This window comes from Neokomagataea thailandica NBRC 106555, from assembly GCF_001598495.1.
GTDB classification, from domain to species: Bacteria; Pseudomonadota; Alphaproteobacteria; order Acetobacterales; family Acetobacteraceae; genus Gluconobacter; species Gluconobacter thailandicus_A.
In genome coordinates, this window is sequence record NZ_BCZB01000023.1 from 1 (window position 1) to 44,816 (window position 44,816).

A 44,816-nucleotide genomic window follows, 5' to 3' on the forward strand; every position below is an offset into this window, starting at 1 on the left:
CGTATGTCTGCAGGGGGCAGGGTCTGTTGAGTTGCCGTCAACGAATACGCTGGGTGGCACGATTCAGGTGACATCGAGTGACCCGAGTGATCGGCGCGGTGGAAAGATTAGCCAGTCTTTCGGGAGCTATGATTCGTATCGCACCTATGTCCGGTTGGATGCGGGTAAGCTGAACTCGAGCGGCACTAAGTTCTTCACGTCCTATGCGCGTACGGATGAAGGTATGTGGATGGGCGGTGGTAAAGACCAGTTTATGCAGCAGGTTGATGCTAAGCTGGTGCAGCCGATCGGTACGCAAAGCCGTATGTCTGCGTTTTTTAACTGGTCGGGTCTGACGCAGTGGAATTACCCGGACACATCGGTTGGTATTTTGCAGCAAGATGGCTGGCGGACGCCCAACCTGTATCCGAATTATGCTCTGGCTTATAATATCGCGAATGGTGGTGCCGTTCCGGCGGGCTATGCTGGTGTGCCGGGTATACCGGGATCACAGATTGCGCGTTATGATGGTGGGCAAGCTGAGACCAACTATATGGGCGGCTTGCATTTTGACTTGGCCTTGTCTGATGCACTGACGTGGAACACGACGGTCTACGGCCATAGCCAGACAGGTTATTATAGCTACACGGATAATACGACGCCTTCTCCGGGAACAGGCGCGCCGCTCTCTGAAATTGTATGGCAGAACCGTCAAGAGCGTTATGGGGTGGATACATCCCTGCGTTACCGGATTGGTCGCCATACGTTGGAAGGTGGCGTTTGGTATGAGAATAATAACCAAGCTGCGGGGCTGTTCAGTTATAATGAACCTGCTTTAGGGCAGGGGGCGCCATTGCAGGCTGTTGGCCCGTATGATGTTTATGGCCCGGCTTTTCAGCAAGGTTATGGTTTCCAGTGGAACACCAATGTCGTGCAAACCCATTTGCAGGATAGTATTCGCCTAGCACAGGGGCTTGTTCTGCATGCAGGTTTTAAGTCCATGGTGGCGACGACATCTGGTGGGGCTAATTATAATAATCAGAGCTATACGGATGCTACAGCATTGCCCAATGGGTCATTGACGGCTTCTGATGCGTTCTTACCGCATGTGAACTTGGATTGGCATGTGAATCGTCATCATGAGTTTTATGTCGATGTGGCAGAGAATATGCGGGCGTATGAGGTGTCCGCATATGGTGTGGCGAATTCGGTGTACTCGGTACAAGATCAAGATACGTTTTTGGCGCAACGCAAAGAGCTGAAGCCTTCTAAGGCTTGGGTTTATTTGGGGGGGTATCGTTACACGTCTTCATTCCTACAGGCGAATGCGACGGTGTATCATGCGAAGTTGCTGCATCCGGTTTTGGCTGCGGCTGTGGGGTCTTTAACGAACCCTATTTCGCAAGTGATTGACTTTGGGAAGGTATCTATGACCGGTGCAACCGGTGATGTTGCGTTAACGCCACTTCCGGGACTGACGATTGATAATAATGTTTCCTACAATAAAGGAACTTATGATCGGGATGTTCAGACTACGGGTGGCTATTACGCGCTAGCCGGTAAGAAGATCGTTAATTACCCGGCATGGATGTATAAGGCTTCGGTCTCTTATGCTTGGCACGGAGCAATGGCGCATTTTGATGCCAACTATCTGAGCCGACGCTATTATAGCTTTATGAATGATACATCCATTGGGGGGTATTGGCTGGCGAATACGGGCTTGGATTATCGCTTTGGCAATGTGAGTGTCCTGCGTGATGTAACAGCGAGCTTTAACGTTTATAACCTGTTTAACACTAAATACATCGCAACGATGGGTGAGAATGATAACCCTGCAACAGGTGATTATCAGTCGATGGAACGTGGTGCTGTACGTCAGTTTTACGGTACGATTAGCGCTGGTTTTTAAGTCCAGCATAAAACTGTACGGGTAACGAAGGGCACAGCTTGGCTGTGCCCTTTTTATTTTTATATTGTAAAAAGACCAAAATGTGACATATTTGAAACGAAATGGGGCTTTCGTTGCAAAGTTTGTGTAAAGAGTGCTTGTATAACGCTTATTTTAATGTAATTTAAAATTAATCGTATCGATATAGGTGAATTTTTTTTCACCGAAAATAATTAGTTAAATTAAGCGGATGTGATTATGAGACTGCGCCTTCTTCTTTCAACTGTGGCGGCTGGAGCTGTTTTGACGAGCTTCTCGTATGCGGAAGCTGCGCGGCATACGGATGGGAAAACCAAATCGACGCAGACCGTTGGTGTGAAGAAAATCAGCGCTCCTGCTGTGCATGTGCGGAAATCCGCGCCTCATGTTTCTTCCGGAAATGAAACGTTGACTGTGAGCGTGCGGCGTACGGCATCGCATAATGCGGTGGAAGTGGTTTCTCGCTAGACAATGGATCATTTCGTTGCGGGCACGAGCCCCGTGGCGATTTTGGCGCAAACGACACCGGGGGCATTGTTTACATCGGACGATGCCTTTGGCCTCGATACCGTGGCGAATACATTGTACGTCCGTGGTTTTAATCAGACTCAACTTGGCGCGACGTTGGATGGTATTCCAATGGGTGGACAAGGCTTCCATAACTGGAATGGTCTTGGCGTTGATCAGGCTGAAATTCAGGAGAATATCTCCAGCTTAACCCTTTCTCAGGGGGCTGGTGCATTGGACACGCCATCGGCTCAGACATTGGGCGGTGCCATGACGTTTGCGAGCAGTGATCCGACCGACCATGCAGGTGGGCGTTTGAGCCAACTCTTCGGGAGTAATCATGGTTTCCGTACGTTTGCGCGTGTGGATAGTGGGATTCTGAACCCGACGGGTACGAAGTTTTATGCTTCTTTTGCGCGGACGGCTCAGGATTTATGGAAGGGTTATGGTGACCAATCTGAACTGCAAGCCAATGCAAAAATTGTTCAGCCTGTTGGTGAGCACGGTAAAATTACGGCTCTTTTTGATTATTCAAATTTTTCCCAGTACAATTACCTCTCGGTCACCAAAAATATGTGGCAGCGCTTAGGGCAGGACAGCATTTATCTGAAGCCAAATTACGCATTGGCGAAGCAATATGCGTATTATGCGCAAAATGGCGGTGTTCCTGCGAATTATGCTGGTATTCTATCCAATGATGAAATCAGTGATTTTGCTTATGACGGCACCCAGATTCAACGGAATTATCTCTCCGCATTGACCGGTGATTTTGAACTAGCTCCTGGGATTACGTCGAAAACTATTGCGTATGCACATATTTCTAATGGTGATTATGCGGGGACAAATCCGTCTTTGATATCGCCTGATTCTCAGGTGCCTATGGTACTTGAGGTTGGGCACCCTGATACCCGTCGTCTTGGTGTGGTGCAGAGTTTTGATATTCAGGCGGGCAGCCGTAATGATATTAAAACGGGTGTTTGGTACGAGAATAATCGTTTCCAATACCCCATGATGATGTATCAAGATGGCGTTAACTATCCACATGCATCGTTGTCAGATTTCACGAATGGGACAACGTGGTGGCGTGACGCTTTTAACACCAATACGTTCCAGTTTTACCTGCAAGATACATACAAGGTCTTGAAAAATCTGACGGTTACGGCTGGGTTCCGTTCTTTGGTGCAAAGCACGCATGGGGGCACTAAAGAAGATAATTCGAGCTCATTGTCGGATTGGGGGGTCTATTATAGCCATCCTGTTAATGGTGCTTTGACTGCGGCAAATGCCTTTTTGCCACATGTGAATGTAGATTATCGTTTCCTTGAGCATCATGAGATTTATGTGGATGTTGCTGAGAACATGCGCGCTTATGATTATGGCGCTCAGTCTTCGAGTGGGAGCGCGTGGTCTCATATTGGTACAAGTAAAGTCAGCGCACAAAGTGTGTTTGATGCGAGCAAGTCTGTTTTGCGCCCTGAGCGGACGTGGAATTATGTGATTGGTTATCGTTTTAACAGCCAGTATTTTTCAGGCAGTGTTGATTATTATCATACGGATTATTTCAATCGTTTAGCGGCGATTTCTAGTGGTCCGGTGAATAATACGTATAATGCTTATCTGAATGTTGGGCGTGAAACTGTGAATGGTGCGGATGTTCTGGGCACTATTCGTCCGATCACGGGCTTGGCGATTACGAATAGTTTTAGCTGGAATGACGCGCGTTATCAGCAAGATAGCTTGCCTTATGCCGGGAGCACGATCAGCATTAAGGGTAAGCAGCAGGTTTATTATCCGAAGTATATGTATAAGGCCGATGTGACTTATACGTGGAAAAAAGCGACTGTGAACTTCAATACGAATTATGTGGGGTCACGTTATATGACCTATACAAATGATGAGAAGATTCCGGCGTATTGGTCTTCAACGCTGACGGCGAGTTACGATTTTGGTCGTATCGGTTTTGCTGAAAATATGAAGGCGACTTTTGGTGTAACGAATTTGTTCAACCAGAATTATATTGGTGGCGTCTATGGGGCTGCATCTGTTTCTGGTGATGATAATGCTAATCTGTTCGTGGCTGCACCACGTCAGTATTTTGGCAGTGTTGCTGCTCAGTTCTAAGGTTTGTAGTTGATGATATCTTTCCGGCCCATTGTGAGGGCCGGAAAGTGTAAGGTTATATGCGGCCAGCCTCGTTTCTTTGGGTTGAGGCCGTGCGTCCGTTAAGTGGATAATTCTGCCGAGAGATTATCAATAAATTGAGCAGCGACGCGTCCTGAGCGGCTGCCACGTGCCATTGCCCATTGAAGTGCTCGGCGGCGTAGTTCTTCAGTGTCGATGGGGAGGTTTCGGTCTGTAGCATAGGCGTTTACGATGGCGAGGTAGTCGTCTTGTGTGGCGCCATAGAGACCAATCCATAATCCAAAGCGGTCAGAAAGGGAGACTTTTTCTTCGATGGCTTCTGAGGGGTTAATGGCGCTGCCTGTTTCATTTTCAATCATGTCGCGTGGCATGAGATGTCGACGGTTTGAGGTCGCATACAGCAAGACGTTGTCAGGGCGACCGGCGACGCCACCGTCTAGGACGGATTTGAGCGATTTATAGTCGGCGTCTTGGCTTTCAAAAGAAAGATCATCGCAGAATAAAATACACCGTCGGGACGTTTGGCGAAGGAGTGCGAGGAGGCGCGGGAGTGATGCGAGAGCATCACGTGGGATCTCGATGAGTGCGAGTGGCGCTTCGCCGCGTTCACGTTGTTCAGTATTAATGGCCGTTAGGGCGGCTTTTACAAGGGATGATTTCCCCATGCCGCGCGCGCCCCAGAGCATGACGTTATTGGCAGGAAAACCGCGCGCAAAATGACGTGTATTGGCCAGAACGGGAGCAATCTGTCGGTCAAGGCCGCGCAGTAGCCGCAGGGGAACGCCAGAAGGGTTTGTAATAGGGTGAAGGCTTTCGGTTGCTCCGTCCCAATAATGTACATCGGCTTTGTCCAAAGCATCAGCACGAGCGGGCTTTGGGGCCATGCGCTCAAGGCTATCGGCAATACGGGTTAGGGCAGTGAGGAGGGCGGGGTCGGTCATGGTAAAGCTTTATTCAATAGAGTGCGGCGCTTGACGCGCGGTCCGGGAACGATATGGTCCCTTCACGCTTCACTCAAGATGGAACTTTGATCATGCAAAATGTGTTTGCTAACCCACAATTTATTCAATTCGCCCCGATGGTTCTGATTTTCGTGGTGATGTATTTTCTGCTGATCCGTCCGCAGCAAGCGCGTCAGCGCAAGTTGAAAGAAGAGCAAAATAGCTTGCGCCGTGGTGACCGTATTGTGACGGCAGGTGGTGTGATCGGTGTTGTTCAGGCGACGCGTGAAGGCAGCGATGAAGTTGATGTAGAGATCGCTCAAGGTGTGCGGGTTAAGATTGTACGCAGCACCATCACGACGGTTCTGTCACGCGAACAAAAGGCTTGATGTCTGGCGTTATGTCAGCAGAAGATTAGGTACAAAAAAGCTCCGCAGAATAGTCTGCGGAGCTTTTTTATGTGTGTAGCCCGTGATTAAGCGGATTTCAGCACAGTCTCTGCGAATTCGTAATTCGCCAGCTTGTCGAGGTAGTTCGATACGTAATCTGGGCGACGGTTACGGAAGTCGAGGTAATAAGCGTGCTCCCAAACATCGAGACCCAGAAGGGTCTTGCCTTGGCCTTCAGCCAGTGGGTTGCTGCCATTTGGGGTCTTGGTGACGACGAGTTTGCCTTCACCATTCAGAACCAGCCATGCCCAGCCTGAGCCGAATTGTGTGGTGGCAGCTTGCTTGAAGGCTGCTTTGAAGGCATCAACTGAACCGAAATCTTCGTTCAGCTTGCTTTCCAGCGCTGTTGGGATCTTGCCGCCAGCAGGTGACAGATTCTGCCAGAACAGAATGTGGTTCCAATGTTGGCCCGCATTGTTGAAGATCGGCGCCATGTCAGCAGAATCGTGCGAGAGAACAATGATTTCCTCGAGCGATTTGCCTGTGAGTTCTTCATTCTTTTCAACGAAGCCATTCAGGGCTGTGACATAAGCCTGATGATGCTTGCCGTGGTGCAGTTCCAGAGTTTCCTGGCACATGCCAGCGTCAGCAAGTGCGTTGGCGGCGTAAGGTAGGGAAGGAAGTTCGAAAGCCATGATATGTGCTCCTTGAGGAAAAGGAAGGGGTATTAAAAAGCGTGTCGGCCCGCATGCTACAATGCGTCTAGCGAACCGTCATGCTCACCGATGTCACTTATGCGCGATGTTTGCAACGCTGCGTTCCATCGCACCGATCAGTGCAGCGTAATCTTCATTTGAGTGGTTATTGTTGCTGAGGGCAAGAGCTTGGTCAGCAACAGCCATAGCCGGCATGAACGCACCAGCTTTTCGGCCAGCCTCTATGAGGAGGCCCATGTCTTTGGACATGAGGCGTGTGGGAAATTGGGATGGGAAAATTTTATTCTCTGCCATGGTCAGCTTGCGTTTGTGGTGCGGGCTAATAACGGCGAGGTTTTGGAGTGTTTCGAATAGGACATGCCGCTCAATTCCTGCGGAAAGGCCATAGCTGACCCCTTCAGAAATGACGTTGAGCGTCGCGCCCATAATTCCATTTACGACGAGTTTAAGGCGTGCGGCGCTACCAGAAGGACCAGCGTGAATGGTGATTTTGCCGATGACATCCAAAACGGGACGTGCGCGCTCAACGGTTTCGGTTGTGCCGCCGACCAGCATAATGAGCTCGCCTTTTTCAGCTTCTGGTGTGCTGCCGGACATGGGGGCGTCAAGCAGAGCGAAGCCGTGGTTGTGTGCGAGCTTGGCGAGTGCATCTGCTTGATCTGGGGAGACAGTTGAGGTGTCGAGTACAAGTTTGTCTGGGTTCAGCCCTGCGAGAAGCCCGTTTTCGCCATGCAGGGAGGCTTGTTCTGCCGCATCGTTCGGTACGCAGAGGATAATAATATCGGCGTGTTCAGCGATAGCGCGTGGAGATGGGAGGGACTTTGCTCCGGTGATCCGTCCTGATGGAGTATAAGCAAAGACGGAATAGCCCGCTTCTTGAAGGTTTTTGCCCATAGGCTGTGCCATGGCGCCGTAGCCAATGAAACCAATTATTGGATTGGGCATGTCACAACCTCATATCATGCCGTGAAGAGTATCAGCCCATGCTGTGCGAAGGGCAGACTGTATATTTGTATTCATATGTTTAATGTGAATGGGAGGAGAGATATTTTTTGTTGAGGGTATCGTGGCGTGAGCTCAAGCATGGGGTGTCAGAGCGTTTTCTATATCCGGCAAGAGCTCGTCGAGCGCTGTGATCATGCGGGTGAAGGAGCTGCTCTTCATGGTCGTGCCAGGCGAAGGTAGGTGAGCGACGAGCAAACCATCTGGTAGGCGTGTGATGGTGTTTGGATAAAAAATCTGCCGGCTCAGGGTGACCCCGCAGGCTTCCATGAGGGTAATATGCGTGCTGAGGCCAATGGCAATGACAAGTTGCAATCCGGGTAATGTGTTGAGTTCATGCTGAAGGGTATGTTTGGCATTTTTTAAGTGGTTTGGCTGGGCGATAGGGGATGTGACGGTCACATTAGCCTGAGAAAAGCAGGCGTATGGATGAAGGCTGCTGCTGGGGGAGAAGCCTATGCCGCGTGCTTCCAGAATATCTTTCAGGTGGGCCTGTGACAGAGTTTGGCCAATAGCGACAATGAGTATTGAGGGGGAAGAGAGAAGGGGAGTGCTCCCTTCCGAAGGAGCCAAAAGAGTGGGGGGAAGAGCTTCGGAAGGGAGCGTGTAGGTCATGTTGGAAGAGTTTCGTCACTGTTAATGTCGGCAGGATGGCGGATTGGTGCCTGACGGGGGCGCGGTTCTGCGCTGCGTCGTGTAAATTCTGGAGCAATTTCAGCCAATTCGATGAAGCGATCGGCCTGACGGCGCAGGTCATCACTGATCATCGGGGGGGTGGACCGTGTGGAAGAAATCACGGAAACGCGGACGCCACGGGATTGTACGGCTTCAACCGCACGGCGTAGGTCAGCGTCCCCACTGATAATGACAGCGTGGTCTAGGTTAGGTGCTTGCTCCAGAAGGTCTACAGCCAATTCGACATCCATATTGCCTTTAATACGGCGTCTTCCTGAATGATCCGTAAACTCCCGGGCGGTTTTTAGAATTAAATGAAAACCGTTATAGGCGAGCCAGTCGGTTAATGGGCGCAGTGGGGAGTATTCGTCTGTGTCTGGGATGGCGGCGTAATAGTAGGCGCGGCGGAAAAGGCTACGTTTTTCGAAAAGGTCGCGCAGGCTACGGAAGTCTACGTCAAAGCCGAGGTTTTTTGCTGCGTGGTAGAGGCTAGCGCCGTCAATGAAGAGGGCTGTGCGTTCTGCTGGTTTTAAAAACATGATTTCAGACAATCCATTTTATCTTGAGAATTGGGCTCATATTCGCCGCTTGCGGCAGAATCGTGACAATGCGGTTAAAATAAGTGTCCGATTTTCGAACGTTACGTGTGTGAGGAAAGTTGCAAGGTGAGTGTGTAAAGTGATGTTTCATTCGTTGGGATGTGGGGCATCTCACCGTGGATTGCAACTGTGTAGGCATTATGCTATACCCCGAATCTTCCAAAGTTGCATATTATTTATTTCGACCCGAAGGGGACAGCCTCATGGCGCGCGTAACCGTAGAAGACTGCATCGAGAAGGTGCCTAACCGATTCGATTTGGTTTTGTTGGCCGCACAACGTGCGCGTGGTTTGTCACGCGGCGAAGAAATGCATGTTGATCGTGACAACGATAAGAATCCAGTTGTAGCACTGCGTGAAATTGCGGAAGACAAGGTCGAATTGTCTACTCTGCAAGAGCGTATTGTGCGTTCACTAGCACGTGCTCCTGATCCAGAGCCTGTTGATGAAGAAGTGATGGACATCATCCCTACGGATCAAAATATTTTTGGCCTGCAGGATGTTTCTTCAGAAGAAGAGCAAGCGCACATGTCGTCTGACAGTGCAGCCGTTGAGGCAGAACTTGGTGGTCGCGGGCGCTTCTAAGCTCTTGCTCTGTCATGTTTGTGGGTGAGAGGGGGTGAGACGTTAATGGCTGACACTCCTTCCCCAGTAGAAGAAAAAAAAGCAGGTCGTCCACCGCGTGAAGCCAAAACCCCGGGTGGGGCCTGCGGTGATTTTAAGCCACCAATTGACGGTGTTATTCGTCGTATTTTGGCGTATGACGAAGTGGCCGACATACAGCGCGTTCAGGCTGCTTATGATGTGGCGGCTGATGCGCATGATGGGCAACGCCGTGATAATGGCGATGCATATATCACTCACCCCATTGCTGTTGCGAACATTCTGGCTGGCTTTCGGATGGATATTACGTCCATTATGGTCGGCCTGCTGCACGATACGGTAGAAGATACCGGTGTATCGTGCCGTTTCTTGCAGGAGCAGTTTGGGGAAGATTTGGCCTCTCTTGTTGATGGGGTCACGAAGCTTACACGCCTAGAATTACAGTCGGATCGTACGAAACAAGCGGAAAACTTTCGTAAGCTTGTGTTGGCGATGTCACGTGATATTCGCGTGTTGATTGTGAAATTGGCGGATCGTCTGCATAATATGCGGACGCTGCATTATGTGCAGAGGTTGGACCGCCGTCAGCGTATTTCACGCGAAACGATGGATATTTATGCGCCACTCGCTGAGCGCATTGGTATGGATCGTGTTAAAACGGAGCTACAAAATCTCGCCTTTGCTCAGCTCGAGCCAGAAGCTGATGCGACAATCCGTGCACGCTTAAACTTTTTGCGTGGTCAAGGGGCCGATGTTGTCGAGCATGTGCGCCGTGAACTTATCGCGTTGTGCCGTGAATCGGGTATTGAGCAGGTTGAGGTCTCGGGGCGAGAAAAGTCACCGCATTCGATCTGGGCTAAGATGCAGCGCCGTAATGTGGCGTTTGAACAGCTCTCTGACATTATGGCGTTCCGTATTGTCGTGCCAACGCGCGATGCGTGTTACATGGCATTAGGCGCGATACACGGTGCTTTTCCGGTGATTGCGGGGCGTTTTAAGGATTATATTTCCACGCCAAAAGCAAACGGGTATCAGAGTTTGCATACTGGCGTGACGCTGCGGCACCCGCGTAATCAAAAAATTGAAGTACAAATTCGTACGCCACAAATGCATGATTTGGCGGAAAATGGCGTTGCCTCTCACTGGGCCTATAAAGAAGATGCGACCCCGAGTGAGCGCGAGGCTGCAGCGCTGTCCTCTGCTTTTGGGGCGCATACGCGTAAGCTGCGCTGGGTTCAGGATCTTTTGGAGATTTTGGAGGACAGCCAAGCGCCAGACGAGTTCCTCGAAAATACCAAGCTGGAACTGTATCAGGATCAGGTTTTTTGCTTCACCCCTAAGGGGCAACTGATTTCACTTCCAAGCGGCGCGACGCCGATTGACTTTGCTTATGCCGTGCATAGTCAAGTGGGGGATCGGTGCGTTGGGGCGAAGGTGAATGGGCGTTTGATGCCCTTGCGCCATGAGCTGCAAAACGGGGATCAGGTTGAGATCATGACGGCGCGTGGTGGTACACCATCACCGTCATGGGAACGTTTTGTCGTTACGGGCAAGGCGCGTGCGCGTATTCGGCGCTTTATTGCAGCACAGCAACGCCAGATTAATCTTGATAATGGTCGTGCCAGCATTGCTAAGGCCTTCCGTCAGGAAGGGGTGGATGGTTCAGAAAAGGTTCTAGAGAGCCTGTTAAAGGACCTCCGTTACGCTTCGGTCGAAGATTTGAGTGTTGCTGTTGGGCAGGGCCAAATTGGGCCGAAAGATGTTGTGAACGCGGCTTATCCAGAGTTGCGTCAGACGGCGCGTGCGCCGCGTATGGTGCCGGGCCTCTCGCCACGTTTTGGGCAGACACTGACGTCGCCTCAAAGTGGTGCGCGTAGCTCTCAGGTGTCATCGGGTAATATCGTGACCGGGGTTGGGCGCGGTATTGCGGTTAGCTTTGCTGGGTGCTGTCGTCCGCTTCCGGGTGATCAGATTGTTGGGATCATCGCGCAAAGTAAGGGTATTTCGATACATCGTAAGAGCTGTCGAAATTTGTCGAGCTATGTGGACACGCCTGAGCGTTTCCTAGATGTTGACTGGGATTATGATGCGCTTGGTAGCCGTAAGGACGCAGCACCACACACGGCACGTTTGTCTGTTGTAGCGACCAATGAGCCGACTATTCTTGCGACTTTGACGAATGTGGCTGCCAAGCATGCGGGTAGCGTGGTGAATTTGCGTATTGTGAATCGTCAGCTCGATTTCATGGAAGTCTTGGTTGATTTGGAAGTGCGCGATTTGAGGCACTTATCGTCTTTGATTGCAGCATTCCGCACGGCTGTGGGTGTTATGCAAGTTGAGCGGGCGAAAGCGTAAGGCATTACAACGTGATTGTGGGTATTGGCACAGATCTGTGCATGATTGAGCGGATCGAAACCGCGATTACGCGTTTTGGTGATCGTTTTGTCGACCGTGTTTTTACCGAAGCTGAGCGCAAACATGCTGACCGCCTGTCTGGCGCGGCCCGTATGGGAAGTTACGCAAAGCGTTGGGCAGCGAAAGAGGCTTGTGTGAAGGCGCTTGGTACAGGTTTTGCTCAAGGTGTAAGTTTTCAAGATATTGGTGTGGTGAATAGCGCTGCGGGCGCGCCGGAATTGGTGCTGTCAGGTGGGGCTGAGCGCGCGTTACAGCGTTTAGTGCCGCAGGGAAAACAGGCGCAACTCTTCGTGAGTTTGAGCGATGATGCGCCGTTTGCTTTGGCTCAGGTTCTGATTCAAGCTGTGCCATATTGATGCCCTTATAGGAGAGCATTGGCCTAAAGTGCCAAGCTGGGCTATGAGCAAGACATGAGACAGAAGGAAGTGCCGGTGTTAGGTATGCAGCAAACATCTGAACAAGCTGGCAATGTGCCGAGCAAGCCGCAAGAGCAAGAGAGCTGGGTGGATACCCTGCGCTGGTTTGCGGGGATGTTGCTGATCATGCTGCTTGTGCGTACGTTTTTGGTGGCGCCTTATAAAGTACCGTCTGGCTCTATGATTCCCACCTTGCAGGTTGGGGATTTTGTTCTGGCGACGAAGTTTAATTACGGTTATTCACGCTTTTCACTGCCTTTTGGTCCGAACCTCTTCAATGGTCGGATTTTTGGTGCGGAACCACATCGCGGCGATATCGCGGTGTTTCGTTATACGCATGATACGTCCATTGATTATGTAAAGCGGATTGTTGGTTTGCCGGGTGATCATATTCAGATGATTGACGGTAAGCTGTATCTCAATGGTCTTGAAGTGCCACGTAAGGACCTGGGGCATTATGAAGTCGTCGATGAGAATGGTCGTTTGCTGAGTGGTGAACGTTATCGGGAAGAGCTGCCGGGGAGTGGTGGGCGTCCGCCTGTATCGCATGATATTCTCAAGCTGGTGGATGACGGCTTCGCGAATAATACGTCGGAATATGTTGTTCCTGCAGGGACGTTCTTTGCGATGGGGGATGATCGGGACGATAGTGCCGATAGCCGCTTCCAAGGTGATGGTCCGGATGATTTGGGTTTTGTCCCAATGCAAAATCTTGTGGGTCGTACGCCTATTGTTGCGTTCTCGATTGATCTGCGCCATCCGTGGTGGGAAATCTGGTATTGGCCGGTGGAAATCCGCTGGGGCCGTATTTTGCATTTGTTGCACTAATGACATTATCTCTTGAACAAGCCCTTGAGGCTATGGAACGGGCTCTTGGGCATAGTTTTCAAGAGCAGGGGTTTTTGGTCGAGGCTCTGACGCATCGCTCGGCTGTGAGTGGGCGTGAGGCAAAGCGAGGTCGCCGTTCTGGGCGCAGTAAGGGTGCAGGATCGAATGAGCGTTTAGAGTTCATTGGTGATCGTGTATTGGGCTTGCTGATGGCGGAATGGCTGTTTGAGCGTTATCCGGATGAGCAAGAGGGGGCTTTGGGGCCGCGTCATGCGCATTTGGTGTCGCGTCCGGTTTTGGCTGAGATTGCAGATCAGGTTGGTCTTTCGGCTGCTTTGCGTATTTCGCCGCATGAGGAAGAGGCTGGGATTCGCCGTTTATCAAGTATTCGTGCCGATGCGATGGAAGCGTTGTTGGGTGCGTTGTACTTAGATGCCGGGTTGGATCCGGCGCGGCGTGTGGTGCGTGAGCGTTGGGCGGGGCGGATTGATAGTGACGCGCGCCCGCATAAGGAGCCAAAGACGCGTTTGCAGGAGTATTTGCTTGCACGTGCGCAGCCTTTGCCAGTGTATGATATTTTGGCTGCTGAAGGCCCCTCTCATGCGCCTGTGTTCCGCGTGGCGGTGACAGCGTGCGGGCAGACGGGTATGGGGCAAGCTGGTTCAAAGCGCCAAGCGGAAAGCATGGCTGCGAGTGATTTATTGGCCCGTTTAGGGCAAAACAAAGCATCCTGAGGGTGAAGGAAAAGAGTATGACGACGCGCTGCGGTTTTGTGGCACTTGTTGGGGCGCCGAATGCGGGGAAATCAACCCTGTTGAACCGCATTGCTGGTGCAAAACTGTCCATTGTAAGCCCGAAAGCACAGACGACGCGCTTTCGGACGTTGGGCATTGTAATGCATGAAGAAGCTCAGGTGATCTTGGTGGATCTACCGGGGATCTTTAAGCCGCGCCGTCGTCTGGACCGGGCGATGGTGAATGCCGCGTGGTCTGGCTCACAAGATGCGGATATGACGTTGCTCTTGGTGGACGCCAAGAGTGGTCTGCGTGACGATGTGCGCGAGATTATTGGTAAGCTGGCTGAAGCAAAAAGCAAAGTTTGGCTGGTTCTGAATAAAATTGATCTGCTGTCCCCGGACGCATTATTGCCGCTGACGAAAGAGATCAGCGAGCTCATTACCGTAGAGCATGTTTTCATGCTGAGTGCGCGTAAGGGCAATGGTGTGGATGATTTGATGGGGCGTTTGTCGCAAGCGCTGCCGGAAGGCCCGTATTTGTACCCGGAAGATGACCTAACGGATTTGCCGGATCGTTTGTTGGCGGCGGAACTGGTGCGTGAGCAGATCTTTATGCAGACGCATGAAGAAATTCCGTATCAAGCAACGGTTGAAACAGAAAGCTTTAAGGATCGCCCGGATGGGTCGGTTCGGATTGAAGTCACGATTTATGTGTCTCGCCCCGGACATAAGGCGATTCTCATCGGGGAAGGTGGGAATAAAATTAAGTCCATCGGTGCGCGTGCGCGTGTTGAGTTGCAGGATCTTCTGGAGCGGCAGTGTCATTTGTTCCTGAACGTCAAAGAGCGTGCTGGTTGGGATGAGGAAAAAGCGCGTTTGCGTGCCATTGGCCTTGAAGATTAAAGGGTGAAGGCGCGGAAAGTGTGGGACTTTGCTTGTTCCGCACGCTTTGCGTCTGTATGAGAAGCAAAAACACGATATCCGCCTGTGAGGAGCCCCGCCATGAGCGATGAGACAGAGAAAACCCCCGCCTATAAGCGTGTGCTTCTAAAAGTATCCGGTGAAGCATTAATGGGGGATGGTCCCTCAGGTGTTGATCCCGATATGGTGGACATGGTTGCCGCGGATATTGCTGATGTGGCGGCGTCTGGTGTGCAGGTGTCTCTCGTCGTTGGTGGTGGTAATATCTTCCGCGGCTTGGCTGCTGCTGCGAAGGGTATGGACCGTGCGCAGGGTGACTATGCTGGGATGCTGGCAACGGTCATTAACGCATTGATGCTACAAAATGCGTTGGAACGTCGTGGTGTTGAAACCCGTGTTATGACGGCTATCCAAATGGCCTCTATCGCTGAACCTTACATTCGCCGTCGTGCTGTTCGTCATATGGAGAAGGGCCGCGTTGTCATTTTCGCGGCGGGTACGGGTAACCCGTTCTTCACAACGGATACGGCTGCGGCTTTGCGCGCGAATGAGATGGAGTGTGATGCTCTGTTGAAGGGGACGCAGGTTGATGGTGTGTATTCGGCTGATCCGCGTCGTAATCCGGATGCTGAACGCTACACGCAGTTGACGTATATGGATGTCTTGTCGCGTGATCTGAACGTGATGGATGCGGCGGCGATTAGTTTGGCACGTGAAAACCGTTTGCCGATTATCGTGTTCAATATGCATGCGCCGGGTGCGTTCGGTGCTGTGATGCGGGGTGAAGGTCGCTTTACCCGTATTATTGAAGCGAGCTAATCTGGATTTATTACATTCTTTAGACTGTTAGTTTTACATTTCGTCCGTACGAAATGCGTTACATTGAAAGGAACCGCTCATGTCTGCTGATCTTAAGGATCTTCTGGATGATCTGACCCGCCGCATGGACGGTGCTATGGATAGCTTCCGCCGTGACCTATCCGGTCTGCGTTCAGGCCGTGCAAGCCCGAACCTTCTGGAGCCTGTCCGTGTTGAGGCTTATGGCTCGGAAGTTCCACTGTCTCAGGTGGGTTCGATTGCTGTGCCAGAAGCGCGTATGCTGACGGTATCAGTGTGGGATCGTACGGTTGTTGGCGCTGTTGAGCGCGCCATTCGTGATGCCGGTCTGGGCTTGAACCCTGCGGCTGATGGTCAAACCATTCGCGTGCCCATTCCGATGCTGACGGAAGAGCGCCGTAACGAGCTGGCACGTGCGGCTGGTCGTTACGCTGAAAACGGCAAAATTGCTATTCGTAACGTGCGCCGTGACGGTATGGAACAGGCTAAGGCGCTCGAGAAGAAGAGCGAAATCAGCCAAGATGATCAAAAGACGTGGACGGATGCCATCCAGAAGCTGACGGATCAGTATGTGAAGAAGGCTGATGAGATGCTTGCGGACAAAGAACGCGAGATCAAGCAGGTCTGATTTCAAACTTGTCTTCTGGTTCATCCCCGTTTTCTCAGGATTGTTACACCGCGCTTGACGAGGGTGGTGTAACGGTGCCGCCGCAGCATATGGCCATCATCATGGATGGTAATGGGCGGTGGGCGCAGGCGCGTGGGCTGCCTGTGGTAGCTGGGCATCGTAAAGGTGCTGAGGCTGTGCAGCGTAGTGTGAAACTCGCGATCCGAGAGGGGGTGCGCTATCTAACCCTTTATGCGTTTTCGTCTGAAAATTGGCGGCGTCCTGCGGCTGAGATTGGTGATCTAACTTCGCTGTTGCGGTTTTATTTGCGCCATAAATTGGATGAGTTGGACGCGCAGGGTGTACGTTTGCGGGTCATTGGAGAGCCGGAGCGGTTTGAAGGGGCGTTGTATGATGAGTTGTTGCGTGCAGAAAAGCGTACACTCAACAATGATCGCCTGACGCTCACATTGGCGCTCTCATATGGCGGCCGTGCGGATATTGTGCGCACGGCACAACGTTTAGCACGATCGGTTGCGCAGGGAGAAATGGCACCTGAGGCAATTGATGAGGCGTGTTTTGAGCGTAGCCTCCAGACCGGGGATATGCCTCCGCCGGATATGCTGATCCGGACGAGTGGTGAGCGGCGTCTTTCCAATTTCTTGTTGTGGGAAAGTGCGTATGCGGAGCTGGTTTTTCTGGATGTGCTATGGCCTGACTTCGGGGAAGATGACTTTCTTGAGGCCTTAAACATTTATGCAGGCCGCCAGAGGCGGTTTGGTGGGCGGTCAGCATGAGCAGTGGAACGCGTTGGGCAGATTTACGTCTGCGTTTGATCTCTGCTGTGGTGATGGTCACGATTGGGGCGACGTGCCTTGTCGCGGGTGGGGTGAGTTACGCGCTCCTTATTCTGCTGACGATGTTCGGTCTGGTGTGGGAAGGGGAAGCGCTCCTCGGTCATTCACGGCGGAGTTGGCGCGGTATTTTGCTCTTGTTATGGCCTGTTGCTGTAGGGATCGCCGCTCTTAAGGGGGCTTGGCATGAGGCGGTGGCGCTCTCTTTGGGGAGTATGATGTTTGGGCTGCCGACCTGTGTTCCTGTGCTGGTTGCTGTTGTTGGTGGGCTTTCTTTGTTATGGCTGAGGGAGCTGCCTTACGGCGTACAGAGTGTTCTGTTTGTTTTAGCTGTTGTTGTTGCTAGCGATAGTTTTGCGTATTTAACGGGCCGTATTTTGGGTGGGCCGAAGTTGGCCCCGAGTATTTCTCCGGGGAAAACCCGTTCTGGTGCAGTGGGTGGCCTTGTTGGGGCTGCGTTGATTGGTAGCCTTGTGGCAAAGTATGTGGGCGTAGGGCCTGTTTATGGTGGCCTGCTATGGGGCGCATTGCTCGGATTTTGTGCGCAGAGCGGTGATTTGCTCGAAAGTGCAGCAAAGCGCCGTTTGGGCGTGAAAGATTCTGGTCAGTTAATTCCGGGGCATGGCGGCTTATTGGATCGTTTTGATGGTCTTTTAGCGGCAGCACCAGTGGCAGCATGTGCGTCTTTGGTGGCACCCGGGCAAGTTTTTTGGTCCTTGGCATTTACGCATGGGTCGTCTGTCGGCTTGGGTGCTGGGGCTTCTGTAGTGGGGCTCCGATGACTGTTTCACAAAGGAGCGTTTTTTCATGACGAACAGCCCAGCAAGTGCTGCTCCACGCCGCATTAGTGTGCTTGGGAGTACGGGGAGCATCGGTACATCCACGGTGGATTTGCTGAAGCGTATGCCGGAATCAATTACGGTGCGCGCGCTGGTCGGTGGGCGTAATGCTGCGTTGCTGGCGGAGCAAGCGATTGCCCTGCGGGCCGAAGTGGCTGTGATTCATGATGAACGCCATTATGACACGTTAAAGAGCCTTCTCGCAGGGACGGGTATTCAAGCTGCGAGTGGCCGCCAAGCCGTGATTGATGCTGGTGCGCTTGAGGCGGATTGGACGATGGCGGCTATTACGGGGGCGGCCGGGCTGGAGCCTACATTGGCAGCCGCGCGGAATGGCAATGCTGTGGCATTGGCCAATAAAGAGGCCTTGGTGTGCGCTGGTGATGTGATGCTCCGCGCGGTGCGTGAAGCGGGTGCGACCCTTTTGCCGGTGGATTCTGAGCATAATGCTATTGCTCAGGCTCTAGGTGGTTGCGATATGGCGACTGTTGAGAAGATCATTCTCACGGCCTCTGGTGGGCCTTTCCGTCAAGCGACGCGCGAGCAGATGCGTGACGCCACGCCGGAAAAGGCGCTGAAGCACCCGACATGGACGATGGGTGCAAAGATCACCATTGATTCGGCGTCTATGGCGAATAAGGGCCTTGAAGTGATTGAGGCGGCGCGTCTGTTCGATCTGACGGAAGATCGGATTGACGTGTTGGTGCATCCGCAATCAGTGGTGCATGGCTTAGTGCAGTTCCGCGATGGAAGCTTGGTGGCGCAAATGGGGTCTGCTGATATGCGGATTCCGATTGCGCATACACTGGCATGGCCGCAGCGTATGAATACACCGTGTCAGCGTTTGGACTTGGCGACAATCGGGCGTTTGGATTTTGAAACGCCGGATGAGGAACGCTTTGTTCCTCTGAAGTTGGCGCGTCAGGTTTTGCGCGCTGGCGGTGCTGCACCAACGGTTTTCTCGGCTGCGAATGAAGTGGCTGTGGATGCATTTTTGAACCGCCGGATCACGTTCCTTGGTATTGGGGAAACGATTGATGCGGCTTTGCAAGCAATGCCAGAAAACCCTGAATTAACAACACTTGATGATGTTTTGGACTGGGATGCGCGCGGGCGTGAACTGGCGGAAAACTATATTTTATCGGCCCATGGTGGGCGGCGTAATGTTATGGAAGCAGCTTTGAATGTTTGATCTGCTACGGACTCTTTTGGCCTATGTGCTGATTCTTGGGGTGCTCGTTTTTATTCATGAGGGTGGGCATTATTTCGCAGCACGCTGGCGTGGTGTGAAAGTTGATACCTTCTCTATCGGCTTTGGGCCGGCTTTACGGCGCTGGTATGATCGTACAGGTACGGAGTGGCGGATTAGCGCTATTCCGTTGGGTGGTTATGTGAAGCCTCATGGCTTTGAAGGCCCTGATGAAGCGACGGATGAGCAAAAAGCGGCGTGGATTCCGGGTAAAACCTTCCATGATAAATCGGTTTTATCACGAGCGTTAGTGATCGTTATGGGGCCGGTGTTCAATTATCTTTTTGCGATCCTTGCCTTCACAGTGTTGTTCGCAACGGTGGGTCAGCCGCAATTGAAAGATAATGTTGCGTCTGTTTCGGTCGGGAGTGCGGCTGAGAAGGCTGGGCTTCAGGTTGGTGATGTGATTACCAAAATTGGCACATTACCGATGTCTGGACCGCAAGACATTATGGGTACTGTTTCGGCTCGCCCGGGTGTGACGACGACTTTGGATGTGTTGCGCGCGGGACATGATCTGACGTTGCCGGTGACGTTTGGTAGCCAGCCTGGGCAAGAGAGTGGGCATCGTGCCACAGGCTTCCTAGGTATCGGTTTTGCGGCTGTGCCGGGTCATCCTTTGCCGGTTTGGTCTGCCGCTGTGAAAGGCGTGGAAGAAAGCTGGTTGACCTCAGAGCGTATTTTGCAGGGTGTTGGCCAGATTATTACGGGGCAGCGCAGTGCGCGTGAATTAGGGGGTACGATCCGTATTGCGCAGATGTCTGGGCAAGTCTCCCATTATGGTTGGGCAAGCATTCTGTCTTTTATGGCATTGCTCTCTATTAACTTGGGTTTGATTAACCTCTTCCCGATTCCGGTGCTGGATGGTGGGCGTTTGGTCTTTTATGCGGTTGAGGCGGTGTTGCGTCGTCCTGTGCCAAAAAAGGTTCAAGATCTCGGAATGCAGGTCGGTATGGCGTTAATTGCGGCTTTGTTCCTGTTTTCGACATTGAATGACTTGACTAATTTGGGTCTTTTCCGCTGGCTAAGGCATCTTGCTGGTTGATCGTACTTTAGCGAAGAGATACGTCTGGTAACGCTTTGTGAGGGGCCGTATGGCTTGCATAAGTGGGCGCTTTTCGGATACCTCCGGCAAGGTAGCTCGGCGTTCGGGCCCCGTTTGCGTTCTGTAACAAGGAAAGCTGGTTTGTCAGGATCACGGTCTAGAAGCCCTCGGCTCTCGAACATGCGGCTCCTGCTGCTGGCTTCGGCATGTCTTATTCCGGCAGTGCCGATGGCCGCAGATGCGCGGGCCACGCGCCATGCCGCACCGGTGAAGGCATCTCTTCCCGGGGATATTATTCAGTCGATTGATGTGAAGGGTAATGCTCGTATCGAGACGAGCACGGTGCTGTCTTATATGGTGGCCCAACCCGGTGACACGTTTAAGCAAGATGACCTTGATCGGTCTTTGAAGACGCTATACGCGACGGGTTTGTTCCGTGACGTCACGCTGCGTCGTGATGGCAGCACTTTGCATGTTGATCTGGTTGAAAACCCGATTGTTAATCGCATTGTGTTTGAGGGGAATCACGCCATTAAGGATGAGGATCTTCGTAAGGAGATCAGCCTTCGTCCACGTGCTGTTTTCTCGTCACAGACTACGGCTGCGGATCGTCAAAAGCTGCTGAACCAGTACGCGCAAAAGGCGCGTTTTGGGGCGACGGTTACGCCGCAGATTGTGAAGCTTTCGCATAACCGTGTAGATGTGATCTTTAAGATCAATGAAGCAGAGCAGACGCTGATCCACAAAATTGTATTTGTGGGTAATAAGCAGTTCAGTGAAGCACGTTTGGCGCAGGTTGTGTCGTCCAAGGAAGCGGCGTGGTACCGTTTCTTCTCGTCATCGGATGAATATAACCCAGAACGTATTAAGTACGATGCTGAGCTGCTGCGGCGTTTTTATCTGCAAAACGGCTATGTTGATTTTCATATGATTGATGCGACGGGTGAGCTGTCGCCAGATCATAAGACGTTTACGGTGACCTTCACGTTGGATGAAGGCGCGCGTTACCGTTTAGGTAAAATTGATATTCGTTCGTCTGTGCGTGGTGTTACGCCTGAGCTGATGCGTAAGCATGTCGAGCTGTTCAATCATCAATGGTATGACGGCACGGCCATTCAGCATAACACGACGAATATGCAAGAGTGGCTGCAAGCAGAAGGGCACCCCTTTGCTTTGGTCCGCTCTGAAATTGCGCGTAATCCAGAAAAGCATGTTGTTGATCTGTTGTTCGATGTGAATGAAGGTCCGCATGTGTATGTTGAGCGGATCGATATCAACGGGAATACCATTACCCGTGATAGTGTTATTCGCCGCAACCTGCCTATGGCCGAAGGTGATGCATACACGCCGTTCGCGCGTAAGTATTCCAAACTTGAATTGCAGGATCTGGGCTATTTCAGTTCAGTGTCTGTTGACCAGACGCAAGGGTCAGCGCCTGACCGCGTGAACGTGTCGGCTAATGTGGTCGAGAAACCAACGGGTGAATTCTCTCTCGGTGGTGGTTACTCAACAGATGTAGGTGTCTTGGGTAACGCGTCTATTAAGCAGCATAACCTTCTGGGTACGGGCGTTGATGCTGGTGTTTCTGGAACGGTGGCGTATTACCAGAAGCAAGCAGATATTTCGGTATCAGACCCGTATTTCTTGAATCGTAACCTCGTTGCTGGTGCTGATTTTTATTTCATTCAGACAAACAGTAATGGTTATAGCAGCTATCAGCAGAGCTATAGCGAAGGGCAGTACGGTATGAGTCTGCGGATGGGGTATGCGTATAATCGCTATTTATCCCAGTCTTGGAACTATACGCTGGTTGATCGTCAGGTTTCTAATACATACAGTCAGGCGCTTATTAACCAGTACCCGTCCTATATGGCGTACGCCCCCTCTATTTACGTGCAGCAGTCGAGTGGTTGGTCTTTGCTGTCTCAGCTCAGCACAACCTTGACGTATGACCGTCGTGATCGTCGTATGAACCCACATGATGGGTATGTCATGACGTTGGGCGGTGACTTTGCGGGGCTTGGCGGCGGCGTGAAGTATGGCCGTGTGAAGGCGGATGGTGCGTATTATATTCCGCTTGATGATTTCACAGGTAACCATGACTGGACGGTGCAGCTGAAGGGCGGCGTTGGCTACATGGGGGACTGGAGCAGCAGCAGCCAGAAGAACATCATTGATAACTTCTACTTAGGTGGCCAGAATCTGCGTGGCTTCTTGCAAGGTGGTGTCGGTCCTCGTTCGGGGCATATTTGTACGAATAAAAGTGCAAATGGGCAGTGCACGGGATGGATGCCAACCCAAGGCAGTGAAGACTTCATTGGTGGTACGTTCATGTACACCGCCTCTGCTCAGTTGAATTTCCCATTGCCAATGGGGGATGATCTTGGGATTTCGGGCCGTTATTTCGTGGATGCGGGTAGCTTGTCTGGTATTCGTGTTCGTAACCGTTATACGGATTTTGCACGTCGTTATCAGGCGAATTACCCATACACACCGATTAATGGTGACTCGATGACACCACGCGTGGCTACAGGCTTTGGTGTGTCGTGGAAGAGTCCATTTGGTCTTGTGAACATTGATGCTGCTGTACCACTCCGCAAGCAGCGCGGGGACCGTATTTACCCAATCCGCTTTGGTTTTGGGCAACAATTCTAAGTCTTAGTACCAGGAGTGCGGCGTTGTGCTGCACTCCTTACATGCTATTTAAAAAAAGAGGTGTTTATGACCCTGACTTCGCTGAAACGCACGGCCAAGGTCAGTGCTATGCTGGGTGCTTTCGTTGGGACGGCATTGGGTTTTTCTGTGCCGACTGCACAAGCTCAATCAGCAAACGGCGGTTGGTTCGTGCCTAAAAGTGCACAGCCAGAAGCTGCACCACGCCCGGTAGCGCGGCATGTTGTAGAGCAGCCCGCTCCAATGTCGGAAGAAGATGCGCAGGCCGCTCCAGAGGCGCAGCGCGCTCCGCCAGTTTTGCCTTTGCCGCCCGTGCCGACACCGCCAGTATTGGCAAAATCAACGACGCCACCGCCGGTTGTGGTGGGTGTGATTAATGTGCAAGCTGTGATGCAGATGTCCAGCGCACAACAGGAAATCCAGCAGGTTTTGGGTGCGCGCCGGGACCATTTGGCGCAGGAAGTGCAGCATGAGGAGGCTGCTTGGCGTGAAGAAGCACAGAAGCTGCAAGCGCAAGCGCGTGGCCTGAGTGCGGATCAAATCCAACTGCGTGAACGTCATTTGCAAGAGCGTCGTGCGAAAGATCAGCGTGAGTTCGGTAATCAGGCGCGTATTTTGCAGGAAGCGGCTCAGGTTGCGTATCATCAGATTGAGCGTGAACTTGAACAGCCAAGCGGCATTATTGCGAGTGTTGCAGGTTCCCATGGTATGAATCTTGTTCTGCATTCAGAGCAAGTGGTTTTGCATGTGGGTGAGCATGATATTACGGATGAGGTCATTGCTCAGCTGAACAAGGTGCTGCCGCACGTGTATATCCCTGCGGATGGCGTTGATCCTGAACAAATTGCGAAGTCTGGCAAAATGCCAACAACGGCTGATGAAGAACGTTCTGCGGCACCAGAGCCGACCCCAGTTCCTGTGGAGAATGGTCAGCCACAATCTGTTCTGCGTCAGCCGCACTGAGGTTCATCGTGTCTGAGACTGTTCGTTCATCAATGGCATCTTCAGGGCAGGATACACGCCCTGGAGACCCACGCTTTTTCCAGCGTTCCGGTCCGTTTACTTTGGAACAATTAGCGGCAGTTTCAGGCGCTGAATTGAAGCCAGCAGAGCAGGGCGGTGGCACGGTTTTTCGTGGTGTTGCTCCTTTGCATGTGGCGGGGCCTGATGAAGTAAGCTTTTTAGATAATCGCCGTTACTTGCCGCTTTTGGCAGAAACGCGGGCTGGCGCCGTTATTCTGGGGCCAGCATTTGCGGATAAACGTCCAGAAGGTACGGCAGCTTTAGTCAGTAAGTCTGCTTATCTGGCATGGGCGCAAGTCGCGTCAGCGTTTCACCCAGCGCCACCGTCAACGGGTGAATGTCATCCGACTGCGGTCATTGAAGACGGGGCGGTATTGGGCGAAAATGTCCAGATTGGTCCGTTTGCCGTGATTGGTGCCGGTGCGCGTATCGGTGCCGGTACAATTATTGGTGCGCATGTCAGTGTAGGTCAAAGCGTTGAGATCGGTGAGCGCTGCCGTATTCATGACCATGTATCTGTCTCTCATGCGCGGTTGGGTCAACGTGTGACGTTGTTCCCCGGTGCGCGGATTGGGCAAGATGGTTTCGGTTTTGCGGTTGGGCCTGCGGGTTTTGAAACAGTGCCACAACTGGGACTTGTCGTTCTGGAAGATGGTGTGGAGATTGGTGCGAATTCGACCATTGATCGCGGTTCGATGAAAGATACCGTCATCGGTGCAGGTTCGCGGATCGATAATCTGGTTCAGATTGGGCATAATACGCGCTTAGGGCGATGCTGTATTGTTGTGGCGCAAGCTGGTATTTCTGGCTCTACTGAGTTGGGTGACTTTGTCACGGTTGCGGCGCAAGCTGGCTTGATTGGGCATATTAAAATTGGTGATAAAGCCCGCATTGGTGCACAGTGTGGTGTGATGTCCGATGTGGATGCCGGGGCTGATGTCATCGGTAGTCCGGCTATGCCCTTTCGTGAGTTTTTCCGTAATGTTGCAACACTCCGGAAGCTTTCTGCACGAAAGACTGAGGGGTCTTAGGAAACGTTACGCGATTCAAGTGTTTTAATGGTGGATGGCATAAATGTGACCCTTTTGCTAAAGGGGGGCACAAACATTGTGTTAACCGCTAAAAAACTGACGAATGGGTTCTTGATCAAGAGCCCGGAGGGGGGATTGTGACAGACACTGACCGCGTAGACGCCCCGGTGATTCCGGAAAAAATTGACGTTCTGCAAATCATGCAGGCAATCCCCCATCGCTATCCGTTCTTGTTGATTGATCGGATGGTTGAGATCAAAGCCGGGGAATCGGCTGTTGGCATCAAGAATGTCACGTTTAACGAACCTTTCTTCCAAGGCCACTTCCCTGGCCGTCCGGTGATGCCGGGCGTGTTGATTGTGGAGGCTATGGCGCAGACAGCAGCAACATTGGTTGTTTTGACGTTGGGCGAAGCATTCGAAGGTAAGCTCGTTTATTTCATGACGATTGAGGGCGCGAAGTTCCGCCGTCCGGTTGAACCGGGTGATCAGCTTCGTATTGAAGTTGTGAAAGAGCGTTCTCGCGGTAATGTTTGGAAATTCAAAGGCATTGCACGTTGTGACGGTGTTGCCGTGGCAGAAGCAACGTTCAGTGCCATGATCATGGGTTGATCTTATGGATATAGCGGGTAAACGGCCGGAAACGGTGGATATTCATCCGACAGCACTTGTCGATGAGCGTGCGCGTATTGGTGAAAATGTGCGCATTGGTCCGTGGTGCCAGATTGGCCCGCATGTCACGCTGGGTGCGGGTGTGCATTTGCATGCTTCTGTCATTGTAGATGGGCACACGACCTTGGGGGATGGGGTAGAGGTTTACCCGTTTGTAACCATAGGGATGGCTCCGCAAGACCTGAAATACGCAGGGGAGCCAACGCTTTGTGAGGTTGGTGCCGGGACGGTCATTCGTGAGAATGTGACGATTCATCGTGGCACGGCACAAGGCGAAGCGCTGACGCGTGTTGGTAAGAATTGTCTTATCATGGCGAACGCACATGTCGCGCATGATTGCTTGCTTGGTGACTACGTGATCGTTGTGAATAACGTGGTGATGGGCGGGCATGTTCAAATTGGTGATGGCGCGCGGGTCATGGGGTCGGCTGCTGTTCATCAATTTGTACGTGTTGGACGTGGTGCCGTGGTTGGCGGTGTCTGCGGTGTGGAAATGGATGTGATTCCGTATGGCAGTGTGCTGGGGAATAGAGCGCGTCTTGTTGGTTTGAACTGGGTTGGCTTGAAGCGCTCTGGTGTGACGTCAGACGAAATGCAGGCCATGCGTAAGGCGTTTCGGACATTATATCCACGCCATGGGCAGGGTAACGATGTATTGGAAGCGCGCATTGCGCATGTTCGGCAAGAATATGGGCATTTGCCACGTATTGCTGAAATGCTCGATTTTATGGAAGCGCCGAGCCATCGTGGTTTGACGCGTGCTGCACGCCCAGATGCACAAGCTGAGACTGAAGGTGCCTGATACAAGCCCAAGGCGGGGTGTTGGTATCCTGGCAGGGTCCGGGCCCTTGCCAGCGCAAGTCGCGGCTGCTGCGCAAGCACGTGGGCACGATGTGTTTGTTGTGGCGTTTCGTGATTTTGCGGAACTGCCTTTGCTGGCGCCATATCCTCATGAAGTCTTCCGTTTGGCTGCGGCTGGAGAAATCCTCTCGGCATTAAAGCGTAGGGGCTGTCGTGAGCTTGTCTTGATCGGTCCAGTGCGCCGTCCTGCATGGCGTGATTTACGTCCGGATGGTGAAGGCGCGCGGATTTTGGCGCGACTAGGGCGGGCTATTTTCCTTGGGGATGATGGTCTGCTCGGTGCGGTTGTGCGCGTTCTGGGAGAAGAAGGGTTTGTAGTCCGGGGCGCGCATGAATTCTTGCAGAATGCGACGGGTCATTCCGGGGCATTAGGGCGCGTTGCGCCTGATATGCAGGCACGGGCCGACATTGCGCGTGGCGTTTCTGTGCTGCGCACAATGGCACAATTGGATATTGGCCAAGGCTGTGTGGTACAAAATGGTCTTGTTTTAGCTGTCGAGGCTCTTGAGGGGACGGACGCCATGTTGGGGCGTTGTGGTTCACTGATGCAGGCTGGTAGTGGCGGTGTTTTGGTGAAGATGCCTAAACAAGGCCAAGATTTGCGTGCAGATATGCCCACTATCGGCCCTGAGACTCTCGAAAATGCTGCTCGCAATGGTTTGCGTGGCGTTGCCTTCCAACCTGGTGTTACGCTCTTGACGGACCCGGTGCGGTGTATCGCGCAAGCAGATCGTTACGGGCTGTTTTTGTATGGGCTGACAACAGACGATCTTAAGGAATAACAATGAGCAGCTATCTTCATACGATGGTCCGTATTCGTGATATTGACCGGAGCTTAGCCTTCTATCAGCTTTTAGGCATGAAAGAGCTGCGTCGTAACGAAGTGCGCGGTGGGCGTTATACGTTGGTGTTCATTGGCTTTGCTGACAATGCACATGGTCAGGCTGAGATTGAACTGACCTATAACTGGGACCAAGAAGAAGATTACGACATTGGGACAGGGTTTGGCCATTTCGCGGTTGGTGTGCCGGATGTCGCTGCTGCGGTAGAGCGGATTCGGTCAGGTGGCGGGAAAGTCACGCGTGAGGCTGGACCTGTGAAGCACGGCACGACGGTCATTGCGTTTGTTGAAGATCCAGATGGTTACAAGCTGGAGCTGATTGAACGTAAAAATATGGAAAATGTTGAAGCTTTTAAGTGAGGCTTGTGGACCGACTCGCCCTTAAGAGGGCGGTCGGAGTAAAGCGAGGGCGCGATCAATAGAGTGTATGATCGTTGCAGCGTGGTCTTGTACGGTAGGGTCTTGGTGCGATTCTAGCATTTCTGCGCATAAGAGCGCGCTTGCGAGGGCATTACGGAGGTCGTGGCGTGTCTGTGCGGCCTCGTCTTGTGACGAATTGGGCATGATCTGATGGTTCTTTCGCTCTTTTCTTGACAGAATCGATACCACATTTTATACGCCCGGGTCACATTCAACGGGCGTTTCGTGCGCCCGATCGACGCGTTCGTCAGCAGGGCGGGCGCAAAAGACGTTAAGGATCGATGTCATGAAGCGCACGTATCAACCCTCTAAGCTGGTTCGCAAGCGTCGTCACGGTTTCCGTGCACGTAAAGCAACTGTCGGTGGCCGTAACATTCTGGCGAACCGTCGTTCCAAGGGCCGTACAAAGCTCTCTGCTTAAGGGTTTCTTTCCCTGTCGTCTGATCAACAGCCGGGACGCTTAAAAAAGCGCTCCCAGTTCCTTCATCTCTCGCGGAGAGGGCGTAAGGCCGCTCTTCCGGGGATGGTGGTGCAAGGCCTTCTTCATGAAGGTGCTGAGGCTGAAAAACAGACGCGTGTCGGTTTTACCGTCACAAAAAAAGTAGGCAACGCCGTGGTCCGTAACCGGACGCGGCGTCGTTTGCGAGAAGCCCTGCGTTTAGTGGCGCGTGATGAGGGCTTGCCATCCGGTGACTTCGTGCTGATTGGGCGAGAAGGAACGCGGGGGCGTGATTTTTCTGCTTTAAAAAATGATCTGCGCCAAGCGATGATAAAAGTGTCAAAGCGCTGATGCATAGTGTCGGCTATTGGCTGTCGCGTTGTGTTTCTGGTGTGTTTGTGCTGCTGATCAAAGCCTATAAGCTATGTGTCAGCCCTTTCCTTGGTCAAAATTGTCGTTTTGAGCCGGGGTGTAGCACGTATGGCCTTTTGGCGATTCGGCAGCATGGGCCTTGGCGTGGTGGATATCTGACAGTACGGCGCATTTGTCGCTGTCATCCGTGGTCAAAGGGTGGCATTGATTATCCGCCTCCACCTGATTCAGCCTGAATTTGGGTGACCTCTTAATGAAAAAGAGAGCTTGCCTATTGTTTTGAGGAATTTTTTCCTCCACTTGAAGCGCAAGCTTATTCTCGTACGACGAAAGACCGGCACCCGCCCGATGGACATCAAGCGCATTATTGCGGCCACTATCCTCTCCGGCCTGATCCTAATCGGCTTTGATTATTTCATGCCGAAGCCAGCTCCTGCCACGCATGCTCCCGCTCAGATAGCGGCGACTCCGCCTGTGAGCTCCCAATCCTCTCTTGCTTCTACGGATGCGGCGCAGAATGCTGCACCGGCTGTTGCAGCGCGTCGTTTGACGGTCCGCAGCCCAGATGTGCAAGGGTCAATCACACTTAAAGGGGCTTTGCTCGATGATCTGGTGCTGACGAAGTACCGTGAGACATTGGCAAAGGACAGCCCGCTGGTACGCTTGTTGAGCGCACCGGGGAGTGCTGCTCCGAGTTATGTGGTCATTGGCTGGGAGAATGCTCCGGGCTCTAACGCGGCTTTGCCGGAGTTGAATACGGTATGGCAGAGCAATGATGACGCTTTGGACCCGACGCACCCCGTCACGATGCATTGGGACAATGGGCAGGGCCAAGTTTTTATCATTCGTTTGAGCATAGACAGTCATTATGTGATTGCGGTTCAGCAGACGGTAGAAAATCACGGCACGACGCCTGTTTCATTGATTCCGTACCAGCGGGTACAGCGTGATTATGAAGCGCAAGGTGGGTCATGGACGGAGCATGAAGGCCCGGTTTCCGTTATGGATGGCCGCCTGAATGATGAGAGCTATAAAAACCTTCGTGATGCTGCGACGCATCCTGACCACACCTATTGGGCTAAAAATGGTACCGGTGGTTGGGTCGGGCTGAGCGACAAGTACTGGCTGACGGCGGTCTTGGCTGAGTCGACAGCACCTGTGTCAGCATCTTTCGGGTTTGTGCCGGGGCTGCCGGGAACGGCGGGTTCGTACCGTGTTGGTTTCACGGCGCAAAGCGCTCAGACGATTATGCCGAATGGCTCTATCTCGATGAACAGTCATATCTTTGCTGGCGCGAAGGTTGTCGACTTATTGCAGTCCTATAGCCGTGACCTGCATGTGCCAGATCTGGATAAGGCCATTGATTTTGGTTGGTTCAGTTTCCTGACCCGTCCAATTTTGACGCTGCTGCATTGGCTGTATGTGCATCTGGGCAATTTTGGTCTGGCGTTGATGGCGTTGACTTTGATTGTGAAGATCATTCTTTTTCCGCTTGCGGCGAAAGCATCAGCCTCTTCGGGGCGTATGCGTTTGTTGGCACCAAAAATTCAGGAAATCCGGGAGCGTCATAAAGATGACCCGATGGCGGCAAACCAAAAGGTCATGGCGCTGTACAAAGAAGAAGGGGTTAGCCCAGCAAGTGGCTGTTTGCCGATGCTGATACAGGCGCCGATTTTCTTCTGTCTGTATAAGATGCTGTATATCAGCATTGATGAACGTCATGCGCCGTTCTTTGGCTGGATTCATGACCTGTCGATCCCAGATCCGACGAATATCTTTAATCTGTTTGGTTTGCTGCCATTTGATCCAACCGCTTATATTTCCATGCTGCATGTTAGCGTATGGGGTACAGCGTTGGGCATTACGTTCTGGCTGTTACAGCGTCAAACCACAGTGACGATGGACCCTGCTCAAGCGCGTATTATGCAGTTTATGCCGCTGGTTTATGTGTTCTTCATGTCCAGCTTCCCAGCGAGCTTGTTGGTTTATTACACATGGAACAACTTGCTGACCTTTGCACAGCAAGCTTTCATTCAAAGCCGTACGACGTTGCCGGTACCGGTGACGACGGCGAAAAAGGGACGCTGAGCGAGCATGCGTGAGATAGCAGGGCCACCGTCACCGGAATTGGTAGAAGAAGGGCGCCTCCTCTTTGCGGGGGAGTGTACCTTCTATTTTGGGTCTCCCCGGATTGACCAACTGCCGCCGATTGATTTGCCGGAAGTGGCATTTGCAGGGCGTTCTAATGTTGGCAAATCGAGCCTGATTAATGCTTTGACCGGGCGTAAAGCTTTGGCGCGTGCTTCTTCTGAGCCGGGCCGTACGAAGCAATTGAACTTCTTTAATCTGTCTGAGCGTTTGGCTCTGGTGGATATGCCGGGTTATGGCTTTGCGAAGGCGGCTAAATCCGTCAAAGAAGATTGGCAGGAGACGATGTTCGCGTATCTGCGCGGACGGACAACGCTTGAACGCGTTATTCTGCTTCTGGATGCGCGTATTGAGCTGAAAGCGTCCGATAAAGACGTGATGGAGCTTTTGGATCGTGCTGCGGTTGTGTTCCAGATCGTGCTGACGAAAGCTGATCAGGTGAAGCCGGGGGCTCTCAAGAAAAAGCGCGAAGAGATTGAGGCGCTGGCTCTAAAGCATGCTGCGGCTTATCCGCGTGTGATTGTAACCAGTAGTGAAACGGGTGAGGGGATCGAAGATCTCCGTGGCGAAATTACACGTTTCGCCCGTTCGTCAGATGACACGACTCAGTCCTGACTGAGTGTAAGCAAGGGATATTGCCCCAGCTATGAACGCGAAAACACATAGTGAGAAGTTGCCTGTTGCGCCGCCTATCATCAATACGGATGAGGCCCAGATGCAGGCGTCTATTCTTGCAAGCGCACTACCGTATTTGCGGCGTTATGCTGGTGATACTATTGTTGTAAAATATGGTGGCCACGCTATGGGGCATGGTGAGCTGGCCAATGCCTTCGGGTATGATATCGCCTTGTTGAAATTGGTGGGTATCAATCCGATTGTGGTTCATGGTGGTGGGCCGCAGATTAGCGCCATGCTGGACCGCTTGCATCTGAAATCCACTTTTGTGGATGGTTTGCGGGTGACCGACCAAGCGATGATTGATGTCATCGAGATGGTGTTGGCGGGTACGGTCAATAAGCAAGTTGCGGAGTTGATTAATCGCGCGGGTGCTTTGGCCGTTGGTATTTCGGGAAAAGATGGTGGGCTTTTGCAGGCCCGTCGTATTCAACGGACCAAGCGGGACCCGGAGACGGGTGAAGACAAGCCGTTAGATATTGGCTTCGTGGGTGAACCTGAAAAGATTGATCCACGTGTGCTGTATGCCTTGCTGGGGTCGGGTCTGATTCCTGTTGTTGCGCCTGTTGGCGCGGGCAAAGACGGGGAGACTTATAATATCAATGCCGATACGGCGGCGGGCGCTATTGCTGGTGCCGTGAATGCGTCTCGTTTGTTGATGTTAACGGATGTGCCGGGTGTTCTGGATAAAGAGGGCAATCTGATTGAAGAACTGACGGCTGATGATGTGGCGCGTTTGATTGCTGATGGGACAATTTCTGGCGGGATGATCCCGAAAGTGGAAACCTGTTTGCAGGCGGTACGTGCGGGTGCGAAGGCTGCGGTCATTTTGGATGGTCGTGTTCCGCATACATGTTTGTTGGAATTGTTTACGCGTGCTGGGCCGGGTACGCTTATTAAGGCGTCCTGATATTTTATGGCGCTTCGTGGAAGAAGCGCCATTTTACGCCTTCCCGCAGGCCAGTATTGAGCGCCAATGTCGCGCGCTCAAGAAGAGTATTGGCTGTTCCCTCGATGTCTCCAGCTTCACGGCTTACAAGGCCGATATGGAGTGGGAAGTGTACGGGCGGGTTTATGAGAATGGGAACGCCATGTGCTGTCATGCGCTCTGCGCGTTCTGCAATGGCGAAGCGATCTCCGCCATCAAGCCAAAGGCCGAAGGTGTTACCGCTTAGGCGGCTTAGAGCGTCAGTTGGGCGGACGGCGTTGCGTAATAATGTGACGCTTTGAGACAAAGCATCCTCGAAACTTTGGAAATCTCGTTCGGATACGAGTGTATCTAGGCCGGGAATATAGGCCAGCATGAGGGTCGCAGCTTTTTGGTCTCGGTCAAGTCTGCGGCACCGGCGTGTGATCTCGGCTTGGAAACCCTGCCAGTTTAGTAAGTTCGATGAGATGTCATAATGCGTATTGGCGTGTACGCGCCTGTGCAAAGCATCAAGTTCTAGAAGTCCGCCGAGCGTTGAGAGAATGGTTTGCAGCGTTGTGATGTCATGATGTGACCAAGGCTGTGTGTGCCAGCAGATAAGGCCGATAGGCTTTTGACTGCGTATAATGTCGGAGATGAGGACGGCGTGGTGGGTGGCGTGATGAATGATACGTGTCTCAGGCGTAAGAACATTTAAGCCATGCGGAAGGAGTTCCGTGACAAGTTGGGGAGGGATGGGGGCGCTTTGGTGAAGGATATTGCTCTCTTCAGGTGCAGTGTCTCCTTGGAACAGGACCATATTCACGGGAGATATGGTCGTAAGATGAGACAGTGCGGCCGCAGCTCCGAGGTGAGGCAGGATGGCGCGGCGTATTTTAAGGAGTGTGTCTGTCAGTGCTGCCTGATTCCAGAGTGGCGGTGCTGTGCTGGGGATAGGGGGGGTGCGTTCAAGGAGCGTACGGGTGCCTGGCTGATACATAGCAATGTGCTCCGGAGTGAGGATGGAATGGGTACAGGAAAGCCCAGTATAGGATTTATGCCTTTAAATTTAAGCCTAAAGGATAAATAAAAGGTTAATGTTGATTTTTGGTTGCTATTTCTGGCGTTGACATTAAAGGGACCGGGCAGCATGGTTCGGCCCTATTTTTTAGCTTCTGACGGGTAAAATCATGTCTCAGGATACGCTGCGCACCGCTATCGATTCTCTTTGGGAACGTCGTACGACTCTCAGTTCGCAGACCGAGGGGGCGGACCGTGAGGTCATTGAGACCGTCCTGCGTGATTTGGATGCTGGTGTGCGCCGTGTTGCTGAACCAACAGCAGATGGCTGGGTTGTCCATGAATGGCTGAAAAAAGCTGTGCTGCTGTCCTTCCGCCTGAACGATAGCCGTGTCATGGAGCGTGGTTGTGCGGGCGTTTCTGGCTTTGATAAGGTTCCGCTGAAGTTTGAAGGCTGGGATCAGTTCCGTTTCTCTGAAGCCGGTTTCCGTGCGGTTCCGGGTGCTGTTGTGCGTCGTTCAGCGTTTATTGCGCCAAATGTTGTGCTGATGCCGAGCTTCGTAAATGTTGGCGCTTATGTTGATAGCGGCACCATGATTGATACATGGGCAACGGTTGGTTCTTGTGCGCAGATCGGTAAGAATGTTCATATCAGCGGTGGTGCGGGTATTGGTGGCGTTCTTGAGCCACTGCAAGCAGCTCCGGTGATTATTGAAGATGATTGCTTTATTGGTGCGCGTTCAGAAGTGGCAGAAGGCGTGATCATTGAGCGCGGGGCTGTGCTGTCTATGGGCGTATTTATCGGTGCATCCACGAAGGTTGTGGACCGTGCGACCGGTGAAATTTTCCAAGGCCGTGTGCCAGCCTACTCGGTTGTTGTGCCGGGCACGCTGCCCCCGAAGGAGCCGGGTCAGCCCTCTTTGGCCTGTGCTGTTATCGTGAAGCGTGTTGATGAGCGTACACGTTCTAAGACGTCAATCAACGATCTGCTGCGCGACTAATCTTGAGTATGACTTCTGCTGTTGCGTCTGCGCCATTCACGGATCCTGTTGAATTGGCGCAGGACATGTTGCGTTGCCGTTCTGTCACACCGGTTGATGATGGGGCGCAGGCCTGTCTGATCACGGCGTTAGAAGCGTTAGGGTTTACCGTAACGCAGTTGCCGTTTGGCCCTGCAGATGCGCCGACTCCGAATTTCTACGCTCGTCGTGGTGAGGGTAAACCGCGCTTGTGTTTTGCGGGGCATACGGATGTGGTGCCGCCCGGTCAGGGATGGGCGCATGATCCGTTTGAGGCCGTTATCCAAGATGGCATGCTGTATGGGCGCGGCATTGCGGATATGAAGGGCGGTTTGGCGTGCTCCGTGGCGGCAGTAGCGCGCTTACTGGCAGAAAGAGAGCCGCATGGTGCTATTTCATTCCTCATCACGGGGGATGAAGAGGGACCTGCGCATTATGGCACCAAGCCGGTCATTGAGTGGTTGGCAGAACGTGGCGAATTGCCGGATTTCTGCTTGCTTGGAGAGCCGACGAATCCGTCTTTCTTGGGGGAAACCATCAAGATTGGTCGGCGTGGAAGCATGAACGCGCGGATTGTCGTGCAGGGCGTGCAGGGGCATGTTGCCTATCCGCACCGGGCGGATAATCCAATCCACCGCCTTCTTGCGGCCTTAAGCGAGATGACGGGGCGTGTGCTTGATGAAGGGAGTGAGTGGTTTGCTCCATCGTCCTTGCAGGTCACGAGCGTTGATGTTGGGAATACAGCGACCAATGTGATTCCGGCTGAAGCCAGTGCAATGTTGAATATCCGTTTCAATGACCGCCATACTGGAGCGGTATTAGAGGCGTGGATACGTGACGTGACGGCCCGGCATGCACCGAATTCTCAGGTGGATGTGAGTATTAGTGGCGAAGCCTTTCTGACCGAACCGGGTGAAGCAGTGACTTGTTTACAGGCATCCGTGGCAGGCGTTACAGGTTCTGTGCCTGCTCTTGATACGGGGGGAGGGACATCAGATGCGCGTTTTATCTCTCAGTATTGTGATGTGGCAGAATTTGGTTTGGTGGGCGCAACGATGCACAAGACGGATGAGCATGTTGCTGTGGAAAGTTTGGAAGAATTGACCGAAATTTATCGGCTGTTCATGCAAAGGTTTGGGCTGTGAGCAGTGAGCGGCCAGAGGGTTTTCCGCTTCCTAAAGGAGGGAGTGTCCCTTTGGGAATGTGGTTGTTGGCGCGTGGGCGCAGCATCGGCATGGTGTGTTTTGAGCCAGGCGTAGCGTCGTTAATGGCGGCACTTGCACCAAGCCTAGCCGTGGCGATTATCGCGTGTGGTCTGACGTTCCAAACGCCAAGTACTGAATGGGGGCTGGGGCTGGTTCGGGCACTGATTCCCTTGACATGTACGCTGTTGCAGCTCGTTGTTTCGCATGCCTATGCGCGTTGGGTGCGCCGTGAGGGACTATGGACGCGGTATGCGACGGCATCGTTGTGGTGTGCGTGGCTGCCGTTGCTTATAATGTCAGTGTCTGTAGGGTTGTTGAAGGGGTTTTTCCCGCATATAGGCACGCAGGGTATTTTATGCGTAGTCGTTATGGCTCAGTTCTATGGTCTATGGCTGACATGGTATACGAGTAAAATTGGACTATTGCTGACGCATCTCCAAGCGTTATGCGTGACCATTTTTCAGATATTGTCAGTAGTTATTATGCTGATTATTATTCGCCTTCTTCCACCATATTATAACGTACTAGCGGATATGATAGCGGTGAACTGAGGGTCACGGTGTTGGATGCTGGCCTGTGACCCTATCAAGGGCTGTTAAATGGTTTTGGGCGTCGCTTCCAAGAAGGGTAGGAAGTATTTAAAAAGATCTAGGTCATGTTCGCGGATTGTGAACGCGCCTGTCTGCTCATTTTGTTCTCCAAAAATATAAGAGCATTCTTGGCCACATGCTGCGGAGATCCCGGATTGTAAGAAACCGGGGTGCCCCATTGTGCCGCGTAATGTGATGATTTCACATCCAGGAGGGGCTAGGACGGAATTATGCATGCCAGATCCATATTCTCCCATGATGATGCGGGCGGAAGAAAAGGTTTGGATTTGCTCGGCAATACTGAGGTTTTCGGGGTGAATGATCTCAAAACCGAGTTCTTGCACAAAACTTTCTACGTAGTCTTGATTGGCGAGTTGGCGTGAGGTGTTTCCCCATAAGGCACGGGAAACAAAGATTTTTCGATGTGGTGTAGAGGGATTCACCCCTAGTTGGGTTGTGCAGATATCTTGGAATATCTTCCCTAAAATTGGTGTCGCGCGTGAATTGCCACGAATGCAGGTGGGGATGATGGCGCGTTTGATGTGGCAACGGTCACGCACGACATCATAGGTGCGGATATTGTCCCGTGGAATGCCGAGAAACTCGAGCCACGTCCATGAGAAGCCTAGAAGATTATGTGGCAGGAGGTATTTCAGGCTGTCCAGTGCATAGCCGGCTTCACGCAGAAGTAAGAGACGCGGTAAAAAATCAACCAGCCAGTGACCATAGATCTGGTAGGCCGGGCCGCAGAGTATGACAACGTCTTCGTCAATTTGGAGTTCACGGTCAGGCTCTGGGGCAGAGTCTGCGCCACGGACAGAGCCCTCATGCATACCTGTGCGTTCAATAAAGATGGTGTGTCCATCTTTGGTAAGGACACGATCAGAGCCAAGTGAGACATTATCGATCGTGTAAATGCCGCAGGATGGTGCCAGTCGGTCTCCGTAGAACCAGTCACTAAAGGGGGCTGGAATTGGCCCTAAGGTGAAGCGTGGTGGTTGTCGGGGGCCACCTGCTTCTGGTGCAACCAGTTGCCATGCGAAGCCTTCAGTATGGTTTCGAAGAGCGTCATCAATGTGGAAGCCAGATGGAATGTCCATTGTCGTATAAGGCCTATTTTATAAATCGTTATGGAGTGTACGAACAACGAGAGGTAGTTGAGCAACATTAAAGAAGGGGTGCTTTTTGCGCTTGGAGAGAATGAAGTAGTTGAGAGCCTTTTCTGCGACATAACCCCATCGTCTTGGGAAAGGATCGAGTTTTCCTTCCATGAGTGCTTCAAGGTCTTTTACGGCGGCGAAAAGGCCATGCATATATTCGTCAAATAGCTCGGTCTTCATAATGAAGATGTTGTTATGGTTGGAGGTTCGGATGGGGTGATAGGGAAGCGGAGAGAACTGAGGTTTATCACGCATGGACGCAATGAACATTTCCCACATTTGTGGTGGGAGGCCGCTATTTTTCCATTCGCTTTCTAGGTCGGGCCGATCATGAAGATGCCACATACGTGGAACAACCACATCATACTGGGATAGCCAATGTTTGAAGCTATCGATTTCAGTTGAGGTAAAGTTTTTACGTATGGTGAAGTAGTCTAGGAAATCTTCGCGGCTTTGCTGAATTTCGTGTAGTTTTTGGTCAGTATCAAACCCGTCGCGTTGTTCGGCGTAGTGCGGTGAAATAGATTTAAGGTCGTTATAGGGCATTGGGGTGATAAAGAATCTTCTTCTGTAATGATCAAAGCCGATATATTCGTAGTCATCTAAAAGATTTTTCCATACGTAATAGTGATGGCGTATTTCGCTAAAATCATTTTGTTCAGCAATGTTTACGCCATCTAGGTCGCCAATATAGGCCCCGTCAGGGTCGCTGTGATATCCGGAAATTAAATCAGAGAATAGTTCAGTATTCACGGTATGGGTTGGTTTTTGGTAATGACAGGAGAAAATTTTTACGCGCATTGACTTATCCTCGGCTGTGATAGTGTGCGTACCGTTTGGGTTTGTAAGAATGTTTTCTTATTAGTGCGATTATTCCTGAGTAATGACAAGGTGTTCAGCGTTTAATGTGAGAGTGAAAAATGTATTTTTCCTTGCTATGATGACGGTCACCAAACATTTCATAATACTTAATTTTTTCTCACAAACGGATCATCAGGATACCCCACGGCAAGGAAGCATAGCCCTTCAGAAGGTGCGGTTTGGCCTGCTGCGCGGCGATCACGCGCTTCTAGCGCTTGGGTGATGCGGTCTGGTGCCCATTGTTTGGTGCCGACCATCATGAGGGAACCGACCATGTTGCGCACTTGATGGTGCAGGAAGGAGCGCGCTTGTGTTTCGATGAAAACGAGTTCGCCGTCTCTGCGTATGCTGAGTTCATCGAGGGTGCGTATAGGAGAGTTGGCTTGGCAGGCCGAGGCGCGGAAGGATGAGAAATCATGTGTGCCGAGCATACGGTTCGCACCTTCTTGCATCAGTTCGATGCTGATAGGGCGTTTTACGTGCCAAGCGCGGCCTTCCATCAGGGCGGGACGTGAGGGGCGGTTGATGATGGTGTACCGGTAGCGCCGCCATGTGGCGGAGAAGCGCGCGCTCCAGTCAAGGCTGACGGGGGCGGCATCAAGGACGACGACGCGGTGTGGTTTGAGGTGAAAGCTCAATCCGTCTCGGACTTGGTGGGAGCGAAAGTTCGTGTGGGCTGGAAAGTCTAAATGCACGACGAGGCCGGCGGCATGGACGCCAGAATCGGTCCGTCCGGCGGTGATGCTGGAAACGGGGTGCCCGCTTGCGATGCGTGAGGCGGCAGCTTCGACTAATGTTTGAACCGAGACACCGTCTTTTTGGCGTTGCCATCCGACGAAGTCTGTTCCGTCATACTCGATTAAGACGGCCCAACGAGTAATGGCAGTTTCAGTCACAACGTCAGTCAAAGCGGGTCCCTTTGGGGATGGATTGGCCACGGAGGAAGTCTGCGGCAGACATCATGCTGCGGCCCGGTTTCTGTAAGCGATCGATGCGTAGGGCAGTCGCTCCACCCGCGCCGTTGCCACATGCAATCGTGAGCGCATCGTCAATGGTGCAACCACTCTCGGCGGTGTGGGATGATGATGCGATGGGGGTTGCAGCGCCAATTTTGATGGTCGTGCCGTTTAGCGAGGTAAAGGCACCCGGCCATGGCGTGAAGCCGCGAATGTGTTGGTCGAGTTCTTGTGCGCTACGGGACCAGTCGAGGCGGCCATCATCGCGCGTGAGAATTTTGGCGTAGGTAACGCCTTCTGCGGGTTGGGGTGTGGCCTTTGGATTCGTTGCAAGGACTTGCACGATTAATGCGCCACCAATGGCGGATAAGCGGTCATGCAGTGTACTGGCGGTGTCTGATGCTGTGATGGGGGTGGCGCCTTGGAGTAAGACGGCTCCTGTGTCTAAGCCTTCATCCATTTGCATGATGCAGACGCCGCTTTGCGTATCGCCCGCAACGATGGCGGTTTGGATGGGGGATGCGCCGCGCCAGCGTGGGAGTAAGCTTGCGTGGATATTCAAGCAGCCGAGGCGTGGGGCATCGAGCATGGCTTTGGGTAGGATTAGCCCATAAGCTGCTACAATGGCGGCATCGGCGTTGAGTGCGGCGAAGGCTTCGTGCTCGGCTGTGTCACGTTTGACGCGTGCAGGTGTACGTACGGTGAGGCCAGCGGCATCTGCGGCTTCATGGACAGCGGAGCGGCGCAATGCTTTTCCGCGCCCAGCAGGACGTGGTGGTTGTGTATAGACGGCCACAATCTCGTGGCCGGCTTCCATCAGGGCGTGCAAGGCAGGGACGGCAAAGTCCGGTGTGCCCATGAAGATCAGACGCATGGTGTGATTAGCGCCTTCTGAACTTTTGCTCTTTGGCTAAGCGACGCATGATCATGTTGCGCTTGAGCGTAGAGAGGTGGTCGATGAAGAGGACGCCGTCGAGATGGTCCATTTCATGCTGGATGCATGTGGCGAGGAGGCCGTCGGCATCAAGCTCTTCGATATCTCCGGCGACATTGCGGAAACGCACGCGAATCGCTTCAGGGCGAATCACTTCGGCATATTGGTTTGGAAGGGAGAGGCACCCTTCCTCACGCGCGGCCATTTGCTCCGAATCGGTGACAATTTCGGGGTTGATCAGCACCATCGGGTTACGATCTGCACCTTCTTCTGCCACATCAACGAGGGCGAAGCGCATATCTAGCCCAACTTGTGGGGCTGCAAGGCCAATGCCGGGGGCCTTGTACATGGCAGAAAACATGCCCGGAAGCTGTTCGCGGAGGTGGGACATGTCCTCAGGACGCACGTCACGGGTAACCTGCCGCAGGATGGGGGCAGGGGCAATGACGATGGGCGTGGGCGGGACGTCTTCAATCCCGGTCAGAAAATCGAATTCGCTCATGCTGTGCGATGTAGCGATCAGGGGCGCACAAGGCCAGCTTAAAGAGGCGATAAGCCGTCATTTCCTGAGGAAAGCTTGCGTGAAAGGGCAACAGGACCATATTATTCCAAGATGGATGCCGCTTTTTGGGTCCATATCACCCTGTTTCGCTCCTTGAGGAGGCTTCAGCTTATGTCAGGTCGTCTTTTTACGTCCCCTATGTTTCTTGGGTTTGATCATTTGGAACAGATGTTGGAACGGGCTTCCAAAACCAGCTCAGATGGTTACCCGCCTTATAACATTGAACAAATTAGCCAAACGGCGTTGCGTATTACGCTCGCGGTCGCTGGTTTTACGATGGATGATCTACAGATTACGCAAGAAGATAATCAGCTTGTAATTCGTGGTCGTCAAAATGATGATTCGCAGGGGCGTGTTTTCTTGCATCGTGGTATAGCGGCCCGGCAGTTCCACAAGGCGTTTGTCTTGGCGGAAGGGATAGAGATCGGTGGTGCATGGCTCGATAATGGCTTGCTCCATATTGATCTCTTACGGCCAGAGCCAGAAGTGCGTGTGAAGCGGATAGCGATCTCTCAGGGACGTCGTCCGGGTGCACCCACCGCACCGCTCCATCCTGATGTTGTTCCGCCCGTGGTGAAGTCACGTCGGTCTCACCCAGTGCGTGAGATTGGGGATGATTAAGGCGCCGCGGCGTTTAACGTAGCGTTATCTTTTGCTCTGCTGTGCTCTGTGCATAAGCCAGCGGAGCACCTAGAGGATTCAGATTTGACCGATATTTTCGACAGTAACCAGCCAGCAGAAGAGGCATTGCCAAGTGATCTGCGGCATATCACGGATCAGCAATTGCGTGTTCTGGGTATGTCACGTCTCGCTTATGTGCGGGCGGGTGTTGAGGATGGCGAAGCTGTTATGATTATTCATGCGGCCGATGGTACGCCGATGGCTGTGGCAGATGATGAAGAAAGCGCCATGGATGCCATTCTTGAGCATGAGATGATTCCAACCATGCTTCAGTAAGCCGTTTGGCTTGCACGGGGAGTATGACGTTTGTCATGCGTCATCAGAACGTTAACGGGAGGGTATATGGTCCAGCATCACGATATTAGCCGCCACTTGGAAGAAGAGCGTCTGACAGGTGTGGTTGTGCATAATGGGGTGGCATATCTGGCTGGTCAGGTTGCTGATGATGCCAGTTTGGACACAGAAGGCCAGACGGCGGATATTCTTCGTCAGGTTGATGCGTTATTGGCTGAGTTGGGTACGGATAAGACACGTCTGCTCTCAGTGCAGATTTTCCTGACGGATATTAATGAGATTGGCGCGATGAATCGTGCATGGGATGCATGGTTGGACGTGGGGCATAAGCCTGCGCGCGCGACGGTTGAGGCAAAATTGGCCGACCCAGACTGGCGTGTAGAATTGACGGCGATTGCGGCGTTAAAAAGTTAAGCAGACTGACGGCGTTCTTTTTGAAAAGAGCGCACGTGGTTTTTCCCGTGAGGCGGGAGATTTGAAGGGGCGTCCTGCTATACGGGGACGCCCCTTTTTGTGTTTATGCCGACAAAGGAGCGTATTTTTAGCGCCGGTGGGTGAAATAGGCGAGTATCCATAGAATGGCCATTGTGCTTACGGAGAGGAGGCAGTCATTTCGGCCTGCGGGCGTAAAGGCAATGCTCAGTAAGGTGAGTGAAAATCCGAGAAAGGTGAGTGCTGCTAGGATACGACGTGATGCGTCACCGGGCGATGTGGCGGTTGAGAGGCGGCGGATTTGTGCGGCATTAGCAAAAAGATAGGTAAACATGATGAGCATGGCCGAGAGCGAAAGCGCCATGATGTATCCATCATGTGGTGAGAGGATGCCCAATCCGGCAACCGCACATTCTAAAATTGCCGTGTATAAGACGGCGCGTGTAGGAACGCCACTGGCGCTGAGAACGCGGCAATTGGCCGGAGCGTCCCGTGTTTCAGCGAGTTCATAAAGCACGCGTGATGCCGCAAACAGTGCTGAGTTCAGGCAGGATGTGACCGCGACGAGGACAATGGCCGTGAGGATGCGTGCCCCGACCGGAATGCCCATATGGCTCAAGGCCGTGGTGAAGGGGGAATGGCCGGGTTGTAGGGCCGTAATAGGCACAATTGTGAGGACAAGGGCCAGAGAGGCGACATGAAGAAAGCCAACTTGTGGTACAAGACGCCGGGCCGCATGAGAGACGCTGCGGACAGGGTCTGGGGATTCCATCGCCGCTACTGTAGCGATTTCAAAGCCGGTGAGGGTTTGAATTAAGAGCGGCAGGGTTGCAAGCGCTGCTCCGATGCCTGCTGGGACGAGTGAGGCTGTTGTGATGCCTACATTGCTTGTGTGTATCCCGCTCAGGCTGGGCCAGAGCCATGAGAGAACGCCAACGGCAATAAACAGAGTAAGCGCGCCGAGCTTCGTTAAAGAGAGAGCAGCTTCTCCGCTAGCATAGGCGCGTGCGGAGATGAGGTTGGTGACCAAGGTAAGGGCAACGAGGCCGACCATGCCGATGGTCCCGGGTAGGCCGGTGAGTTGGTTAAAAAGTGGGCCAATCGCAATAATTTCGGAACCTGCGGTAGCGCACCAATACAGGACATAGGCCCACCCTGCGATGAAACCGGCACGTGCGCCCAAAGCATTACGGATCTGGCCGATGAAGGATCCGGCTTCTGGTTTGTGGGCTGTCATATGCGCTAAAGTGCGCATTTGGGCGATCATGAGCAGAATGGCGATGGTGTAGAGTGGGATAATCAGAAAGCCGGTTTGTCGTAAAAAAGAGGTCGAGCCGACGAATAATCCTGCGCCGATTACGCCACCGACGGCAATCATCCCGACAAGGCGGGGGGAAAGGGTGTGGCGTAGGCCGGAGGAGGGTGTGCTCATGGTTATCCCCAAAGGTCCGTGAGGGTTTCTTCCGCAATGGCGAAGGACGTGCTGGCCCCTGTTCCGCTGGTGATGAGGACGATGCGGACAGAATCTGACACGCGGTCCATGACCATGGTACTAGGGCCACTGGTGTAGCAGCCATTCCACCGGGTAATCACCGGTGGGGTGTGTTTGAATACACTATCATGTTCTGTAAGAATTAATTCGTCCACCCCTGCATCGGTGAATGGGTCGGGCTCGTCCATATAAACGTGTGAATCGCCTACAATTTGTGAGCCATCGGCTGAGCGGACGGCAATGAGATGCACGCCTGCCGCAAGGGCTGCGCTTTTATCGCGTTGGAGGCATCGCTTTAGGGCGCTATGGCCCGGGAGGTGGTGGTAGCCACGGTAACGCTCAACCCCGAGATCGGACATGATGGCTGGTGTGTTGGCTTGTATGCCGCCGGAGGCAAGGCGCATCATTTGGAGTTTGCAACGCGTCAGGCTGTAGGTGCTGAGGCGTTCTGGAAAGAGGGTTCGGAGATCATCACCGGGGCAGATAATGACAGATTCGGCATGGATGGTGCCTTGGCTTGTCTGAATGTGTGGCGGTTCAACGGTATGAACGGTGGTACCCCATAGAAAGGTTACGCCCCAGTGCTCAGCCAACCAGCGTGTGAGTTGGGGGATGGCGTCTTTGGATTCGACACGTAGTTCGTGAGGGGAGAGTAAAGCGCCTTTGAGGTGAGAGGTTTTGAGGTCCGTGTAGTGTTCCATCTCTGAGCGGGAAAGGAGGCGGCAGTCTTCGCCCATGTCATCGTTTCGGAAAGCCTCAAGGACATTGAGTGTCTCGATGTTTTGGGCGAGGACTAGCATTGAGCGTTGAGTGATAGATATGCCCGCCGGGCCGGCAATGTCAGCCCAGATGTCACGACTGCGCTTTGCGCGTTGCCAGCAAGCACCGCGCTCTTGCCCGGATACGGTGATGAAACCAAAATTGCGGATGGATGCGCCGACGGCCGCAAGGTTACGTTCTATGACGATGCAACGTTTACCGCGTTTTGCGGCAGCGAGTGCATGTGCAAGGCCGCAAATTCCAGCGCCGATAATGGCGATGTCATAAGGTTGTTTCATGCGGCACCATCAGTCTTGTGATGTTGTGCTGCATGTTGAGAAAGTATGGTAGGAAGGTCAGCGATTGTATCAATGACGTAGTGGGCACCGGCCTGACGTAGCGCATGATAAGCGGCGTGGCGCTTGGCGGTAAACTCATCGGAAGACATGGCGGCAATGTCGGCTTCCGAGTGGCCAAAGCAGTTGCCTGATACCGCAACGCCTACGGTCAATGCGCCGGCATTCAGACCTTCGGCAATGCCAATTGGTGTATCATCGACTTTGA

The 44,816-nt window shown here is 52.6% G+C and carries 49 protein-coding genes and 1 pseudogene; 35 read left to right on the plus strand and 15 right to left on the minus strand.

Features of this window, described 5'->3' with window-relative positions:
- The 3 genes from NTH01S_RS08530 to NTH01S_RS08535 form a co-directional block, all read left to right on the plus strand.
- Positions 1 to 1,888 (plus strand): TonB-dependent receptor (locus tag NTH01S_RS08530; protein WP_068172443.1); only part of this gene is annotated, 1,888 nt, incomplete at its 5' end.
- 237 nt (positions 1,889 to 2,125) lie between these two features.
- The gene (locus tag NTH01S_RS12090; RefSeq protein ID WP_245642304.1) at positions 2,126 to 2,374 is read left to right on the plus strand and encodes a hypothetical protein; all 249 of its coding nucleotides are present in this window, start codon (positions 2,126 to 2,128) and stop codon (positions 2,372 to 2,374) included.
- Positions 2,375 to 2,377: 3 nt separating this feature from the next.
- Positions 2,378 to 4,534, plus strand: a complete 2,157-nt coding sequence (locus NTH01S_RS08535) for a TonB-dependent receptor domain-containing protein (protein ID WP_245642306.1) — start codon at positions 2,378 to 2,380, stop codon at positions 4,532 to 4,534.
- Between the two features lie 101 nt (positions 4,535 to 4,635).
- Here the strand turns inward: NTH01S_RS08535 and NTH01S_RS08540 are convergent, their stop codons facing one another.
- Positions 4,636 to 5,496 carry an ATP-binding protein gene (locus NTH01S_RS08540; RefSeq protein ID WP_068172447.1) on the minus strand — a complete coding sequence of 287 codons (861 nt, stop codon included), beginning with the start codon at positions 5,494 to 5,496 and terminating at the stop codon, positions 4,636 to 4,638.
- 92 nt (positions 5,497 to 5,588) lie between these two features.
- Here NTH01S_RS08540 and yajC point away from each other — a divergent pair, with 92 nt between their 5' ends.
- On the plus strand, positions 5,589 to 5,885 hold the full coding sequence (gene yajC, locus NTH01S_RS08545) for a preprotein translocase subunit YajC (protein ID WP_245642308.1): 297 nt from the start codon (positions 5,589 to 5,591) through the stop codon (positions 5,883 to 5,885).
- A gap of 86 nt (positions 5,886 to 5,971) precedes the next feature.
- Here yajC and NTH01S_RS08550 read toward each other — a convergent pair whose 3' ends face one another.
- The 4 genes from NTH01S_RS08550 to NTH01S_RS08565 all read right to left on the minus strand — a co-directional run bounded on the left by NTH01S_RS08550 (position 5,972) and on the right by NTH01S_RS08565 (position 8,817).
- Entirely contained in the window at positions 5,972 to 6,580 is a 609-nt protein-coding gene (locus tag NTH01S_RS08550) for a superoxide dismutase (protein WP_068172453.1), read from the minus strand.
- 93 nt (positions 6,581 to 6,673) lie between these two features.
- The gene (locus NTH01S_RS08555; protein ID WP_068172456.1) at positions 6,674 to 7,546 is read right to left on the minus strand and encodes an NAD(P)-dependent oxidoreductase; all 873 of its coding nucleotides are present in this window, start codon (positions 7,544 to 7,546) and stop codon (positions 6,674 to 6,676) included.
- Positions 7,547 to 7,678: 132 nt separating this feature from the next.
- On the minus strand, positions 7,679 to 8,218 hold the full coding sequence (locus tag NTH01S_RS08560) for a uracil-DNA glycosylase family protein (protein ID WP_068172459.1): 540 nt from the start codon (positions 8,216 to 8,218) through the stop codon (positions 7,679 to 7,681).
- Positions 8,215 to 8,817 carry a LabA-like NYN domain-containing protein gene (locus NTH01S_RS08565; RefSeq protein WP_068172462.1) on the minus strand — a complete coding sequence of 201 codons (603 nt, stop codon included), beginning with the start codon at positions 8,815 to 8,817 and terminating at the stop codon, positions 8,215 to 8,217. Before NTH01S_RS08565 ends, NTH01S_RS08560 begins: the two co-directional genes overlap by 4 nt.
- Positions 8,818 to 9,080: 263 nt before the next feature.
- Here NTH01S_RS08565 and rpoZ point away from each other — a divergent pair, with 263 nt between their 5' ends.
- The 19 genes from rpoZ (at position 9,081) to gloA (ending at position 27,686) form a co-directional block, all read left to right on the plus strand.
- Positions 9,081 to 9,461 (plus strand): DNA-directed RNA polymerase subunit omega, encoded by a 381-nt coding sequence (gene rpoZ, locus NTH01S_RS08570; protein WP_068172465.1) that lies wholly within the window; start codon positions 9,081 to 9,083, stop codon positions 9,459 to 9,461.
- A gap of 45 nt (positions 9,462 to 9,506) precedes the next feature.
- A complete protein-coding gene (locus NTH01S_RS08575) occupies positions 9,507 to 11,834 on the plus strand; it encodes a RelA/SpoT family protein (protein WP_084367195.1) in 2,328 nt (775 codons plus the stop codon).
- Between the two features lie 11 nt (positions 11,835 to 11,845).
- The gene (acpS, locus tag NTH01S_RS08580) at positions 11,846 to 12,250 is read left to right on the plus strand and encodes a holo-ACP synthase (protein WP_068172467.1); all 405 of its coding nucleotides are present in this window, start codon (positions 11,846 to 11,848) and stop codon (positions 12,248 to 12,250) included.
- Between the two features lie 84 nt (positions 12,251 to 12,334).
- Positions 12,335 to 13,138 (plus strand): signal peptidase I, encoded by an 804-nt coding sequence (gene lepB, locus NTH01S_RS08585; RefSeq protein WP_068172559.1) that lies wholly within the window; start codon positions 12,335 to 12,337, stop codon positions 13,136 to 13,138.
- Positions 13,138 to 13,872, plus strand: a complete 735-nt coding sequence (gene rnc, locus NTH01S_RS08590; RefSeq protein ID WP_068172470.1) for a ribonuclease III — start codon at positions 13,138 to 13,140, stop codon at positions 13,870 to 13,872. Before lepB ends, rnc begins: the two co-directional genes overlap by 1 nt.
- Before the next feature lie 17 nt (positions 13,873 to 13,889).
- Positions 13,890 to 14,777, plus strand: a complete 888-nt coding sequence (gene era, locus NTH01S_RS08595) for a GTPase Era (protein WP_068172473.1) — start codon at positions 13,890 to 13,892, stop codon at positions 14,775 to 14,777.
- Positions 14,778 to 14,876: 99 nt separating this feature from the next.
- Positions 14,877 to 15,614, plus strand: a complete 738-nt coding sequence (gene pyrH / locus NTH01S_RS08600) for a UMP kinase (protein WP_068172475.1) — start codon at positions 14,877 to 14,879, stop codon at positions 15,612 to 15,614.
- A gap of 79 nt (positions 15,615 to 15,693) precedes the next feature.
- Positions 15,694 to 16,260, plus strand: coding sequence for a ribosome recycling factor (gene frr / locus NTH01S_RS08605; RefSeq protein WP_068172479.1), 567 nt, complete (start codon positions 15,694 to 15,696; stop codon positions 16,258 to 16,260).
- A gap of 89 nt (positions 16,261 to 16,349) precedes the next feature.
- Entirely contained in the window at positions 16,350 to 17,036 is a 687-nt protein-coding gene (gene uppS / locus NTH01S_RS08610; protein WP_084367212.1) for a polyprenyl diphosphate synthase, read from the plus strand.
- Positions 17,033 to 17,875, plus strand: coding sequence for a phosphatidate cytidylyltransferase (locus NTH01S_RS08615; protein WP_084367201.1), 843 nt, complete (start codon positions 17,033 to 17,035; stop codon positions 17,873 to 17,875). The genes uppS and NTH01S_RS08615 overlap by 4 nt, the downstream gene beginning before the upstream one ends.
- 25 nt (positions 17,876 to 17,900) lie before the next feature.
- Positions 17,901 to 19,124 carry a 1-deoxy-D-xylulose-5-phosphate reductoisomerase gene (gene dxr / locus NTH01S_RS08620; protein WP_068172483.1) on the plus strand — a complete coding sequence of 408 codons (1,224 nt, stop codon included), beginning with the start codon at positions 17,901 to 17,903 and terminating at the stop codon, positions 19,122 to 19,124.
- Positions 19,117 to 20,226: an RIP metalloprotease RseP gene (rseP, locus tag NTH01S_RS08625; protein ID WP_068172486.1), complete on the plus strand. Its 1,110-nt coding sequence runs from the start codon at positions 19,117 to 19,119 to the stop codon at positions 20,224 to 20,226. The genes dxr and rseP overlap by 8 nt, the downstream gene beginning before the upstream one ends.
- A 180-nt stretch (positions 20,227 to 20,406) precedes the next feature.
- Positions 20,407 to 22,881 carry an outer membrane protein assembly factor BamA gene (gene bamA, locus NTH01S_RS08630; protein ID WP_068172489.1) on the plus strand — a complete coding sequence of 825 codons (2,475 nt, stop codon included), beginning with the start codon at positions 20,407 to 20,409 and terminating at the stop codon, positions 22,879 to 22,881.
- Between the two features lie 66 nt (positions 22,882 to 22,947).
- Entirely contained in the window at positions 22,948 to 23,862 is a 915-nt protein-coding gene (locus tag NTH01S_RS08635) for an OmpH family outer membrane protein (protein ID WP_174523615.1), read from the plus strand.
- Between the two features lie 32 nt (positions 23,863 to 23,894).
- Positions 23,895 to 24,953 carry a UDP-3-O-(3-hydroxymyristoyl)glucosamine N-acyltransferase gene (lpxD, locus tag NTH01S_RS08640; protein WP_068172492.1) on the plus strand — a complete coding sequence of 353 codons (1,059 nt, stop codon included), beginning with the start codon at positions 23,895 to 23,897 and terminating at the stop codon, positions 24,951 to 24,953.
- Positions 24,954 to 25,087: 134 nt separating this feature from the next.
- The gene (gene fabZ, locus NTH01S_RS08645; protein WP_068172494.1) at positions 25,088 to 25,564 is read left to right on the plus strand and encodes a 3-hydroxyacyl-ACP dehydratase FabZ; all 477 of its coding nucleotides are present in this window, start codon (positions 25,088 to 25,090) and stop codon (positions 25,562 to 25,564) included.
- A gap of 4 nt (positions 25,565 to 25,568) precedes the next feature.
- On the plus strand, positions 25,569 to 26,426 hold the full coding sequence (lpxA, locus tag NTH01S_RS08650) for an acyl-ACP--UDP-N-acetylglucosamine O-acyltransferase (RefSeq protein WP_068172497.1): 858 nt from the start codon (positions 25,569 to 25,571) through the stop codon (positions 26,424 to 26,426).
- Complete coding sequence (locus NTH01S_RS08655; protein WP_068172499.1) at positions 26,398 to 27,267, plus strand: LpxI family protein; 870 nt, start codon at positions 26,398 to 26,400, stop codon at positions 27,265 to 27,267. Before lpxA ends, NTH01S_RS08655 begins: the two co-directional genes overlap by 29 nt.
- Before the next feature lie 2 nt (positions 27,268 to 27,269).
- On the plus strand, positions 27,270 to 27,686 hold the full coding sequence (gene gloA, locus NTH01S_RS08660) for a lactoylglutathione lyase (RefSeq protein ID WP_068172501.1): 417 nt from the start codon (positions 27,270 to 27,272) through the stop codon (positions 27,684 to 27,686).
- A gap of 21 nt (positions 27,687 to 27,707) precedes the next feature.
- Here the strand turns inward: gloA and NTH01S_RS11605 are convergent, their stop codons facing one another.
- Positions 27,708 to 27,890 carry a histidine kinase dimerization/phospho-acceptor domain-containing protein gene (locus NTH01S_RS11605; RefSeq protein WP_084367206.1) on the minus strand — a complete coding sequence of 61 codons (183 nt, stop codon included), beginning with the start codon at positions 27,888 to 27,890 and terminating at the stop codon, positions 27,708 to 27,710.
- 142 nt (positions 27,891 to 28,032) lie between these two features.
- Between NTH01S_RS11605 and rpmH the strand changes: the two genes are divergently transcribed.
- From rpmH to argB, 6 genes are all read left to right on the plus strand, one after another.
- Positions 28,033 to 28,167 carry a 50S ribosomal protein L34 gene (gene rpmH / locus NTH01S_RS08665; RefSeq protein ID WP_068172504.1) on the plus strand — a complete coding sequence of 45 codons (135 nt, stop codon included), beginning with the start codon at positions 28,033 to 28,035 and terminating at the stop codon, positions 28,165 to 28,167.
- Between the two features lie 12 nt (positions 28,168 to 28,179).
- On the plus strand, positions 28,180 to 28,536 hold the full coding sequence (rnpA, locus tag NTH01S_RS08670) for a ribonuclease P protein component (protein WP_068172509.1): 357 nt from the start codon (positions 28,180 to 28,182) through the stop codon (positions 28,534 to 28,536).
- Positions 28,536 to 28,793 (plus strand): membrane protein insertion efficiency factor YidD, encoded by a 258-nt coding sequence (gene yidD / locus NTH01S_RS08675; RefSeq protein WP_068172511.1) that lies wholly within the window; start codon positions 28,536 to 28,538, stop codon positions 28,791 to 28,793. Before rnpA ends, yidD begins: the two co-directional genes overlap by 1 nt.
- 112 nt (positions 28,794 to 28,905) lie before the next feature.
- Positions 28,906 to 30,645: a membrane protein insertase YidC gene (gene yidC, locus NTH01S_RS08680; RefSeq protein ID WP_068172514.1), complete on the plus strand. Its 1,740-nt coding sequence runs from the start codon at positions 28,906 to 28,908 to the stop codon at positions 30,643 to 30,645.
- Positions 30,646 to 30,651: 6 nt separating this feature from the next.
- On the plus strand, positions 30,652 to 31,320 hold the full coding sequence (gene yihA, locus NTH01S_RS08685) for a ribosome biogenesis GTP-binding protein YihA/YsxC (RefSeq protein WP_068172518.1): 669 nt from the start codon (positions 30,652 to 30,654) through the stop codon (positions 31,318 to 31,320).
- Between the two features lie 31 nt (positions 31,321 to 31,351).
- The gene (argB, locus tag NTH01S_RS08690; protein WP_068172522.1) at positions 31,352 to 32,290 is read left to right on the plus strand and encodes an acetylglutamate kinase; all 939 of its coding nucleotides are present in this window, start codon (positions 31,352 to 31,354) and stop codon (positions 32,288 to 32,290) included.
- Positions 32,291 to 32,294: 4 nt separating this feature from the next.
- Here the strand turns inward: argB and NTH01S_RS08695 are convergent, their stop codons facing one another.
- Complete coding sequence (locus NTH01S_RS08695; RefSeq protein ID WP_084367209.1) at positions 32,295 to 33,287, minus strand: GGDEF domain-containing protein; 993 nt, start codon at positions 33,285 to 33,287, stop codon at positions 32,295 to 32,297.
- A gap of 190 nt (positions 33,288 to 33,477) precedes the next feature.
- Here NTH01S_RS08695 and dapD point away from each other — a divergent pair, with 190 nt between their 5' ends.
- Genes dapD through NTH01S_RS08710 form a run of 3 tightly spaced genes read left to right on the plus strand, consistent with a single transcriptional unit; the run spans position 33,478 to position 36,082 of the window.
- On the plus strand, positions 33,478 to 34,308 hold the full coding sequence (gene dapD, locus NTH01S_RS08700) for a 2,3,4,5-tetrahydropyridine-2,6-dicarboxylate N-succinyltransferase (protein ID WP_068172526.1): 831 nt from the start codon (positions 33,478 to 33,480) through the stop codon (positions 34,306 to 34,308).
- 8 nt (positions 34,309 to 34,316) lie between these two features.
- Positions 34,317 to 35,471 carry a succinyl-diaminopimelate desuccinylase gene (gene dapE, locus NTH01S_RS08705; protein ID WP_068172568.1) on the plus strand — a complete coding sequence of 385 codons (1,155 nt, stop codon included), beginning with the start codon at positions 34,317 to 34,319 and terminating at the stop codon, positions 35,469 to 35,471.
- Positions 35,468 to 36,082: a hypothetical protein gene (locus NTH01S_RS08710; RefSeq protein ID WP_068172529.1), complete on the plus strand. Its 615-nt coding sequence runs from the start codon at positions 35,468 to 35,470 to the stop codon at positions 36,080 to 36,082. The genes dapE and NTH01S_RS08710 overlap by 4 nt, the downstream gene beginning before the upstream one ends.
- A 44-nt stretch (positions 36,083 to 36,126) precedes the next feature.
- On the opposite strand, the gene NTH01S_RS08715 is transcribed toward NTH01S_RS08710, so the two are convergent.
- From NTH01S_RS08715 to def, 5 genes are all read right to left on the minus strand, one after another.
- Positions 36,127 to 37,221 carry a glycosyltransferase family 61 protein gene (locus NTH01S_RS08715; protein WP_068172530.1) on the minus strand — a complete coding sequence of 365 codons (1,095 nt, stop codon included), beginning with the start codon at positions 37,219 to 37,221 and terminating at the stop codon, positions 36,127 to 36,129.
- Positions 37,222 to 37,239: 18 nt separating this feature from the next.
- Positions 37,240 to 38,082 carry a DUF4422 domain-containing protein gene (locus tag NTH01S_RS08720; RefSeq protein ID WP_068172533.1) on the minus strand — a complete coding sequence of 281 codons (843 nt, stop codon included), beginning with the start codon at positions 38,080 to 38,082 and terminating at the stop codon, positions 37,240 to 37,242.
- Between the two features lie 167 nt (positions 38,083 to 38,249).
- Complete coding sequence (gene truA, locus NTH01S_RS08725) at positions 38,250 to 39,038, minus strand: tRNA pseudouridine(38-40) synthase TruA (protein ID WP_068172572.1); 789 nt, start codon at positions 39,036 to 39,038, stop codon at positions 38,250 to 38,252.
- A gap of 4 nt (positions 39,039 to 39,042) precedes the next feature.
- Positions 39,043 to 39,972: a methionyl-tRNA formyltransferase gene (fmt, locus tag NTH01S_RS08730; protein WP_068172537.1), complete on the minus strand. Its 930-nt coding sequence runs from the start codon at positions 39,970 to 39,972 to the stop codon at positions 39,043 to 39,045.
- A gap of 7 nt (positions 39,973 to 39,979) precedes the next feature.
- A complete protein-coding gene (gene def, locus NTH01S_RS08735; RefSeq protein ID WP_068172540.1) occupies positions 39,980 to 40,534 on the minus strand; it encodes a peptide deformylase in 555 nt (184 codons plus the stop codon).
- Between the two features lie 171 nt (positions 40,535 to 40,705).
- On the opposite strand from def, the gene NTH01S_RS08740 reads away from it, so the two are divergent.
- The 3 genes from NTH01S_RS08740 to NTH01S_RS08750 all read left to right on the plus strand — a co-directional run bounded on the left by NTH01S_RS08740 (position 40,706) and on the right by NTH01S_RS08750 (position 41,983).
- Positions 40,706 to 41,215 carry an Hsp20 family protein gene (locus NTH01S_RS08740; RefSeq protein WP_068172542.1) on the plus strand — a complete coding sequence of 170 codons (510 nt, stop codon included), beginning with the start codon at positions 40,706 to 40,708 and terminating at the stop codon, positions 41,213 to 41,215.
- 84 nt (positions 41,216 to 41,299) lie between these two features.
- Positions 41,300 to 41,551, plus strand: coding sequence for a DUF1150 family protein (locus NTH01S_RS08745; protein ID WP_068172575.1), 252 nt, complete (start codon positions 41,300 to 41,302; stop codon positions 41,549 to 41,551).
- A gap of 66 nt (positions 41,552 to 41,617) precedes the next feature.
- Positions 41,618 to 41,983, plus strand: a complete 366-nt coding sequence (locus tag NTH01S_RS08750; RefSeq protein ID WP_068172545.1) for a RidA family protein — start codon at positions 41,618 to 41,620, stop codon at positions 41,981 to 41,983.
- 127 nt (positions 41,984 to 42,110) lie between these two features.
- On the opposite strand, the gene NTH01S_RS08755 is transcribed toward NTH01S_RS08750, so the two are convergent.
- The 3 genes and pseudogenes from NTH01S_RS08755 to NTH01S_RS11890 form a co-directional block, all read right to left on the minus strand.
- Positions 42,111 to 43,433, minus strand: a complete 1,323-nt coding sequence (locus tag NTH01S_RS08755) for an amino acid permease (RefSeq protein WP_068172548.1) — start codon at positions 43,431 to 43,433, stop codon at positions 42,111 to 42,113.
- Positions 43,434 to 43,435: 2 nt separating this feature from the next.
- Positions 43,436 to 44,551 (minus strand): TIGR03364 family FAD-dependent oxidoreductase, encoded by a 1,116-nt coding sequence (locus NTH01S_RS08760; RefSeq protein WP_068172552.1) that lies wholly within the window; start codon positions 44,549 to 44,551, stop codon positions 43,436 to 43,438.
- Positions 44,548 to 44,816 (minus strand): annotated as a pseudogene (locus tag NTH01S_RS11890) (hypothetical protein); the annotation flags it as partial. The gene NTH01S_RS08760 and the pseudogene NTH01S_RS11890, both read right to left, overlap by 4 nt.

Excerpts from the sequence above, each read along its gene's own strand:
- NTH01S_RS12090 (WP_245642304.1), top strand. The coding sequence starts at position 2,126 with ATGAGACTGCGCCTTCTTCTTTCAACTGTGGCGGCTGGAGCTGTTTTG.
- NTH01S_RS08535 (WP_245642306.1), top strand. The coding sequence starts at position 2,378 with ATGGATCATTTCGTTGCGGGCACGAGCCCCGTGGCGATTTTGGCGCAA.
- NTH01S_RS08540 (WP_068172447.1), bottom strand. The coding sequence starts at position 5,496 with ATGACCGACCCCGCCCTCCTCACTGCCCTAACCCGTATTGCCGATAGC.
- yajC (WP_245642308.1), top strand. The coding sequence starts at position 5,589 with ATGCAAAATGTGTTTGCTAACCCACAATTTATTCAATTCGCCCCGATG.
- NTH01S_RS08550 (WP_068172453.1), bottom strand. The coding sequence starts at position 6,580 with ATGGCTTTCGAACTTCCTTCCCTACCTTACGCCGCCAACGCACTTGCT.
- NTH01S_RS08555 (WP_068172456.1), bottom strand. The coding sequence starts at position 7,546 with ATGCCCAATCCAATAATTGGTTTCATTGGCTACGGCGCCATGGCACAG.
- NTH01S_RS08560 (WP_068172459.1), bottom strand. The coding sequence starts at position 8,218 with ATGACCTACACGCTCCCTTCCGAAGCTCTTCCCCCCACTCTTTTGGCT.
- NTH01S_RS08565 (WP_068172462.1), bottom strand. The coding sequence starts at position 8,817 with ATGTTTTTAAAACCAGCAGAACGCACAGCCCTCTTCATTGACGGCGCT.
- rpoZ (WP_068172465.1), top strand. The coding sequence starts at position 9,081 with ATGGCGCGCGTAACCGTAGAAGACTGCATCGAGAAGGTGCCTAACCGA.
- NTH01S_RS08575 (WP_084367195.1), top strand. The coding sequence starts at position 9,507 with ATGGCTGACACTCCTTCCCCAGTAGAAGAAAAAAAAGCAGGTCGTCCA.
- lepB (WP_068172559.1), top strand. The coding sequence starts at position 12,335 with ATGCAGCAAACATCTGAACAAGCTGGCAATGTGCCGAGCAAGCCGCAA.
- rnc (WP_068172470.1), top strand. The coding sequence starts at position 13,138 with ATGACATTATCTCTTGAACAAGCCCTTGAGGCTATGGAACGGGCTCTT.
- era (WP_068172473.1), top strand. The coding sequence starts at position 13,890 with ATGACGACGCGCTGCGGTTTTGTGGCACTTGTTGGGGCGCCGAATGCG.
- pyrH (WP_068172475.1), top strand. The coding sequence starts at position 14,877 with ATGAGCGATGAGACAGAGAAAACCCCCGCCTATAAGCGTGTGCTTCTA.
- frr (WP_068172479.1), top strand. The coding sequence starts at position 15,694 with ATGTCTGCTGATCTTAAGGATCTTCTGGATGATCTGACCCGCCGCATG.
- uppS (WP_084367212.1), top strand. The coding sequence starts at position 16,350 with ATGGCCATCATCATGGATGGTAATGGGCGGTGGGCGCAGGCGCGTGGG.
- NTH01S_RS08615 (WP_084367201.1), top strand. The coding sequence starts at position 17,033 with ATGAGCAGTGGAACGCGTTGGGCAGATTTACGTCTGCGTTTGATCTCT.
- dxr (WP_068172483.1), top strand. The coding sequence starts at position 17,901 with ATGACGAACAGCCCAGCAAGTGCTGCTCCACGCCGCATTAGTGTGCTT.
- rseP (WP_068172486.1), top strand. The coding sequence starts at position 19,117 with ATGTTTGATCTGCTACGGACTCTTTTGGCCTATGTGCTGATTCTTGGG.
- bamA (WP_068172489.1), top strand. The coding sequence starts at position 20,407 with ATGCGGCTCCTGCTGCTGGCTTCGGCATGTCTTATTCCGGCAGTGCCG.
- NTH01S_RS08635 (WP_174523615.1), top strand. The coding sequence starts at position 22,948 with ATGACCCTGACTTCGCTGAAACGCACGGCCAAGGTCAGTGCTATGCTG.
- lpxD (WP_068172492.1), top strand. The coding sequence starts at position 23,895 with ATGGCATCTTCAGGGCAGGATACACGCCCTGGAGACCCACGCTTTTTC.
- lpxA (WP_068172497.1), top strand. The coding sequence starts at position 25,569 with ATGGATATAGCGGGTAAACGGCCGGAAACGGTGGATATTCATCCGACA.
- NTH01S_RS08655 (WP_068172499.1), top strand. The coding sequence starts at position 26,398 with ATGCACAAGCTGAGACTGAAGGTGCCTGATACAAGCCCAAGGCGGGGT.
- gloA (WP_068172501.1), top strand. The coding sequence starts at position 27,270 with ATGAGCAGCTATCTTCATACGATGGTCCGTATTCGTGATATTGACCGG.
- NTH01S_RS11605 (WP_084367206.1), bottom strand. The coding sequence starts at position 27,890 with ATGCCCAATTCGTCACAAGACGAGGCCGCACAGACACGCCACGACCTC.
- rpmH (WP_068172504.1), top strand. The coding sequence starts at position 28,033 with ATGAAGCGCACGTATCAACCCTCTAAGCTGGTTCGCAAGCGTCGTCAC.
- yidD (WP_068172511.1), top strand. The coding sequence starts at position 28,536 with ATGCATAGTGTCGGCTATTGGCTGTCGCGTTGTGTTTCTGGTGTGTTT.
- yidC (WP_068172514.1), top strand. The coding sequence starts at position 28,906 with ATGGACATCAAGCGCATTATTGCGGCCACTATCCTCTCCGGCCTGATC.
- yihA (WP_068172518.1), top strand. The coding sequence starts at position 30,652 with ATGCGTGAGATAGCAGGGCCACCGTCACCGGAATTGGTAGAAGAAGGG.
- argB (WP_068172522.1), top strand. The coding sequence starts at position 31,352 with ATGAACGCGAAAACACATAGTGAGAAGTTGCCTGTTGCGCCGCCTATC.
- NTH01S_RS08695 (WP_084367209.1), bottom strand. The coding sequence starts at position 33,287 with ATGTATCAGCCAGGCACCCGTACGCTCCTTGAACGCACCCCCCCTATC.
- dapD (WP_068172526.1), top strand. The coding sequence starts at position 33,478 with ATGTCTCAGGATACGCTGCGCACCGCTATCGATTCTCTTTGGGAACGT.
- dapE (WP_068172568.1), top strand. The coding sequence starts at position 34,317 with ATGACTTCTGCTGTTGCGTCTGCGCCATTCACGGATCCTGTTGAATTG.
- NTH01S_RS08715 (WP_068172530.1), bottom strand. The coding sequence starts at position 37,221 with ATGGACATTCCATCTGGCTTCCACATTGATGACGCTCTTCGAAACCAT.
- NTH01S_RS08720 (WP_068172533.1), bottom strand. The coding sequence starts at position 38,082 with ATGCGCGTAAAAATTTTCTCCTGTCATTACCAAAAACCAACCCATACC.
- fmt (WP_068172537.1), bottom strand. The coding sequence starts at position 39,972 with ATGCGTCTGATCTTCATGGGCACACCGGACTTTGCCGTCCCTGCCTTG.
- def (WP_068172540.1), bottom strand. The coding sequence starts at position 40,534 with ATGAGCGAATTCGATTTTCTGACCGGGATTGAAGACGTCCCGCCCACG.
- NTH01S_RS08740 (WP_068172542.1), top strand. The coding sequence starts at position 40,706 with ATGTCAGGTCGTCTTTTTACGTCCCCTATGTTTCTTGGGTTTGATCAT.
- NTH01S_RS08750 (WP_068172545.1), top strand. The coding sequence starts at position 41,618 with ATGGTCCAGCATCACGATATTAGCCGCCACTTGGAAGAAGAGCGTCTG.
- NTH01S_RS08755 (WP_068172548.1), bottom strand. The coding sequence starts at position 43,433 with ATGAGCACACCCTCCTCCGGCCTACGCCACACCCTTTCCCCCCGCCTT.
- NTH01S_RS08760 (WP_068172552.1), bottom strand. The coding sequence starts at position 44,551 with ATGAAACAACCTTATGACATCGCCATTATCGGCGCTGGAATTTGCGGC.